We start from the raw sequence: 57,671 nt of genomic DNA on the forward strand, positions 1-57,671 counted from the left end.
AAGTTATGCAGTATGTGATGGGCCATTCAGATGCACAGATCACAATGAATGTCTATAATCATATTGCAGAAAAGTCTCATGTGGAGAATGGGATGTCTAAAATGAACCTGCCGGAAACCGTACCTGTTGTGGTATAAATCATAAGTTGTTGTCGTAAAAATGTGGTCAAATCAAGAAAATCGAGTGCGAAAGCAAGTGAAAAACCTCTGTGAAGCCCATAGAATCAAGGCTTCACAAAATCTTCACAAATAATTAGCACTCACCTCTTGACATTGCTAATAATGCGTGCTATATTATAGATAGAACAAAGGAGAGGGAAACAGAGAGGAAGATCAGGAAGCCCGAGAAGATCGGAGCGAGAGGTTTTCTGAAAGGTTTCCGAAGTATCCAGAGTTCGGAGGATGTCGAAAGGCATCCGAGACAAACTTGCTGATTAAGATTTTAGATAGATAAAGGAGAGATGACTTATGTTAATGCCGAGTATTTTTGGTCAGAGTTTATTTGATGATTTTATGAGTGATTTCCCGTTTGACAACAGAGATATGGAAAAGATGGAGCGTAAGCTCTACGGTCATCATGCAAAGAACGTGATGAAAACCGATATTAAGGAAGTAGAGAATGGTTATGAGTTTGAGATTGATCTGCCGGGATTCACGAAAGATGAAGTAACCGCAGAGCTCAAGGATGGTTATCTGACGATCACCGCTTCAAAGGGTGTCGACAAGGATGAGCAGGAGAAGGATACTGGCAAGTACATCCGCAAGGAGCGTTATGCAGGTGCTTGCGAGCGCAGCTTCTATGTCGGCGAAGATGTAACCGAGGAAGATATTAAGGCTCAGTTCCAGCACGGAATTCTGAAGCTGTTCGTTCCGAAGAAGGAAGCAAAGCCGGCAGTAGAGCAGAAGAAGTACATTTCGATTGAATAATCGATCCAATCCGTTCCTGTTGGTGCAATGCATGAATGGGAACAGGAAATCAAGATAAGAGTGTGAGAAGGACAGTCGGTTCCGGGAAATCCGGGTCGGCTGTCTTTTTATATGATAGGAAATTGCGTCTTATCATATAAAAAAAGCTCTGCCAGAATGCGCCAAGGCACATTCTTTTTACAAAAAATTAGCACTCACCTATTGACAGTGCTAATAACATGTGTTATAGTACTGACAGAACAAAGAGACAAAGAAAAAAGATAGATAAAGAGAAAGCAACAAAAGAGTAAACAGACAACAGACATATTTCTGATTATGGAATGTGTAAACAATAACAGAAGCACCGAGGAATGGAGGCGAGTGTATGAATATCAATAAATTTACCCAGAAATCCATGGAAGCAGTGCAAAATTGTGAGAAGCTGGCATATGAGTATGGCAACCAGCAGATTGAACAGGAGCATTTGTTTTACAGTCTCCTCAAGCTGGATGACAGCCTGATTTTGAAGCTGTTGACAAAGATGGGAATCAGCAAAGAGCTGATTATGAATGAGGCTGAACAGAAGGTAGCCGGTCTGCCGAAGGTAAGCGGTGGTGGTCAGGTCTACATCAGCAACGATTTGAATAAAGTGTTGATTCATGCGGAAGATGAGTCGAAGGGAATGGGCGATGAGTATGTATCGGTTGAGCACATTTTCCTCGCACTGATGAAGTACGCAGACAGAACGATGAAGGAGCTCTTCCGTCAGCACGGAATCACGAAGGATGCCTTTTTGCAGGCATTGTCCACGGTTCGAGGAAATCAGAGAGTTGTCAGCGACAACCCGGAGGCAACCTATGACACGCTTGAGAAATATGGATACGATCTGGTGGAGCGTGCGAGAGATCAGAAGCTCGACCCGGTCATCGGCAGAGACAGTGAGATCCGAAATGTGATCCAGATTCTTTCCCGTAAGACGAAGAACAACCCGGTTCTGATCGGTGAACCTGGTGTTGGTAAGACCGCAGTTGTCGAGGGTCTTGCACAGCGTATCGTTCGCGGGGATGTTCCGCAGGGACTGAAAGACCGCAAGCTGTTTGCGCTTGATATGGGTGCACTGATTGCAGGTGCAAAGTACCGTGGTGAATTTGAGGAGCGTCTGAAAGCTGTTCTTGAGGAAGTCAAAAAGAGTGAGGGCAAGATCATCCTCTTTATCGATGAGCTTCACACGATCGTCGGCGCGGGTAAGACCGAAGGGTCGATGGATGCGGGCAACCTCTTAAAGCCGATGCTTGCGAGAGGCGAACTGCATTGTATCGGCGCAACGACTCTTGATGAGTACCGCAAGTACATCGAGAAGGATGCAGCGCTTGAGCGTCGTTTCCAGCCGGTTCTCGTGGACCAGCCGACTGTGGAGGATACAATCTCGATTCTTCGAGGAATCAAGGATCGGTATGAGGTTTACCACGGTGTAAAGATCACGGACTCGGCTCTCGTCGCAGCGGCAGTCCTGTCAGATCGTTATATCACTGACCGCTTCCTGCCGGATAAGGCGATCGACCTTGTCGATGAGGCATGTGCACTGATCAAGACTGAGATGGATTCGATGCCGACCGAGCTTGATGAGCTTTCGAGAAAGATCATGCAGATGGAGATCGAGGAGACCGCACTCAAGAAGGAGACGGATCGTCTGAGTCAGGAGCGTCTGGAGGATCTTCAGAAGAATCTGGCAGAGCTTCATGACGAGTTTAGCGCAAAGAAGGCACAGTGGGAGAACGAGAAGTCTTCGGTTGATAAGTTGTCTTCCCTGCGTGAGGAGATTGAGCAGGTCAATCGCGACATCGCTCAGGCACAGCAACAGTACGACTTAAACAAAGCCGCAGAGCTTCAATATGGCAAGCTTCCTCAGCTTCAGAAAGAGTTGGAGGCAGAGGAAGAGAAGGTGAAGAACCAGGATCTGAGTCTTGTCCATGAGAGTGTGACGGACGATGAGATCGCGAGAATCATCTCTCGCTGGACGGGAATTCCGGTCAGCAAGCTGAATGAGAGCGAGCGCAACAAGGTGCTTCATCTGGACGAAGTTCTGCACAAGAGAGTGGTTGGACAGGATGAAGCAGTCGAGAAAGTGACCGAGGCAATCCTGCGCTCAAAGGCAGGAATCAAGGACCCGACGAAGCCGATAGGCTCCTTCCTGTTCCTTGGACCGACAGGTGTCGGCAAGACCGAGCTTGCAAAGGCTCTTGCGGAGTCGCTGTTTGACGATGAGAACAATATGGTTCGTATTGATATGAGTGAATACATGGAGAAGCACTCTGTGGCACGACTGATCGGAGCACCTCCGGGATACGTTGGATACGAGGAGGGCGGTCAGCTTACAGAGGCAGTACGCCGGAAACCGTATTCGGTTGTTCTTTTTGATGAGGTGGAGAAAGCTCATCCGGATGTATTCAATGTTCTGCTTCAGGTTCTCGATGACGGACGAATCACCGATTCGACCGGAAAGACCGTGGACTTCAAGAACACGATTCTGATCATGACCTCCAACATTGGATCTCAGTACCTTCTCGACGGAATCGATGAGAACGGTGAGATTCGTCAGGATGCAAGAAATCTTGTCATGAATGACCTTCATGCACACTTCCGTCCGGAATTCCTGAACCGTCTCGATGAGACGATCATGTTCAAGCCGTTGACGAAGGATAACATCGGTCACATTGTGGATCTGATGCTTGCCGATGTCAACAAGCGTCTGGCTGATCGTGAGCTGACGATCAAGCTGACTGACCGTGCAAAGGTTTATGTCACGAACAATGGCTATGACCCGGCTTATGGTGCACGTCCTCTGCGCAGATATTTACAGAAGAATGTGGAGACTCTGGCAGCAAGAATCATTCTCGAGGGTGAGATCAGTGAGGGTCAGACGATTCTGATTGACACAACCGAGGATGGAAGTGCTCTGACTGCGAAAATTGAGCAGGAAGCAAAGTAAGATTTGAGATAGTTTGAGATTTATCTAAGACAAAGAAATTTGGATAAAAAAATTCCCTGTACATCGCGATGGTGTGCAGGGAATTTTTTTGTTTTATACGGAAATTGCGCCCGATCAAAGCAGATTTAGATTCTTATTTGATCTCCGTGTACGGAATTCGGCTGATGCCCTCTTTCTCAGCTTCCTTTGCAACTGCGTTTGCGACAGCGAGTGCCACACGCTTGTCAAAGGAGGACGGGATGACGTACTCGGTTGTCAGCTCCTCCTCCGGGATTACAGCTGCGATTGCATGGGAGGCGGCAACCTTCATGCCCTCGGTGATGTCCTTTGCGCGGACAGCGAGAACGCCCTTGAACAGACCTGGGAAGACGAGAACGTTGTTGATCTGGTTCGGGAAATCGGAACGACCGGTGCCGACAACGACAGCTCCGCCTTCTTTTGCCTCATCCGGCATAATCTCCGGAACCGGATTTGCCATTGCAAAGACGATACCGTTGTTCATCGTTGCAACCATCTCCTTAGTCACGAGCTTCGGCTTGGAAACGCCAACGAAGATGTCTGCACCCTTGAGAGCATCAGCCAGCTTGCCGTGCTCCTTGTTCTTGTTGCTGATGTGGGAGATCTCTTCCTGACCGGAGTTTAAGTTCTCATCGCCCTCGCAGATGATACCGTTGATGTCGCACATGATGATGTTGCCAAAGCCCATGGAGATCAGCTGTTTGCCGATTGCAACGCCGGCAGCACCTGCACCGTTGATGACAACGCGCAGTTCGCCCATCTTCTTGCCGGTTACCTTTACAGCGTTTAACAGGGCAGCACCTACGACGATAGCGGTTCCGTGCTGGTCATCGTGGAAGATCGGAATATCGCAGACTTCTTTCAGCTTGCGCTCGATCTCGAAGCAACGCGGTGCGGCGATGTCCTCCAGATTGATTCCGCCGAAGCTCTTGGAGATCAGGGCGATCGTCTGCACGATTGTGTCGACATCCTTGGAGTTTACGCAGATCGGGAAAGCATCGACATTTGCAAATGCCTTGAACAGGGCACATTTTCCCTCCATAACTGGCATTCCGGCAGAAGGACCGATGTCGCCAAGTCCGAGTACAGCGGTTCCGTCGGTGATAACGGCAACGAGGTTGCCCTTGCGGGTGAACTCATAAGCTCTCTCCTCATCCTCTGCAATCAGAAGGCAGGGCTCTGCAACTCCCGGGGTGTAAGCGATGGAGAGATCCTCCGGAGTCTTCACGTCGACTCTGGAAACGACCTCGATTTTTCCTTTCCATTCTCTGTGTTTCTCAATCGCAAGCTGTTTCTTATCCATGAAAAAACTTCCTCCTCTTTAATGTATCTCATGACTTATAAAAGTATTTTAATCCACAATCGGGAAAGCGTCAATGACTGCTGTTTAAATCATAGTAAAAGATATACTGCTGAAGAACACCTTCGTATCCCGAGTAAGATTCAAATGGAAATCCGTCCGGATAGTGAGAGGTCAGCACCTGGCGGATGTGGGTGTCGATCGGGAAGGCTTCGAGGTGATGAAGTCCGAAGAGACAGATGCAGTCTGCAACTTTTGCACCCACTCCGCAAAGCTTTAAGAGTTCTGTGCGCGCCGAAGGATAGTCCATCGATTTGAGTGCGTCAAGAGAGATCTCTCCGGAAGCGATTGAGTGTGCAGTTTCGACAAGATACCGGCTTCGGTAACCGAGTCCGAGCGCGCGCAGTTCGTCTTCCGTTGCAGTTGCAAGCTGTTCCGGTGTCGGAAAGAGATAGAAGGAGTCTGAGCATGTGTTGACATCATTTATATGATCAATCTTTGTGCCGTAATGCGTGCAGATCGTCTCAATGCACTTGCGGATTCGGCGGATGTTGTTCTGTTGAGAGATGATGAAGCTGATGATCATCTCCCAGAGATCCTGTCGCAGAATCCGGATTCCGCTTCCGTAGGCAACCGCAGATTGGAGATAGGTGTCAGCGGGATCGATGCCGGTCAGAAAACGGCGGTAATCGGTGTTGAGATCGAAATAAGATTTCCAGATTGTCTGAAAATCCGCCTCGGAGCAGTCCATCAAAATGACGCTGTTTTTTTGGCATTTATTAGAGGTTGAGGGCTGTTCTTGTTTTAAGCGAAGGCGCTGTCCGTTTGCGATCACCTGAAACCAGCCTCCTTCTTGTTCTGTCATGCGGAAACACTGACCGGAGGCGCTGATCTGAGCGATTGAGAAATTTGTTCCGTCTACGCGGATGTATTCGCCGGAGTTATAAGAGTGTGTGTGAGTTGTCATAGTTGTAGTGTCCCTTCTGTCTGCTTGTAAAATAAATCATGGATTGTGATTATCATTTATGGTTTATGGGATTCACAGTGGGGAGATTTATGCTTTTCAGGTAACAAAAAAGGAGCTCCCTTCCCCCACAGAAGGTTGCTCCTATTCACGATCAGAAACCGTTACATGATATAGTTTTTCTGGTATCCCCACACCAGTTACGGAAAGAAAAAGCGCCGGTCATCCGGTGCTTAAAGGGTTTCATTATGGAAACTCTTATCTGGCTTACCATTCCCCAATAGAAAACCAGAATGTCGCTCTCTTCGTACGAGAAATAATATACCATTTTTAAACAAAAATGTCAACGTTATTTTGTGCAATATATTGTATACATGAAAAACGCATCGACAAAAAACTGCAAAAAATGCATAGCACAAAACTGGGATTTAATTATGCAATGTATAAAAAAATCAAAAACGGGCACACTGGAATCGATGCCATGATTTAACAAAACGCAAAAAAACATTGAAAAAAGATTAACAAGAAAGCGCAAAAACAACTGGGAAGAGAGAGGGCGATTGGATGGAGTTTTCGGCGGATCTGACGGCGAATCTGGATCATCTCAAACAGGTGCTCCAGACAGATGAAAATTTTGATGTTGTGTACCGGATGGCAGAGTTTGGCGGGCGTCGCGCCTGCCTGTTTTTTGTGGACGGATTCACGAAAGATGAGGTGCTCTTGAAGATGCTTCAGTCATGGTGGAGCATAAAACCGGAGGATATGCCTTCTGATGCAAAGGGATTTTCGGAGAAATATGTGCCTTATGGAGAAGCGGGACTGATCAAGGAGGACACCGAGATGATTGTTCAGCTTCTCTCCGGAGTGACCTGTCTCTTTATAGACGGCTATGAGGAGTGCATGTCGATCGACTGTCGGACTTATCCGGCGCGCGGAGTCGGGGAACCGGAGAAAGATAAGGTGATGCGCGGTTCGAGAGATGGATTTGTCGAGACGTTGATTTTTAATACAGCTCTGATCCGCAGGCGAATCCGCGATCCGAAACTCACGATGGAGATCTTGACTGCGGGGGAGAGCTCTCATACCGATATTGCGGTATGCTATATGAAGGGACGAGTCGATGAAGATCTTCTTGATCGAATTCGAAAGAAAATTCAGTCCTTGAAAGTGGATGCACTGACGATGAACCAGGAGAGTCTTGCGGAGGGAATTTTCCCGCATAAATGGTACAATCCGTTTCCAAAATTCAAGTTCTCAGAGCGCCCCGACACTGCGGCGGCATGTATTCTTGAGGGAAATATCGTGATTCTCGTGGACAATTCTCCTGCGGCGATGGTGCTTCCGTCTTCGGTATTTGACATTATTGAGGAAGCGGATGACTACTATTTTCCACCGGTGACGGGAACCTACCTGCGTCTGTCTCGTATGATGACTGCGTTCTTGTGTCTGTTTCTGACACCGACGTGGTTGTTGCTGATGATGCATTCGGACAGTCTTCCAAAATGGTTGGAATTTACGAAACTATCAGATCAGGTTTATGTGCCGTTGATTTTTCAGTTATTAATTCTTGAGTTTGCGATTGATGGTCTGCGTTTGGCGGCTGTCAACACGCCGAACATGCTGACGACACCGCTAAGTGTAATTGCGGGTATTGTGCTCGGGGAGTACTCGGTGAAGTCAGGGTGGTTCAATTCGGAGACGATGCTTTATATGGCGTTTGTGACGATTGCCAATTACAGTCAGGCGAGCTTTGAATTGGGATATGCGCTCAAATTTATGCGAGTGTTGATTTTGATTCTGACGAGCCTGTTTGATTTCTGGGGATTTTGGATGGGAGTCATAATCTCTGTGTGTGCGATCGTGTTCAACCGGACGATTGCGGGAAAGAGTTATATTTATCCGTTGATTCCGTTTCATTGGAGAGAGCTTAAGAAGCGTTTCTTCCGTGGAAGATTGCCGGTGCTGAAGAAGAGCGAGGAGCGGTGACGGAAGAAAGTACTTGTCAGCGGAATGGAAGAACTGTATGATGAGAAAGTAGGCAGGTATAAGCATGTGGTAGGCAGATGCTTGTAAGTGAAACCGGTGCAAAAAGATTGTCATGGAGACAAAAGTTTTGTAAACTAGAGCTTGTGAAAATGCTGGATAGTTACAAAAGAATAGAATTAAAATATGATTGGAAAATGCAGAGGAGGAGAAAAAATGAGCAGTATTCCGAAAGATCCGGTGATGTTGATGAGTTATTTAAATACACAGCTTCGCGATAATTATGCGTCCCTGGAGGAGTTGTGCAGAAGCCTTGATCTCGATCAGGCTGAGGTGGAGAAGAAACTTGCGCAGATTGATTACCATTATGAGGAAGGAAGCAATCAATTTAAGTAAATACAAGCGTATAAGAGTGAAGGTTCCTTCAAAGCTGGAAACATAAAAAATCAAAGAGTGATGCATAAAGGAATCCTCCATGTCACATATTAAGGACATGGAAAGGATAAAGAGATTACCAACAGATTTTTTGAAATGCGGGATTACGGGATGGTGTCTGGAAGTGATTTTTACTTCTGTGGAGTCGATTCTGAATCACGACTGGAGACTGATGGGGCGGACTTCGCTTCTGATGTTTCCGATTTATGGATGCGGGGCGCTTTTAGGACCACTCGGAAGTCTGGCAGATCGGTGGATCGGAGAGAGTGAGCTTCGGGTCACGGATCGAATGATTCGTCATGGGATGATTTACATGGTTCTGATTTTTACGGCGGAGTACATTTCGGGGAGTTTTCTGAGGGCGAGAGGAATTTGTCCGTGGGATTACACCGGGAAGAGTGCAAATGTGGATGGACTTATCCGTCTGGATTTTGCACCACTTTGGTTTGGTGTGGGGCTTTTGTTTGAGCAAATCACAAAAAAGAGAGGCAGATGACTTGTTTTTGCCTTTCTTTTTTTATATACTGAAGATTAAAACAGTGCTGAATTTCAAAGGGAAAACGTTCTTTCAAAATAGATTTTTTAAAGGGATGAGAACGGATTTTCAGGAAAGAATCTGTCAATGATGGGGATGTGATTGATTTGAAATTCAGTAGAAAAGACGTTGCTGTACACGGGTAGATATTTTCTGAACTGAAAATACTGTATGATACAGTAACGAAAAACAAAGAGAAAGGATTTATTATGATAAGATTAATTCTGGTTGCATTTTTTCTCATCGCATTTTTGATTCTGAGTGCGATTCCGCTTCTGATCGGAGAGTACCTGATCTACAAAAATGATGAGAAAAAACAGCAGGAATATTGTCTGAAAGTGGCTCAGGCGATGTTTCGTATGCTTCTGCGTCTGACCGGCAGTAAAATTACGGTCAAGGGAAGGGAGAGAATCCCGGAGGGGGCGGTGCTCTATGTGGGAAATCACCGCAGTTATTTTGATATTCTCGTTGGATATACGATGGTTCCGGGACTGACCGGATTTGTCGCAAAGAAGGAGATGGAGACCTGGCCGATCCTTTCGGACTGGATGCGCAATGTAAATTGTCTGTTTTTGAATCGTAAAGACATCAAAGAGGGATTGAAAACGATTCTCGAGGGAATTGAGAAAGTAAAATCCGGGGTTTCGATTTGGATCTTCCCGGAGGGAACCCGTTGTCAGGAGAAAGATCCACTCAAGATGCTTCCGTTTAAGGAGGGAAGCATGAAGATTGCAGAGAAGTCCGGTTGCCCGGTGATTCCAGTTGCAATTACCGGAACGAGAGATATCTGGGAGAATCATCTGCCGTTTATCCGTCCGTCAAAGATAACGATTGAATTTGGCGAACCGATTTACATAAAAGAACTGCCGTTGGCAGATCGGAAACATCTTGGAGCGCTGGCGCAGAACCGCATTCTTGAGATGCTGGAAAAGGAACAGAAGATACGGAGGGCATAATTGTGGATTTACAGGAATGCAGAAAAGAACTGGATGGAATTGACCGTCAGTTGACAGAATTATTTGAGCGTCGGATGGAAATCTGTGGTCAGGTGGCACAGACAAAAATTGCTTCCGGAAAGGCTGTCTATGATGGAGAGCGAGAAAAACAGAAACTTGATGCTGTGGAGGCGATGGCACATGGGGAGTTTAACCAGACTGGGGTGCGCGAGCTTTTTTCACAGATTATGACGATCAGCAGGCGGTATCAGTATCGCCTGCTTGCAGAGCACGGAAGGGGTGTCGATCTCGGCTTTGAGAAGATTCCGACACTCAAGATGAAAGATGTCCGTGTCGTCTATCAGGGAGTGGAGGGTGCTTACAGCCACGGTGCTGCGCTTCAGTTTTTCGGGGAAGATGCGAATGTCTACCATGTGGAGCGTTTTCAGGATGCAATGAAGGAGGTCTCCGAGGGACGCGCCGACTATGCGGTTCTTCCGATTGAGAATTCTTCCGCCGGAGCGGTTGTGGATATGTATGACCTCCTGACCGGATTTAACAATTACATTGTTGCAGAGACATTTCTTCCGGTCAATCATGCCCTGCTTGGTCTGCCGGATGCAGAGCTTTCCGACATTCGCACGGTTTATTCTCATCCGCAGGCGCTGATGCAGTCCTCGCGTTTCCTGAATGCACAGGAGGGCTGGCGTCAGGTGAGTTGTCTGAACACCGCAGTTGCTGCGTGCAAGGTGATTGAGGACAGGGACAAGAGTCAGGCAGCGGTTGCAAGCGAGATTGCTGGAAAACTGTACGGACTCAAGGTACTTAAGTCTTCGATTCAGAATAATCAGGGAAATACAACCCGCTTTGTCATTCTCGCAAACCGTCCGATTTATCGTGAGGGCGCATCTCGAATCAGCCTTTGCTTTGAGCTTCCGCACCAGAGCGGAACACTTTACAACATGCTCGGCAATTTCATCTTCAATCATGTCAACATGGTAATGATCGAATCAAGACCGATTCCGGGACGCAACTGGGAATACCGCTTCTTTGTTGACATTGAGGGAAATCTTGAGGATTCTGCCATTGCCAATGCACTGAAGGGAATTTCCGCCGAAGCGTTAAACATGCGCATTTTGGGAAATTACTAATTTAAAGTTAGAGCCGTTCCCCAAAACACCATTTCTTTTTTTATTTTCTTTGCTATTTTCTACATGAATTTTACAGAGATTTAACAAAACACCGGAATATTTCAGGTATAATGATAAGTAATGTATTATGAATTACATAACTCAGAACAGATAACCCCATAAATATCCCTTTGACAGGCAGGGGATGATAATTTCTCGCAGGGGAGACACAACGTAACGATTCGGGGAGGGAAAGTATGGTACGCACATTTGCTGCGATCGATGTGGGATCGTTTGAACTGGAACTTGGGATTTTTGAGATTTCCGACAAGAATGGAATTCGAGCTGTGGATCATGTAAAGCATATGATTGCGCTTGGAAGAGATACGTTCCGGGACGGAAAGATCAGCTACCGCCTCGTGGAGGAGACTTGTGGTGTTCTGGAAGATTTTGTCCGAATCATGAAGGAATATCAGGTCGAGGACTACCGTGCCTACGCGACGAGTGCGATGCGTGAGGCGCGCAACAGCCAGATCGTGCTTGAGCAGATCCGTGTGCGGACAGGCATTGAGGTCAAGATCATCAGCAACTCCGAACAGCGTTTTATCAGTTACAAGGCGATTGCGGCGAAGGAGGCAGAATTTCAGAAAATCATCCAGCAGGGAACTGCGATCGTGGACGTCGGTTTCGGAAGTATGCAGGTATCTCTGTTTGACAAGGATGCACTTGTCATGACGCAGAGCCTTCCTCTCGGTGTTTTACGTCTGAAAGAATTTCTTGCAAATGCGCGTGCGAGCGCAGAAGTGGAGCATTCTCTGGTCAAAGAACTTGTGGACAATGAGCTGATGACATTTCGCAAGATGTACTTAAAAGACAGAGAATTTAAGAATGTGATTGCAATCGGAGAGCCGATTCTGACCCTCTACTACAAGACAGAGGCCGGAAAGCGAAAAGAACAGCTGACGGCGGAGGAGTTTGACCATTTTTATGCGAGAATCAAGTCGATGACAAAAGATCAGCTTGAGGATGCGTTTGATGTCAACGGAGAGTATGCACAGATGCTTTTCCCAACGGCGTCGATTTACAAGCGGATGCTTGACATCACCGGCGCACAGATGATCTGGGTTCCGGGAATCCGCATGGTTGATGGCATGGCAGCAGAGTACGCCGAAGACAAGAAAATGTTGAAATTTAACCACGATTTCTCGAACGACATCATTGTGGCATCGAAAAATATCGCAAGACGATACAAATGTCAGATGTCACACGTTCAGGCAGTTGAAGATTCTGCACTCAAGCTGTTTGACACGCTCAAGCGTTACCATGGAATGAAATCGAGAGAGCGCCTTCTGCTTCAGATTGCCGTGAATCTGCACGCATGCGGAAAATTTGTGACGATGCGAGATGCCTTAGATTGTGCCTATAACATCATCATGTCGACGGAGATCATCGGTCTGTCCCATGTGGAGAGGGAGATCGTTGCCAATGTGGTCAAGTATCACGATCAGAAATTCCGCTACAATGAGGTGGAAGTCTCCGCGAAGCCGTCGAGAGACAGCCGTCTGGTGAATCCGGAAAATCTGACATTGATGATCGCAAAGCTGACCGCAATTCTTCGACTCGCAAATTCGATGGACCGCAGTCACTTGAATAAGCTGGCGGACTGCAAGCTGAATGTGCGGGAAAATCAACTTGTGATTTCAACGGATTACAGTGGAGATGTGACACTTGAGGCGATTTCCATTGCGGAGAAAGGTGATTTCTTCGAGGAAATTTTCGGAGTGCGTCCGGTACTTCGGCAGAAAAAGAAAGTGTAGGGAATGAAGGTGACGGTGAAAATGGCAGAAAAAATGGTGGAAAAGAGTACAAAGACAGAGAAGATGACAAAAGTAGATAAGGCAGATAAGACAATTAAAGTAGATAAGGCAGAAAAAACAGAGAAGACCGGGAAACAGGAAAAGCTGGAGAAAGCCGGAAAAGTGGACAAGATGGAGTTGGCAGAGAGAGATTACACCGATCCGAAAAACTATGTAAACCGTGAACTCAGTTGGCTGGAGTTCGATTTTAGAATTTTGAATGAGGCGCGGGACAAATCGATTCCGCTGTTTGAGAGACTGAAGTTTTTAAGTATCACTGCCTCAAATCTCGATGAGTTTTTCATGGTTCGCGTGGCATCTCTGAAAGATCAGGTGCATGCGCGCTATAAGAAGCCGGATATTGCGGGTCTCAGACCGGAGGAACAGCTTGCAAAGATCGGAGAGAAGACGCATGAGTTTGTGAATCTTCAGTATTCGACATACAGCCGTTCTCTGCTCCCGGCGCTGAAACAGCAGGGACTTTGTGTCGTCTGGGAACACGAGGATCTCGACGAGAAGGATGGAGAGTTTGTTGACCGTTTCTTCCACGAGAATGTCTATCCGGTGCTGACACCGATGGCTGTGGATTCCTCCCGCCCGTTCCCGCTGATTCGCAACAAGTCGTTAAACATTGCGGCCCTCGTTCAGAAGAAGGGCGATGAGAAGGAGAAAGATCTCGAATTTGCGATGGTTCAGGTTCCGTCTGTGCTTCCGCGCATCGTGGAGCTGCCGGAGGGTGAGGATGGAGAGCACCGTGTGATCCTTCTCGAGGAGATCATTGAGCGCAATATGAAAGATCTCTTCCTGAACTATAATATCGTGAGTGCGCATCCGTTCCGCATCATGAGAAATGCCGATTTCACCCTCGATGAGGAGGAGGCAGAAGACCTGCTTGTGGAGATCCAGAAACAGCTCAAGAAGCGCCAGTGGGGCGAGGTTATCCGTCTTGAGGTCGAGGAGAAAGTTGACCGTCGTCTGTTGAAGATTCTCAAGCGCGAGCTCTCTGTCGGTGAGGAGGATATTTACGAGATCAATGGCCCCCTTGATTTGACCTTCCTGATGAAAATGTATGGAATGGCAGGATTTGAGGGACTCAAATCCCCGTCTTACACGCCTCAGCCGGTTCCGGAATTGATGAATGACGACGATATTTTTGCAAACATCCGAAAAGGAGATATTCTCCTTCATCATCCATATGAGACCTTCGATCCGGTTGTGAATTTCGTGCGCTCTGCATCGAAAGACCCGAATGTGCTCGCAATTAAGCAGACGCTTTACCGTGTCAGCGGTCATTCTCCGATTGTTGCGGCCCTTGCCGAGGCGGCAGACAACGGAAAACAGGTTTCCGTTCTCGTTGAGCTGAAAGCGCGATTCGATGAGGAAAATAATATCAACTGGGCAAAGATGCTTGAGAAGGCGGGCTGTCACGTTATCTATGGTCTTGTCGGTCTGAAGACTCACTGCAAGATTACGCTTGTCGTGAGAAGAGAGGAAGACGGAATCCGCAGATATGTCCATCTTGGAACCGGAAACTACAACGATTCGACTGCAAAACTCTACACGGATTGCGGTCTCATGACCTGTGCGCCTCAGTATGGAGAGGACGCAACCGCGGTCTTCAATATGCTTTCGGGATATTCCGAGCCACCGACATGGAACAAGCTGTCCCTCGCACCGCTGTGGCTTCGCAGCCGTTTTATCAAGATGATTCGAAGAGAGACGGAGCATGCGCGCCAGGGACGGTCGGCACACATCATGGCGAAGATGAATTCCCTGTGTGATAAGGAGATCATCGCAAATCTCTATGAGGCTTCGTGCGCGGGCGTGAAGATTGAGCTTGTCGTGCGCGGAATTTGCTGTCTGCGGGCAGGAGTTCCGGGGCTTTCCGAGAACATCAGTGTGCACTCGATCGTCGGAAATTTCCTTGAGCATGCAAGAATTTTCTACTTTGAAAATGATGGTTCCTCGGAGGTCTACATGGGAAGTGCAGACTGGATGCCGAGAAACCTTGACAAGCGTGTCGAGATCATGTTCCCGGTTGAAGATCCAGAACTCAAGGAACGAGTGATTCACATTCTCAAAGTTCAGCTTGAGGACAATGTGAAGGCACACATTTTACAGCCGGATGGAACGTATGAGAAGGTAGACAAACGCGGAAAGACGCTTGTGATGGCGCAGAACCAGTTTTGCGAGGAGGCAATTGCAAATGCCAGGGCGTACAATGCAGGAAATGACGTTCACAACACGAGAGTTTTTGTGCCGGCAGAGGCATAGTGAGAGACATATCCGGTCAATTTCAGAGTATTTGAAAGATTTAGGGGAAGATGGAAAATCTTCCCCTTTTTGTTAGAAAAAAGTAAGGCACGGGCAGTTGTTTTATGTTAAAATTAAAGAGCAAATTATGACAAAAAATACAAAATCATTGATATACATAAACAGGATTGAATGAAGATAGAGAAAAACAGCCGAACATTTTCGGTTGCATTTTGTATGGGGAGGAAAAAGAAATGGCAGAGACTAGCATTCTGGTAGTGGACGATGAGCAGGAGATCGCGGATCTCGTGGAGATTTATCTGGTCAGCGACGGGTATAAGGTATTTAAGGCAAACAATGCACAGGAGGGACTGGAGATCCTCGACAAGGAGGACATTCAGCTCTGCCTTCTGGACATCATGATGCCGGGGATGAACGGACTTGAGATGTGCAAGAAGATCCGTGAGACGAACAACATTCCGATCATCATGCTGAGCGCGAAGTCCACGGATCTCGACAAGATTCTGGGACTTGGAACCGGAGCTGATGACTATGTGGTCAAACCGTTTAATCCGCTTGAGCTTACCGCGCGAGTTAAGTCCCAGCTTCGCCGTTATACGCAGTTTAATCCGAACAGCACTGTGCATGAGACGGTGAAGAATGAGATCAGCATCCGCGGTCTGACGATCAACAAGGACAATCATAAGGTGACGGTCTATGGGGAGGAAGTCAAGCTGACGCCGATCGAATTCGACATCCTCTATCTGCTGGCGTCGAATCCGGGAAAAGTCTTCAGCACCGATGAGATTTTCGAGAAGGTCTGGAATGAGAAGGTGTATGAGGCAAATAACACTGTCATGGTACATATCCGTCGTCTGCGTGGCAAGATGAAGGAAGATGAACGTCAGGATAAGATTATCACCACCGTTTGGGGGGTAGGATATAAAATTGAAAAATAAAAAGAACAGCCGGCAGGATTTCTCACATCGCTATCAGACCAGGATGATTGCGAATATTGTATACAGCACACTTCTCGCCTGTCTCGTGGAGATGTTTCTTGTGACGAATCTGACAATGCTGGCAGGATATGCGAAAAAATCGGAGTGGGACAATGCACTCCTTGGCATGATCGGGGAATCAGATGTGATCATTGTGCTCGGCTATGTGCTGGTGGGAATTCTTGTGTTTTCCGTCACGTTTCTGATGCTTCAGGACCGGTCTGTCCGGTATGTGGGAAAGATTTCCGATGCGATGAACAGCATTGCGGAGGGAGATTTAAACACGACAGTTGATGTGGTCGGGGACGATGAGTTCTCGTCGATGGCGGAGAGTCTGAACAAGATGGTTGAGGAGATCCGCAAACTCATGGACAAGGAGAGGGAGTCGGAGCGGACGAAAAATGAGCTGATCACGAACGTCGCTCATGATCTGCGAACGCCTCTGACCTCGATCATCGGTTATCTCGAACTCTTGTCGGGAAATGTACAGCTTCCGCCGGAGATGCAGAAGAAATATATCGATATTGCATACAGCAAGTCGAGACGCCTCGAAAAGCTGATTGAGGATCTGTTTGGATTTACAAAGATGAATTACGGAAAAATTGCGATGCATGTGTCTCAGGTGGACATCGTGAAACTTTTGGGACAGCTTCTTGAGGAATTCTATCCGAATTTTGCGGATAAGGGACTCTCCTATGAGCTACAGAGCAATGTTCCGGCAAAGATCATCACAGCAGATGGAAATCTGCTTGCGAGACTTTTTGACAATCTGATCAACAATGCAATCAAGTATGGCGCAGAGGGAAAACGGATCATCCTGAAGATCAATGCGGAGGATGAGACGGTTCAGATCTCAGTGACGAACTATGGATATGTGATTCCGGCGGAGGAACTTCCGCTGATCTTTGAGAAGTTTTACCGCGTGGAGCAGTCGCGTTCGACACACACCGGAGGCACCGGACTGGGGCTTGCGATTGTGAAGAATATCGTGGATATGCACGGTGGAACGATCAGCGTAAAGAGTGATCTTGACGGAACTGTGTTTACGGTTGTGCTCCAGGTAAATTTTGATGTAAATCGGGAGCATTTTGGATGAGTGAAGAAGAGCGACCGAAAAAAGCAAGAAGTAAAAAGCAGGAAGCAAAAGCAGAAAGTAAAAAGCAAGTAGCAGAAAGCAAGAAGCAAGTTAGAAAGAGGTGAGAGGGGTTGAACCTTCAAACATATTTCAAATCGGCAAAATCAGGGAGAAGGAAGATGGCTAAGACAGTAGCTGTCTTCCTCCTTTGTGGTTTTGCGATCGGAATAGCAGGAAAATGGGAAACGAGTTATGGAATGACGGCAGAAACATTTGTGCCGTCTTTTACAGAGACGAGAGGGACAAAAACAGTTTCCGGGTCAGAAGAAACAGAAACAGCTGAAAATGAGACGAAGCAGGTAGGAACAAACAGTGACGGGGCGGAGAATACGCAGGAAGAGAATGCGGGAATCTCGATGGAAATCGCCTACGGCTATGACAATACTGCAAAGGGAGGACGCTATCTGCCTCTCGCTGTCAAGATTGGCAATACCCGGGACACAAGTTTAAATGGAACGATTCAGGTAAAGTCAGCGGAGTCGGACGGAACGGTTTACCGCTATGATTATGAGATTGAAGTTGCAGGAGCGGAGACATGCAAGAAGACGTACTATATTCCGGTCGGAACCGGGGCGAGTCGTCTCTATGTGACACTTCTTGCGGAGGATGGGACGGAACTTCTGACAAAGACGGTGAAACTCAATGTAAACCGGGATGTGCCGGAGATGTTTATCGGAATTCTGTCCGATCATCCGGAAGAGCTTGAGTATTTTAACGGAGTCGGGATTCGTTACAGCACACTTCGCACGAGAACCTTTGATCTGCCTGGGGAGGAGTTTCCGGAGGATGATGTGGGATTAAATCTTCTCGATGTGCTGATTGTCAACGATTACAAGCTGAGAAAGCTCTCAGAACGCCAGACTGCGGCGATCATGGACTGGGTACACGACGGAGGGCTTCTGATTCTCGGAACCGGAGCGAGGGTCGATGACACGCTCGGTCGTTTTGCGCCGGAGCTTCTCGACGATTCCTACGGAACACCGAGTCTCCGCCATATCAATCTCGGGGAAGGATTTGCACTCGAAGATCCGAGTGAGGGAATGCTTGCGCTCTCGTGTGTGGATTTCTCGCTTCATGGGGGAAATGTGATTCTCTCAAGCAATGGACTCTCTCTGCTGACGGCGACTGCGAAGGAGCAGGGAATCATTGCGGTCGCCTCGTTTGATCTGGGTGATATTCAGTCCTTCTGTGAGGCTCATCCCTCCTATGTGGATCACTTTTTCACGAGTTTGCTCGGGGACAGCCGGATCAATCAGCTCTCGGAGCTGGTTTACAGCGGAAATTCCTCAAAGTTCTGGTCGATGCAAAGCCTGATCAATACCGGAGATGTGAACAAACTGCCGAATCTTGCGCTCTATGTCTGCGTTGTCGTCGTCTATCTCGGCGTTCTCGGACCAGGCATGTATCTCTTTTTGAGAGATCGGGAATTGCAGGGGTATTACCGAAGAGGAGTTGTTGTGCTCTCGGTTGTGTTTGCCGGACTGATCTATCTGCTCGGGAGCCGGACGCGTTTCCGCTCAACATTTTATACTTACGCGTCGATTCGCGATGTGACGGCGGACTATGTGACAGACAACACTTATGTCAATATTCGCAATCCTTACAACCGACCGTACACGGTTGAGCTGAGTCCGGAGTATTCCATTCTTCCGATTACACGAAGCTCGCTTTACAACGACTCATCGGAGCAGTCAGATTTTTCCAGTACAACGCTGAGCCAGATTGTTGTGAGCTATTTAGAGGATGAGACGAGAATCCAGGGACAGGGGATCCCGGCATTTGCTCCGCGCTATTTCCAGCTTGAGCGCAAACAGGAGAACAGTGAGCAGGTTGGAATCACGGGCGAGGTTCGCTATTTTGAGGGAAAAATCAGCGGAAGTATCACGAATCACTTTCCGTTTGCACTCGAAAATACGACGCTGATGCTTTATGGAACGATGGTGAAAATCGGTCCGATGGAGGCAGGGGAGACGAAAAAGTTAAACGATCTGGAACTGATTCGTTTTCCGCTCGGAGATTCTTATGTCGTCGCAGACCAGATCTCGGGAGAGAGCGCGTTTACCGCGACGGACATTCGGAATAAGGAGTATCTGCTGGCGCTCGAGCGCTCAAATCTCCTCAAATTTTATCTTGACAATTATTTAAACGGGTATACGGCGGATGCGAGAGTGCTTGCATTCAGCACGGAGAAAGAGGAATCCGCATTTTTGAAAACCCCGTCTGAGGACACCTATGGTCTGACGCTTCTGACCTCGTCTTTGGCAGTGAATTCTTCAAGTGATCCGATGATCTACCGTTCGGCGCTGATGAAGGCTCCGACTGTGATCAGCGGAACGTATGAGGAGCAGACAAACACGATGGGGGCTTCGGAACCGCTGACGCTTGAGTATCAGCTTGGCGGGGATATTGAGGTGGAAAGCCTGACGCTTGAGCCGATTTCAGAGATTTTCCTCAAAAATGGCGGAGGTTACAGCGAGGCATTTTCCGGTGGAATTTATTTCTACAACTATGGAAGCGGAAACTATGATCTCATTGACCTTGATGGACAGACGATGACGGTTGATCAGCTCAAACTTTATCTGTCACCGGCAAATACAATCACGGTGCGCTACGTCTATGACGGATCGGGAGGATACAGTTCCATTCAGCTTCCGATGCCGATGGTAGCGGGAAAGGAGCGCTGATCAGAGATGGCAGATACAGATACAGTAAATATGTTAAAGATACGAAATTTAAAGAAGAAATTTGGAAATTACCGCGTTCTTGAGGACATGAATATGGAGATCAAGGCGGGAGCGCTCTACGGCTTTGTCGGACCGAACGGAGCGGGAAAGACGACGACGATCCGCATCATGAGTGGGCTTCTGTTGCCGGACGCAGGGGAAGTCGAGATTGACGGCGTCGATGCGATCAGGGAGCCGGAGCGGGTAAAAGAGAAGTTTGGATATGTGCCGGATCATTTTGGCGTGTATGACAATCTCAAGGTTTCGGAATATATGGAGTTCTTTGCATCCTGTTACGGGATGGAGGGACTCAAGGCGAGGAAGCGGGCGGAGATTCTGCTTGAGCAGGTGGGACTTGGAGACAAGAGAGATTTCTTTGTTGACAGCCTTTCGAGGGGAATGAAACAGCGTCTCTGTCTGGCGAGAGCGCTGATCCATGATCCGCAGTTCTTGATTATGGATGAGCCGACGGCAGGGCTTGATCCGCGGACGAGACTCGAATTTCGGGATACGGTGCAGGAGCTTCATGAGCAGGGAAAGACGATTCTGATCAGTTCACATCTGCTCTCAGATCTCTCAGAACTCTGCACGGATATCGGAATCATCGATTCTGGAAAACTTGTTTTGAGCGGAACGATGGATCAGATTATGAACCAGATTCATACATCCAGACCGCTTATTATCACGGTTCAGGAAAATCTTCCGACCGCGATGCAGCTGCTCAAGGAGGAGGTTCTTGTGCGGACGATCAGTGTGCGCGATCAGGAGATTGTCGCCGGATTTGACGGGGATGCTGAGGCGGAGTGTGAGCTTCTTCGCAGACTCGTCGAGGCAGGTGTAAAAATTCGGGGATTTGTGCGCGAGGCAGGAAGTCTTGAGGCGTTGTTTATGCAGATTACAAATCACCAGAAGGAAAGGGTGGTGCTCTCTTATGAAGACGAATCCGGTCTATAAACGCGAGATTATGGTCAGTGCGAGAAGTTTTAAGCTCGCGCTGATGTTGCTGGTCTTTAACGGAATTCTGGCGCTTGTGGCACTGCTCAATATGTATTCCAATCTCGCACAGGTGCGGATGACGGCGGAGGTTCAGTACTCGAGCTTTCTTGATCTCTATCTGTTTGTCGCGGTTCTGGAATTTATGATGCTGATTTTTATCATGCCGGCGATCACATCCGGGAGCATCAGCGGAGAGCGGGAACGTCAGACGCTTGAACTTATGCTGACAACGAAAATGAAGCCGTCGGAGATTGTGCTTGGAAAGCTCGCATCGGCGCTGAGCACAGTTTTTCTGATGATTGTGTCGAGTTTTCCGATTGTATCACTCGTTTTTGTCTACGGAGGAGTGACACTGAAGGATGTCGGGCTTTTGATGATCTGTTATCTGGCATCGGCGCTTTTTGTCGGAAGTCTTGGAATTAGCTGTTCTGCAATTTTTGGGCGTTCGACACTGGCGACTGCAGTCTCATATGGAATCACGGCTCTGAGTGTTGTCGGAACTTATGGGATCAATGAGTTTGTCTATTATCTGAGCGGGATGAATATGGACAGTTATCTGGTTTCGATGGGGCGGAGTGTAGGCTCGGCGAGCTCTGGAAATTTCCTGTATCTGATGCTGATTAATCCACTTTCCACGTTTCTTTTGACGATTGCGCGCCTGACAGGAAGAGAACAGCAGGCAGTGAATGTGACGGACTGGTTTGGCGATCATGGATGGAATCTGGTGACGGCAAACTGGACGGTGATCAGTGTTGTCCTGCAGTTTGTGTGTGCAGGCCTTTTGATTCTGGTCGCGATTCGCTGTGTGGAGTCGTGGAAGCGGAGATAAAGGTGTTTGGCTTCGGATGTTTGTGCCAGAAGGGGAGGGATCGGAAATCTTGGGGGGAGGAGAAAGGAGAGAGAATAGCCTTTCAAGGGAGTCTTCAAGGAAAAGTTTCAGGGGGCTTCAAGAGGCTCCCCTTTTTTTGAGGTAAGAGTTAAATTTGTTCGAATCACTGCGGGGCAATACATGAATTGTAATGAAAAACAGGTTGCGGGAAAAGGTAGATCAGAGTAAAATAGAGACAGAATGTAGCTGGAAAATCAGAGAGTTGTGATGGAACAGTTATGGCAGGATCAAAATACGAGAAAAGGAAGGAAATAACATGAAAGACGTAAATTGCGCATATTGTATGCAGGGAGAACTGGTTGCAAAGTTTGCATATCCGGTTTGCAAGATGGACACCGGTTTTCTGTATGTATTTAAGGAGCAGAGCCATCCGGGTCGTCTGATTCTTGCTCATGACAAGCACATCAGCGAGATGATTGAGCTGACGGATGAGGAGAGAAATGCTTTCTTTGCAGATGTTGCAAAGGCTTCTCGTGCAATTCATAAGGTATTCCATCCGGAGAAGGTAAACTACGGTGCATACGGTGATACCGGTTGCCATCTGCACATGCATCTGGTTCCGAAGTACAAGGATCAGTACGAGTGGGGCGGTACATTTGAGATGAATCCGGGCAAGGTAACTCTGACGGATGCCGAGTATGAGGAGATCGCAGAGAAGATCCGCCAGGCACTGTAAGATCTGAAAAACACATAAATATTAAAAAGTAGCAGATTCCGCCGGGAATGCGGGTCTGCTACTTTTTTTTGGGAAAGAGTCTGTTATCAAATAAAAATATGTGGTGGGATAGCCACATGTTTGCTAACAGCTAAGTGGAATGTGGTGGACAATCTTGCGGTAGATTTTCCACACGACGATTGCAGGAATTCCGATCACCATGGAAAGTGTTGAAAGACCACCAATGATACCATACAAAATTAAAATAAGCCACAATCCAATCATGTCGCACCTCCTGTCAATCATCTGCCGAATAGAGATGGGATATATTCCATAGATATGTATCTCTTTTCGATCCAGTTCCTATTGTACATGAAAAACAAAAAAATAAAAGAGATATTGACACTTCTTAACAAAATCCATACACAATATAAAGAAAACATAAAAATAGTCTGTTAAAAAGTTGTTAAGGAAATGTTAAGAACGTATAAAGATTGCGATGAGGAGAATGCGCCTTTTGTAGAGTGAAAATGGATGGAAAAATAGTTTCATTTTAGTTCCGGACAAAAAAAGAACCCTTGTAAAATAAGGGTTCTTCTGACATATGAAGCAGATAACGGGAATCGAACCCGCCTCCTCAGCTTGGGAAGCTGATGTTCTACCGATGAACTATATCTGCAGTTGGAACTTTTTTATTGTATCATAAAAGAGGGGGAATTTCAACCGAGAAAAAACGAGAAAACTGTTTGGAAAACAAGAATTTTGGTGTATACTGAATCAGACATAAGAAATCGACATAGGAAATGAAATTTTGGAGGCGATTTGCGATGGAAAGAGTATCGAAACTGACGCGGGAAGAGGCTCTGGCACTTCTTCAGAAATACAACAAGGAACCATTTCACATTCTGCACGGTCTGACGGTGGAAGGTGTGATGAGATGGTATTCAGAGAAGCTCGGCTATGGCGATGAGGCAGAGTACTGGGGAATCACCGGACTGCTTCACGATGTGGATTTTGAGCAGTATCCGGAGCAGCACTGCATCAAGGCACCGGAACTTCTGCGCGAGGCAGGAGTGGGGGAGGATATGATTACTTCGATCTGCTCTCATGGATATGGAATTTGCTGTGAGGTGGAGCCGAAACATGAGATGGAGAAGGTGTTGTTTGCATCGGATGAGCTGACTGGTCTGATCGGTGCAACGGCGAAAATGCGCCCGTCAAAGAGTACGAAAGACATGGAAGTTTCCAGCCTGAAAAAGAAGTTCAAGGATAAGAAATTTGCAGCGGGATGCTCCCGTGATGTGATTCGGACCGGCGCAGAGCGTCTGGGATGGGAACTTGATCAGCTCTTTGCTGATACGATTGAGGCAATGCGTTCCTGCGAAGATTCTGTAAATGAAGAAATGGAGCGTTACTGTACACGGTAGGCATTTTCTGAACTGAAAATGCCGTATGATACAGTGATGGTAGCAGATTTTGCCGATTTGGAATGCGAAGCATCGGCAAAATCCGTTGCTGTTTGCGCAAAGCGTGAACAGTAACGATGGAGCGTCCGGGTCTGAAGTAATCGGATCAGCAATGTCTTGTCTTATAATTCCACAAAGATTTCACCGACTGTCTCCCGACGCAGTGCGATAACGGATTTGTTGATCCGATAGGCACTCATTCCGTAACGGGTCGGTTTCAGAACGCAGATCAGGCAGGCTCCCGGAGCAATCCCCTGATCTGCAAGGCGCTGGCGCATAAGCAGATCGCTGGCAATCCAGACTACGCGCCCTTCCTCGCCGGATTTTAAATAGGTGAGCGGAAGGACCATGCCAGTCTCCTCTTGAAAGCCGTGTTGGAATCAGAATATGCTGGATCATGGAGGAATGTGCGGGTCATACTCTGTTCCTGTTTATAAAAATAAAAAAGTAGGCAGGAATCAAACAAGACGAAAAGTTTGTTACTGTTTGTGCAATGCGTGGATAGTAACGGGTGTTCTTATGGAATCAGTCATGAGGAGATTTCATGGGAACGTGCATGAATGAATAAAAAAAGGAGAAAGAAATTTGAGTATTTTAAATGTTGAACATCTCAGCCACGGATTTGGAGACCGCGCAATTTTTCAGGATGTTTCCTTCCGACTTTTAAAAGGAGAGCACATTGGACTTGTCGGCGCGAACGGAGAGGGAAAATCTACGTTCATGAGCATTATCACTGGAAAACTTCAGCCTGATGAGGGAAAAGTTGAGTGGGCGAAGCACGTTCGCGCCGGTTATCTTGACCAGCATACGGTTCTTGAGAAGGGGATGACAATCCGCGATGTCCTGAAGAGCGCATTTTCTTATCTGTTCGAGATGGAAACTCAGATGAATGAGATCTGTGACCGAATGGGTATGGCATCTGAGGATGAGATGAATGAGATGATGGAGGAGCTTGGCACGATTCAGGATCTTCTGATGGCACACGATTTTTATATCATTGACAGTAAGGTTGAGGAGGTTGCGCGCGCGCTCGGACTGCTTGAGATCGGATTGGATAAGGATGTGTCGGAATTGTCTGGAGGTCAGAGAACCAAGGTTCTTCTCGGCAAGCTGTTGCTTGAAAAGCCGGATATTCTGCTTCTCGACGAGCCGACAAACTATCTCGATGAACAGCATATTGAATGGCTCAAGCGCTATCTTCAGGAGTATGAAAATGCGTTTATCCTGATTTCTCACGATGTGCCGTTCATGAACAGCGTTATCAACCTTGTTTACCATATGGAGAATCAGAAACTCGACCGCTATGTGGGTGATTACCACCACTTTGAGGAGGTTTATGCGGCAAAGAAAGCCCAGCTTGAGGCGGCTTACAAGCGTCAGCAACAGGAGATTGCGGAACTTGAGGATTTTGTTGCGAGAAATAAGGCGCGCGTCTCAACGAGAAATATGGCGATGTCCCGTCAGAAGAAGCTCGACAAGATGGAAGTCATTGAGCTTGCGAAGGAGAAGCCGAAGCCAGAGTTTCAGTTTATGGAGGCGAGAACCTCCGGAAAGCTGATTTTTGAGACGAAGGATCTTGTGATTGGTTATGACGAACCGCTGACGAAACCGGTGAATCTGATGATGGAGCGCGGGGAGAAAGTTGTTCTGCGCGGAGCAAATGGAATCGGAAAGACAACTCTCTTGAAAAGTATTCTTGGACTGATCCCGTCTCTCTCTGGCAGTGTGGAACTTGGAGATTATCTCTATACCGGATATTTTGAACAGGAGATGGCTCCGGGCAACACGACGACCTGTATCGAGGAGATCTGGAAGGAATTCCCGTCGTACACCCAGTATCAGGTGCGTTCCGCTCTTGCAAAATGCGGTCTGACAACGAAGCATATCGAGAGTCAGGTGCGTGTGCTCAGCGGTGGTGAGCAGGCGAAGGTGCGTCTGTGCAAGCTGATGAACCGTGAGACCAATGTCCTGCTTCTCGACGAGCCGACAAACCATCTCGATGTGGAGGCAAAGGAAGAACTTAAGCGGGCGCTGAAGGCATACAAGGGCAGTATTCTTCTGATCTGCCATGAGCCGGAATTCTATGAGGGACTGGCAACCCGCGTTGTGGATTGCAGTGAGTTCTGTCTCAGAGGTTAAATAATAAGAGAAAAAAAGAAAGATTGATTAAGAAACAGGAGAAAGAAGTTTAGAATTTGCCAGCTGTCATCTCTGAGCGTTTTTTTGTGACTCAGAGTGGATGGCGGGCAGGTTCTGCCTCTTTATCTCATATGATATAGTTTTTGCAACGCATGAACGATAACCGGGGCATGAGTGGCAGTGGATTTTTTGACAGAGAAAAACAGTTGCAATCTGCCGGTTCCTGTGCTATCATATCTGTTGCGTATCCAAAAATCTTGAGGATCTGAACGTCAGAGATTGTCTGAATCCGTTATCATTCATAATTGGGAGTTTCATTATTTTATTATTTAATAAAAGTTTGAAGCAGTTTGGGAGCAGTGTGTTTTGCATGCAGAAAAAGCAAATCGAATGTCCGCAAAGGGATGTTGGTCTGTGAAAAATCAGGTTAGCGTCAAGATAAATGCGGAAGATGAGAGGTGTGCGATGTCTGGCATGGCAAATGGATAGATGGGTAAGATGTATTTGAGTGAGTTTTTGCAGTAAAAAGATTTAGATTTAATTATTAAGAAATCAGTCTGTGTAAAATCATGACCGGAAAACGGTTATCTGAAAATCAAAAAATCTGAGTGTTCATAACGGTTCAGTACTTTAGTTGAGTTATAAGAAGTTCAAGTCGACGCAAGCATCGACTTGGCGCGTGATTTTGTTATATAGGAAGTTTCGTGTCAGGAAAAATTCTGAAGTGGCACCGCAAAGTTCGGTGTGACATACGATACGGATGAGGCGTTTCAGACTCAGCGTTCCGTGCGGATGCGCCATATCCCGATCTGGATGAGCGAGTAGTTGTGTATGAAAGCGAGATTCCGGAAGTTTTGTTGTGCAAAAATGCGTGACATCAGCAGATGAAAGTGTCTGAGGATAGTGCGTGCAGACCGATCAATTCCCATGCATTTCTGGAATGGATGGATGTATTCGTTATGCGCAGAGCTTTCGTCAGGCTGAGGGAAAATATTGAGATACGAGATTGAACTAGCAGGCTATCATGCTGAGGCAAAGAAAAAAATGTAAGAAAGAGAATACAGGGAGACCATTACCTAATATAAGATAATAAAAAAGAGTATAAAAAGTCTGCCGGGTGAACGTTTCGCTCGTCCACCCGGCAGATTTGGGAATGGTAGGTATACAAATAAAAGAAAATGGTTTTTAGGGGGGCCTGCCAGGATCGCCCCTGGCAGGTATGAGTATGAAAAAGCTTTGTAATTTCAAGTATGCACTTGAAACAAAGGTTCCATTACCCTTTCGGATAATGTACTTAAAGTATAAAAAATAATTGTGACTAAAATGTGTCGGCACGATAAAAAATGTATAAACATAATAAAAAATAAAAAAACCCTTTCAAAAAGGGACGCGATTGTATATAATAAGAGAGATTAATCTGGAATATTTGTGCGAATAGGATTTGTGAGGAAGCAAACAGGAGGAAAAGAGATGTTAGTGTCTAATGACATCGGTATCGATTTAGGTACGGCGAGCATTTTGGTATATATAAGAGGAAAAGGCGTTGTTCTCAAGGAGCCGTCCGTTGTTGCGATTGATCGTGACAGCAATAAGATCATGGCAATCGGTGAAGAGGCGCGTCTGATGATCGGAAGAACTCCGGGTAATATCATCGCAGTACGTCCACTGCGCCAGGGTGTTATTTCTGATTATACCGTAACAGAAAAGATGCTGAAGTACTTCATCAACAAGGCTGTCGGCAAGCGTACCCTGCGCAAACCGCGCATTGCTGTCTGCATTCCGAGCGGAGCAACTGAGGTAGAGCGCAAGGCGGTAGAAGATGCAACTTATCAGGCAGGCGCGCGTGAGGTATCGATCATCGAGGAGCCGGTTGCGGCTGCAATTGGAGCCGGAATTGATATTTCCAAGGCATGCGGAAATATGATCGTTGATATCGGAGGCGGTACCGCAGATATCGCTGTGATTTCTTTGGGTGGAACCGTAGTAAGCACATCGATCAAGATCGCCGGTGATGATTTTGATGAGGCACTTGTTCGTTATATGAGAAAGAAACACAATCTTCTGATCGGTGAGAGAACCGCAGAGGAAATCAAGATCAACATTGGTTCCGCTTACCGTCGTCCGGAAGTTCTGACGATGGAAGTAAGAGGAAGAAACCTTGTGACAGGACTCCCGAAGACGATTGTGGTTACCTCTGAGGAGACGTTAGAAGCTCTTCGTGAGCCGGCAATTCAGATCGTGGATGCCGTTCACAATGTGCTCGAGCGCACTCCGCCGGAGCTTGCAGCAGATATCTTTGACCGCGGTATTGTGATGACCGGTGGTGGCTCTCTGCTCAACGGTCTTGATCAGCTGATCGAGGAGAAGACCGGAATTACCACCGTTGTTGCGGAAGATCCGTTGACCGCAGTGGCAATTGGAACTGGAAAATTTATTGAGTTTCAGCATGGTGATTCTAAGCCACAGGAATACTAGGAAGTCCTGAGAATACGAAGGACGACCAGGTCGATTTCCTGTTGTGGAAGAAGGGGAGATCCCGTATCCGTAGTATGATGGATGCGGGATTTTCGTTTATGTATGTATTAAGGACGCCCAGAGGACACGTTTGATGATTCTGTGATTTTATTTGGATAGGAGTATCTATCTGTGATTAAAATTTCTGCTTTTTGGGGCAGGAAATCAGATATGGACTGAAATTTCAGGACGGAGAATTTATGGCAACAGTTAAGGGTTATGTGGAAAAAATCAAATTTCGCAATGAGGACAACGGATACTCGATTTTGAGTGTATTTGCGGATGGGGAGGACTATATTCTTGTTGGAACCTTTCCTTATATCGGGGAGGGAGACTACATAGAAGCTACTGGACGCGAGGTGGCACATCCGGTCTACGGTGATCAGATTCAGGTGGAGCACTATGAGATGAAGGCGCCGGAGGACACTGCCTCGATGGAGCGCTATTTGGGATCGGGCGCAATCAAGGGGGTCGGAGGTGCGTTAGCTGCAAGAATTGTAAAACGGTTCAAGGCGGATACATTTCGCATCATCGAGGAGGAGCCGGAGCGTCTTGCGGAAGTCAAGGGTGTCAGCGAGAAGATGGCGATCTCGATCTCCGAGCAGATGGAGGAGAAGAAGGAGATGCGAGAGGCGATGATGTTTCTTCAGGAGTATGGCATCTCAATGAATCTCTCTCTGCGAATCTATAAGGAGTACGGTGCGCGACTCTATGGAATTATTCGGGAAAATCCGTATCGTCTGGCGGATGATATTCAGGGAATCGGATTTAAGATGGCGGATGAGATTGCGCGTCAGTCAGGAATTTTCACGGACTCGGATTTTAGAATCCGGAGTGGTCTGCTCTACACGCTTCAGCAGTCGGTTGCAAGCGGTCATACCTATCTGCCAAAGGAGGAGCTTCTGCGCGGGGCTTCTGAACTCCTCCATGTCAATATTGAGTCAATGGAAAAACATTTGATGGATCTTCAGATGGAGAAGAAGATCGTTGTGAAGCTCAATGAGGATGGGCAGGAATCATGTCATGTTTACGCCTCCCAGTATTATTACACGGAGCTGAATTCTGCGAGGATGCTTCATGATCTGAATATTCGTGGAAATGAGCCGGAAAAGGCGATTCGCAAGCGCTTAAAAAAGATCTGTGCAGAAGAGCATATCGAGGCAGATGAACTTCAGATTCAGGCGGTGATTGAGGCGGTCAACAGTGGACTCCTAATTATCACCGGAGGACCGGGAACCGGAAAGACAACGACGATCAACACGATCATTCGGTATTTTGAGGAAGAGGAGATGGAGATCCTGCTTGGCGCACCGACAGGGCGCGCGGCGAAACGAATGACGGAGGCAACCGGATATGAGGCAAAGACGATACATCGCCTTCTCGAACTCAACGGAGTTCCAGACGAGAATGGTGGAACGATGGGGATGCATTTTGAGCGAAATGAGGAAAATCCGCTCGATGCCGATGCAATCATTATCGATGAGACTTCGATGGTTGATGTCTATCTGATGCACGCGCTTTTGCGGGCAATCAATCCGGGGACAAGACTGATTCTTGTCGGTGATGTGAACCAACTTCCGAGTGTCGGACCGGGAAATGTGCTTCGGGATATGATCGCATCGGGCGCATTCAATGTCGTGAAACTGTCGCGAATTTTCCGCCAGGCAAAGGAGAGCGACATCATTGTTAATGCACATCGCATCAATGATGGAGAGCAGATTCCACTCGGAAAACGAAGCAAGGATTTTCTGTTTATTCGCCGGGAGAACCCGGATGCTATCATCAGTGCGATGATCACATTAATTCGGGAGAAACTTCCCAATTATGTTCAGGCAGATCCGTTTGACATTCAGATTATGACACCGATGCGCCGGGGTGCTCTCGGCGTGGAGAGACTCAACACGATTCTTCAGGAATATCTGAATCCAAAGTCTGAGAACAAGGCGGAGAAAGAGTCCGGGGGAACCGTTTACCGTGTCGGTGATAAGGTCATGCAGATCAAGAACAACTACCAGATCGAGTGGGAGATCCGCAGTTCGCGCGGAATTCCGGTGGAATCCGGCACGGGAGTGTTTAATGGGGATATCGGCATCATCCGGGAGATCAATCGTTTTGCGGATACGGTTACCGTGGAGTTTGATGAGCGAAAAATGGTGGAATACGGATTTAAACAGCTTGAGGAGCTGGAACTTGCATATGCAATCACAATCCACAAATCTCAGGGAAGTGAGTATCCGGCAGTCATTATCCCGGTTCATTCCGGTCCGAGAATGTTGATGACGAGAAATCTGATCTACACGGCTGTCACGAGAGCGAGAAAGTGTGTCTGCCTGGTCGGAATTCCAGAAACATTTCAGGCGATGGTCAACAATGACACCGAGCAACAGCGATATACGGGGCTGAAACAGAGAATCCGGGAAGTCATGGAGACCGAGCTTGAGTAGAATCTGTGCAGAAGAGAACTTTGAAAAAAATGGAAGAGCTAAATGCTTGTATAAATTGTAATAACGTAATAATTAGACAAATAAAACAGGTGATAAAAATAAATCGGACAGACATAATGAAGATAATAAATTTGGTAAAGACAGGGGGAGGATAAAATAAAAAACATATCAAAAGTAGGAAAAAAATGGTTGAGGAGCGGTCAGGCAGAACCGCTCTTAAACCTGCTCTTTCCGAGACGCTGTCCCGTCTGTGGGGAGATTGTGGAGCCATATGGAGAAAAAATCTGTCCGGAGTGCGTTAGAGCGCTCTCGCCGGTGAGGGAACCCTGTTGCAAGAAATGCGGAAAAGAGATTTCGGATCGACAGGGGGAGTACTGTCCAGACTGTATGCGTCGTCCAAAAACGTTTGATTCGGGTGCATCGCTCTTGAATTACAATGAGACGGCGCGGTGGTCAATGGCATCGATCAAGTATAAGAATCGCCGGGAGTATCTTGATTTTTATGCACAGGCGATGAATATTCGGTTTGCGAAGAGAGTGCGGGTCTGGGGAGCTGAGGCACTCGTGCCGGTTCCGATTCATTCGTCGAGAAGACGAGAACGTGGTTTTAACCAGGCAGAAGAGCTCGCAGAACGGTTGTCGGACTGCTGGGGACTTCCGGTTGATACGAAACTTCTGGTCCGAAAAAAGAAAACACTTCCGCAGAGAGACCTCGGTCCGTCTCAGCGATTAAAAAATCTTCAGGAGGCATTTGCCCTCCATCCGTCCGTTTCGGACAAAATTCCAAAATCCGTGATTATAATAGATGATATTTATACAACAGGAAGCACCGTGGAAGCGTGCAGTCGTATCCTCAAAAAAGCAGGGGTGAAGCGTATTTATTTTCTCGCAATCTGTATTGGAAAAGGAAGATAGTGAGAAGATTGCGGAGCCCGTATAGGTGTAACTGAGAATAGCCAGATAAAAAGAATTCCACAGTTATAGTTGTATAGGGCGATAAAGTGCGCTATACTCGTGAAAAGAAAAAATATGTCTGCAAAAAATGATAATAGAGGGATGGAAAAATGTATGAGTGAAAATGGGAATGAGGATCGCTCTCCTAAAACGGATGCCGAATTTTGGGAGTGGCTTGTGGCTCATCAGGGAGAGGTGTTTTTCACGGCAAAACATCTTGCGTTTACCTACCAGATCCGGGGCGGAGAGATGTTTGTCGACCGCAGATCAAAATCAATCACCCGCGCGACTGTCTGCGGGGCGTTTGCGAGGATTCTTGCGGATCAGAACCATGAGATCTGCGGACCGAAGGCGCTCAACTGTTTTGGCGCTCCGTATCTCTGGGCGATTCTCGTCCAACTCGGTCTTGCAATCCCGGGAAAGAAAAAATAGAAACGAAAAGCATAAACAAAAACAGGGGAAAAGCCTAATAAAATAAAGGTTGACGGATTACTTTTCGTGTGATATAGTAATGTGGCGAATGGAAGAGCTTAGGTCTTTTTTTTATGCTCAAATTTTGCCGGAGTCCGGCGAAGCAGAGAGCAGAGAAAGAAGAGACTGAAAAACAACGAAAATTTAAGTGGAGGTGGAAGTCGTGCGCACAAAGATTACACTGGCATGTACGGTTTGCAAACAACGTAACTACAACATGACGAAGGATAAGAAGACCCATCCGGACCGCATGGAAACTAAGAAGTATTGTAGATTCTGCAAGACTCATACTTTGCACAAAGAGACCAAATAAGGAGTGTGAACTATGGGAGAGGCTGCAGGAACTGAAAAAGCTCCGGTCAAGAGTTTTTTCAAGGGTTTTAAAGCTGAGTTCAAGAAGATCGTATGGCCCGACCAGGAGACGGTTGTGAAACAGACGGTTTCGGTGACAGTAATCAGCATCTTGCTGGGCGCGGTTATCGCAATCCTTGATTTCATCATCAAATGGGGCCTCAGCTTCATTATTTAACTAAGGCGAGGGTGATAAGATGTCAGAAGCAAAGTGGTATGTAGTTCATACCTATTCAGGCTACGAGAACAAGGTAAAAGTTGACATTGAGAAGACGATCGAGAACCGTAACCTTCAGGATCAGATCCTGGAAGTGTCCGTCCCGATGCTGGAAGTAGCAGAGCTCAAAAACGGCGTAGAGAAGCTGGCAGACAAGAAAATGTTTCCAGGCTATGTGCTGATTCACATGATCATGAACGATGATACATGGTATGTGGTTCGCAATACGCGCGGTGTAACTGGCTTTGTAGGACCGGGTTCCAAACCTGTACCGTTAAGCGATGCAGAGATGGAGAGCCTCGGATTCAACAAGACAGAGCTTGCAGTAGACTTCGAGATTGGCGATATGGTGGCAGTAACTGCCGGCGCCTGGAAGGATACAATCGGTGCGATCAAGTCGATCAATGAGAGCAAGAAAACCCTTACGATCAGCGTCGAAATGTTCGGCCGGGAGACTCCGGTTGAACTGAACTTCACTGAAGTGAAGAAAATGTAACAGCAAACTAGGCTGGCATTGTGCCGGCTGGTGGGAGGGAAATCCCCGACAATACCACAATATTAGGAGGTCATTATCATGGCAAAGAAAGTAACTGGCTACATCAAATTACAGATTCCGGCAGGCAAGGCTACTCCGGCTCCGCCAGTAGGTCCTGCACTGGGTCAGCACGGCGTTAACATCGTGCAGTTTACTAAGGAGTTCAACGCAAGAACCGCAGACAAGGGCGATCTGATCATCCCGGTTGTTATCACGGTTTATGCAGATAGAAGCTTCAGCTTCATCACCAAGACTCCGCCGGCTGCAGTTCTGTTAAAGAAGGCCTGCAAGATCAAATCCGGTTCCGCAACCCCGAACAAGACGAAGGTAGCTACCATCTCCAAGGAAGATCTGCAGAAGATCGCAGAGACCAAGATGCCTGACTTAAACGCAGCAAGCCTCGAGGCAGCAATGAGCATGATCGCAGGTACTGCAAGAAGCATGGGTATCACTGTTGAGGAGTAAGTCGATTTAGAAACGTGGGAGGGAAATCCCCGACAATACCACTAGGAGGTTATTTATAATGAAACATGGAAAAAGATACGCGGAAGCAGCAAAAGCAGTAGACCGTTCCGTATTATATGATGCAGCAGACGCAATTGCACTCGTAAAGAAGAATGCATCTGCAAAATTTGATGAGACCGTTGAGGCTCATTTCAGAACCGGATGTGACGGACGTCACGCAGATCAGCAGATCCGTGGTGCAGTAGTTCTGCCGCACGGAACCGGTAAAGTTACCAGAATCCTTGTATTCGCTAAGGGTGTTAAGGCTGATGAGGCTCAGGCAGCTGGTGCAGATTACGTTGGAGCTGAGGAGCTTATTCCGAAGATCCAGAACGAGGGATGGCTGGATTTTGACGTTGTTGTAGCTACTCCGGATATGATGGGCGTTGTTGGTCGTCTGGGTCGTGTACTTGGACCGAAGGGCTTAATGCCGAACCCGAAGGCTGGTACCGTTACTATGGACGTAACCAAGGCTATCAACGAGATCAAAGCTGGTAAGATTGAGTACAGACTTGATAAGACCAATATTATCCACGTGCCGGTGGGTAAGGCTTCTTTCACAGAGGAGCAGTTAGCGGACAACTTCCAGACGCTTATGGATGCAATCAACAAGGCTAAGCCGGCTACTCTGAAGGGCGCATACATCAAGAGCGCAACCCTGACCTCTACCATGGGCCCGGGCGTTAAGCTGAATGTTGTAAAGCTGGTTCAGTAATAGCAGTAAAAAAAGATTGACAATCCAGATATAGTATGTTATCATACACAAGTATTGACTGCCGAAGACAGCAGGTGCCGTAAGGCATAAGGTGAAAACGCCTGCCGAGGAACGTACAATTCTTTAGATTGAATTTGTAGAGCCTCTCTGTCTTGACGGAGAGGCTTTTTCCGTGCAGTCTCCAAAATATTATAGGAGGAAGACATTCATGGCAAAGGTAGAGTTAAAGCAGCCGGTAGTGGCTGAGATCTCTGAATTGCTGAACGGTGCTGCATCCGCAGTAGTGGTTGACTATCGTGGACTGACCGTTGCTCAGGATACTGAGCTTCGTAAAGCCCTGAGACAGGCCGGCGTTTCCTACAAGGTATACAAGAATACCCTGATCAAGCGCGCTGCTGAAGGCACTGAGTTCGCAGCTCTGGATCCCAACCTTGAGGGACCGACCGCAATCGCAGTATCTAAGGACGATGCAACCGCACCGGCAAGAGTTCTGGCTGAGTTCGCAAAGAAGGCTGACAAGCTGGAAATCAAGGGCGGCGTTATCGAGGGTACTTACTACGATGCAAAGGGAATGCAGGTTATCGCAACCATCCCGTCCAGAGAGGTTCTGCTTGGCAAGCTGCTTGGCAGCATCCAGTCTCCGATCACCAACCTGGCTCGCGTCCTGAATCAGATCGCAGAGAAGCAGGCAGAGGCTTAATTCGAGGATTTATTCCTCAACTGAGACAGTGTGCATAGCATGCTGACGAAATTCAACAAAACCCAATTAAAATTAATGGAGGAAAATAAAATGGCAAAGTTAACCACCGCAGAGTTTATCGACGCTATCAAAGAGTTATCCGTATTAGAGCTGAACGAGCTGGTAAAGGCTTGTGAGGAAGAGTTCGGCGTATCTGCAGCAGCAGGCGTTGTTGTAGCAGCAGCAGGTGCTGGTGAGGCAGCAGCTGAGGAGAAGACCGAGTTCGACGTAGAGCTGACCGAGGTTGGCGCTAACAAGGTTAAGGTTATCAAGGTTGTTCGTGAAGTAACCGGTCTGGGCCTGAAGGAAGCTAAGGACGTTGTTGACGGCGCACCGAAGGTTCTGAAAGAGGGCGCTTCTAAGGAAGAGGCTGAGGATATCAAGACCAAGCTTGAGGCTGAGGGAGCAAAGGTTACCCTGAAGTAATTCAGAGAATCTTAAAACTCGTGATGATATCACAGATGGACTGCGGATTTGTTCCGCAGTCCGTTTTTAGTTACTGGGCACGTTATCTTACGGCACTTTCGGTTCAAAAAGTGCCTACCTCTAAACAGTAACCGTTTTTATCTTCTTTCTGAAACTGCTTGACAGAAACCTTGTTGGGTGTTAAACTGAATTCGTATTTTGATATGAGCTTTTGATTCACATATTTTTGTAAGTCATGAAGTGCATTTCATGATTCACAAAAATATGTGATTTTTTTGTTTCATGAGAAATACAAATATTTATCTATATAGGAGGCAGTACTATGAATAAGGGTACCGTTAAGTGGTTCAACGCAACGAAGGGATATGGTTTCATCACCAACGATGAGTCCGGTGAGGAAGTATTCGTACATTTCTCCGGTATCGTAGCTGATGGCTACAAGACTCTGGAAGATGGCCAGAAGGTTACCTTCGATACCGCTGAGGGCAATCGTGGTCTGCAGGCTGTAAACGTACACGTTGTAGCTTAATCAGAGATTTCTGCAAGAGCTGAGAGGACCGTGCACCGGATGAGTGATCGTTCGATGCATGGTCTTCTTTTTTGTATGATAGGAAAAATCAGGAAAAGTTTCGTTTATAGGAAAGAAACCGGCGCATACCTTATAGAGATATAGAGAATTTGAAAAATCGGAGATGCAGGTCGGGTGAAGATAAGATGGGCAAAAAGACTGCTGTTTGCGATTGTTTTGTTCGACGGACTGTTATTTGGCACTGCGATTGCAGTCGTCCAAACTGAGATTCAACCCCAAATGTCCATTCGGGAGAATTCTCCCGATTCTCATAAAGAAAAGATCGTTCAGGCGGGGATTGGAGACGAAGGAATTTGGGAGACACAGAAACTGCTTGCGCTGACGTTTGATGACGGCCCCTCCCTGGAGTGCACCGGGAGACTGTTGGACGGCTTAAAAAAGCGCGGGATTCACGCGACGTTTTTTCTTATGGGAGAAAATATTCCAGGCAAGGAGGAACTCGTCCTGCGCATGAAGACGGAGGGGCATCTGATTGCCAATCACGGCTACCGCCATGTCCAGATGACACATGAGGGCGAGGATGCAGTCGCAGAGTCTGTGGAGAAGGCGCAGGAGATGATTGAGGCGATTACCGGGGAGAAGCCCGAGTTTCTCAGACCACCTTACGGGGATTGGAATGAAAAGCTCGCGGAGCGCTGTGATCTGACAACGGTGTTCTGGAATGTGGATTCTCTCGATTGGAAGCTCAGAAATGTGGAAAAAATCGTGAGACGGGTGAAAAAACAGGTTAAAAACGGAGATATCATCCTGATGCACGATATTTTTCCGGAGTCCGTGGAGGCATCGCTGGAACTTGCCGATCAGCTGAGTGCGGAGGGCTATGCATTTGTGACGGTGGATGAATTGTTGATTGACTGAAAAAGGGGCATTGGAATGGATTTATTTGATTATATGAGAAGCTCGACGCAGGAGAAGGAGTCTCCTCTGGCATCGAGAATGAGACCGACAACGCTCGATGAGGTTGTGGGTCAGAAGCATATTATTGGAAAAGACAAACTGCTTTACCGTGCGATCAAGGCGGATCAGCTGGGCTCTCTGATTTTTTACGGACCGCCGGGAACAGGAAAGACGACGCTCGCAAAGGTGATTGCAAACACGACAAAGGCAGAATTCAAGCAGATCAATGCGACGGTCGCAGGCAAGAAAGACATGGAGGAAGTTGTCCGCGAGGCAAAGGACGCACTCGGCATGTATGGACGAAAGACGATCCTTTTTGTGGATGAGATTCACCGTTTCAACAAGAGCCAGCAGGACTATCTTCTTCCGTATGTCGAGGACGGAACTCTGATTTTGATCGGTGCGACGACGGAGAATCCGTATTTTGAGGTTAACAGTGCACTTCTCTCTCGCTCCCGCATTTTTGAGCTCAAGGCGCTTGAGCGGGACGATGTGAAAGAGCTGATTTACCGTGCTGTAAACGATGTGCAGAAGGGAATGGGAAGCTACCGTGCGGTGATCGATGAAACAGCAGTTGATTTCCTTGCGGACGTCTCGGGCGGGGACGCGAGATCGGCGTTGAATGCAGTCGAGCTTGGTATCATGACGACAGAGCGAGACCCGGCGGATGGTCTGATTCACTTCACACTTGAGGTGGCGCAGGAGTGCATCCAGAAGCGTGCAGTCAACTATGACAAGGACGGGGACAATCACTATGATACGATCTCCGCATTTATTAAGAGCATGAGAGGTTCCGATCCGGATGCAACGGTCTATTATCTTGCGCGGATGCTCTATGCGGGCGAGGACATCAAGTTCATTGCGCGCAGAATCATGATCTGTGCGTCGGAGGATGTCGGAAATGCCGATCCGCAGGCACTCACGGTCGCAGTCAGCGCATCCCAGGCAGTCGAGCGCCTTGGAATGCCGGAGGCGAGAATTGTGCTCTCTCAGGCTGCACTCTATGTGGCAACGGCGCCGAAGAGCAATTCCGCGATCTGTGCGATTGATGAGGCGATGGAGGCTGTGAAAAATCAGCACGCAATGCCGGTTCCGGTTCACTTGAGGGACAGACATTACAAGGGAGCTGAGGCGCTCGGTCATGGGGATGGATATAAGTATGCACATGACTATCCGAACCATTACGTCAGACAGCAGTATCTTCCGGATGGCATGGAGGGACAGACGTTTTATTGCCCGTCTGAAAACGGTTATGAGCGCCAGATTCAGGAACATATGAAGTTTTTATTACAGTAACGGGTAGGCATTTTCTGAACTGAAAATGCCGTATGATAAAGTGGAAGTAGCAGATTTTGCCGATTTGGAATGCGAAGTATCGGCAAAATCCGTTGCCGGTTGCTTTTTTTGGAAATTCGTTTTATAATGTAGAGGACGACAGGGGGACCGCGGAAGGTCCTCCGTAAGTTCGTGATCCGTGATCAGAGTTTTCTTATATCTGTTTTGATACCCAACTATTTTTGGATAAAATTAAAAATACAAATAAAGAGAAGTAAAATCGGAAATAGAAATTCCATATTTAAAATCTGAATATCACAAAGAACACACAACAGCAAGGAAAGAGACTGGAGAGATTGTATGCGAGAAAAATTACAGACTTTATCACTGCCCCAGCTGAAAGAAATGGCAAAAGCGCAGGGCATTAAGGGTTGTACAACGATGCGCAAGGCAGAAATTATTGATACGCTGTGCAAGATTGCAGAGCAGGAGGAGATTATTAAGACGGCAGTTGCACCGAGAGCGACTTTAAATGCGATCAATGCGACTGCATCGAAGGCGTCTGAGACACCGGTGACGGCAGAGAACACAGGTGCAGAAGTGCAGGAAAACAGTGAGAATCGTGACGGTGCGGAGGGAGTAAGTCAGCAGGAGCCTGCGCGCACGAATCGTGTGGTGAGAGAGACTGCGGATGGACGTGAGAGAAGAGACAGCCGGGATACTCGAGACAATCGAGAGGCTCGCGATAATTATCGGGAAAATAATCGGGACGGTGGTCGTGAGAATAGCCGTGAGAACAATCGCGAGAATACCCGGGAAAATAATCGCGACAATACCCGTGAGAATCGTTATAACAGAAATTCCCGGGATAATAACGGCGAAAATCGTTACACCCGAAATAACTACAATAATAATTACAACCGTGAAAATTATACCCGCGACAATTCCTACTCTGGACGCGACAATTCCTCAGAGCCGAGAGAAAATAAATATAGCCGAGAGGCTTATATGATGCGCGAGAACCGCGAGAATCGAGATAGCCGGGACAGCAGAGATCTGCGAGACAGCCGGGATACTCGTGAAAATCTGTCCGACAACCGCTATTACAATGATAACAATAGCCGTAGCTCGGCAGAGGGAAATCCGATCGAGGAGCAGGACGGCGTAGAGATGCGCTACGGTCGCGAGATGCGCCAGGCGCGCCCGATGATGCGCCAGCCGGAGACTCTGACAGCTCAGGAGGTTGCAGAGCTTGACAGCGGAAAGGAAGCGCAGGGAATTCTTGAGGTTATGCCGGACGGATTTGGATTCATCCGCTGTGACAACTTCCTTCCGGGTGAGAACGATGTCTATGTTGCTCCGTCCCAGATCCGCCGATTTAACTTAAAGACCGGAGATATTATCTGCGGAAACCAGAGGGTGAAGACAGCGGCAGAGAAATTCGCAGCTCTTTTATACATCCGCAATGTCAACGGCTATCCGATCAGCGTGATCGAGAAGCGCCCGAATTTTGAGAGTCTGACTCCGGTATTCCCGAACCAGCGTCTTCACATGGAGACTCCGGGAAAGAGCAGCACGGCGATGAGAATTCTTGATCTGCTTGCTCCGGTCGGAAAGGGACAGAGAGGTATGATTGTGTCTCCGCCGAAGGCAGGAAAGACGACCCTGCTCAAGCAGGTGGCTCAGGCAGTTACGACGAATCATCCGGATATGCATGTGATCATTCTGCTGATCGATGAGCGTCCGGAGGAGGTGACGGACATTAAGGAGTCCGTTGTGGGACCGGAGGTTGAGGTCATTTATTCGACGTTTGATGAGCTTCCGGAGCGCCATAAGCGTGTGTCGGAGATGGTGATCGAGAGAGCGAAGCGTCTCGTCGAGCATGGCAGAGATGTCATTATCCTTCTCGACAGCATCACCCGTCTTGCGCGCGCCTACAACCTCGTCGTTCCGCCGAGTGGACGTACCCTCTCCGGTGGTCTTGATCCGACGGCTCTTCATATGCCGAAGAGATTCTTTGGTGCAGCGCGAAATATGCGTGAGGGAGGAAGCCTGACGATTCTGGCGACGGCACTCGTTGACACCGGAAGCCGTATGGACGACGTGATTTACGAGGAGTTCAAGGGAACAGGAAACATGGAACTTGTGCTCGATCGAAAACTCTCTGAGAAGCGAATTTTCCCGGCGATCGACATCCTCAAGTCGGGTACGCGCCGTGATGATCTGCTTCTGACGAAGGAGGAGGCAGAGGCGGTTGACGTCATCCGCAAGGCGACGAATACGATGAAACCGGAGGAGTCGGTGGAGAAGATTCTTGATCTGTTTGCTCGCACGAAAACGAACAGGGAATTCGTGGAAAATGCTAAGAAAATGCGGTTTTATTGATGAAAGCTACTTGTCAACGGAGCGTTTGTGTGGTATACTAACAAAGCTGTTTATAGGCGTGACGTGATTTTAACTGTTCAAGGAGCGGTTAGATGATCACAATAGTATAGAATTGAGAAAGTGAAGAGGTGAAAATCATGAGAGAAGGAATCCATCCGGCATACTATCAGGCAAAGGTTACCTGCAACTGCGGTAACGAGTTCGTAACCGGTTCTACCAAGAGCGAGATCCACGTAGAGGTTTGCTCCAAGTGCCACTCTTTCTACACTGGTCAGCAGAAGGCTGCTGCTGCTCGTGGTCGTATCGATAAGTTCAACAAGAAGTACGGCGTTCAGGCATAAGCATAACGTAAGCCAAACAAGGTTGAGACGGAAGTGGAGACACTTTGTCTCAACCTTGTTTTTGTTTCAGAGGAAAATAGTTGTTCTTCTGCTGTACATGATCGGGGATTTTCTGGATTTTCCAATTTTGTATGATGTGATTTTATGATATGAGTGGAAGATTATGAGTGGAAGATTCTGTATGATACCATGGTATATGATAGAGTGGCACAGTAAGGAGAACAGATTTTGGCAGGGGCTTTTTCAGTGGCAGATTAGTGACAGAGATTTGCAAGGAGATTGTGATTGATGAAATATTCCGGTATCGGCGGTCAGGCCGTCATTGAAGGAATTATGATGAAAAATAAGGACGATTACGCGACGGCGGTTCGCAGACCGGACGGCGTGATTGAGGTGAAAAAGGACACCTATGTGAGCCTGGCGGAGAAAGTAAAATTCTTCTCGCTTCCGTTTGTGCGAGGTGTCTTCAGTTTTGCGGATTCGATGATCCTCGGCATGAGAAGTCTGAGCTTTTCGGCGAGCTTTTTCGAGGATGACGAGGAGGATGCAAATTCCGAGCCGTCGAAGCTCGAACTCTGGTTAGACAAGACATTCGGAGAGAAGACGGAGAAGGCATTGATGGGATTTGTGATGGCGATCTCATTTTTGTTTGCGATCGTGATCTTCATGATTGTTCCGATGCTGATTGCGAATGCATGCCGAAAAGTGATTCATTCGGATACGCTGATGGCGATTCTCGAGGGCGTGATCCGAATTGCTGTGTTTGTGGCATATATCAAAGTGATTTCGAGGATGGAGGACATCAGCAGGACGTTCCAGTACCACGGTGCAGAACACAAGTGCATCAACTGCATTGAGCATGGAATGACGCTGACGGTCGATCATGTGCGGGAGAGTTCCCGTTTTCACAAGCGCTGTGGAACGAGCTTCCTGATCATTGTCATGCTGATCAGTATTTTGTTCTTCATGGTGATTCGTGTCGATAACGTATGGCTTCGCATGGTCAGCCGAATTCTTCTGATTCCGGTGATTGCGGGAGTGTCCTACGAGTTTCTTCGTCTTGCAGGGCGCAGTGATAACTGTCTCGTCAATCTGTTCAGCAAGCCGGGACTGTGGATGCAGGGACTGACGACGAGCGAGCCGGACGATGGAATGATCGAGGTCGCAATTCAGGCAGTTGAGGCGGTCTTTGACTGGAAGGCATACCTGCGTGAGAACTTCCCGGAGACCGAGATTCCAGAAGATGGAGAGAAAACGGCTTCAGAGGCGACTTCAGAGAGTGAGAAGGCGGTGCAGAAATGACGCTGTTTGAACTTTTGACGCAGGGAACCGAGTGCCTTGAGCGTGCAGAAAGTCCGGATGCGGGAAATGATGCGAAGCTGTTGCTGTTAGAAGCGTTTGGGCTTGATATGACGCATTTTCTGCTGAACCGGATGCAGAAAATGCCAGAGGATCAACGCGTCAGCGAGTGCGTAGAGAAGTATCGGGAGTGGATTGCGCGAAGGGCGAAACGCGTTCCGCTTCAACAGATTCTCGGAAGTCAGGAATTTATGGGAATGGAATTTTTCGTGAATGAGCATGTGCTGATCCCGAGACAGGATACGGAGACGCTTGTGGAGCTCGTGCTTGAGCGTGAGTGTAGAAACGAGAGACAGAATGAACAGCCGGATGAGCATGAATGTGAAAATCACGGCAAAATACAGAGAAACATTCAGGGAAACATTCAGCACAAGAAGCGGGTGCTTGATCTGTGTGCAGGTTCCGGTTGCATCGGAATCAGCCTTGCGGTGCTTGGCGGTTTTGAGTATGTGGCGGAAGCAGATCTCTCGGAGGAGGCGCTGAAGGTCACACGAAAGAATGTGGAGAGACTTGTGCAGGGAGCAGGGACAAGCGTTGAGTGTTTTCACGGCGATCTGTTTTCCGCGATTCCCGATGGGGCAGAGCCGTTTGACATTCTGGTGTCGAATCCGCCGTACATTCCGACAAAGGTTATTGAGGAACTTGAGCCGGAGGTTCGCGATCATGAGCCGATGATGGCGCTTGACGGGACGGAGGATGGACTGCTCTTTTATCGCAGGATTGCGAAGGAGGCGGGACGGGTTCTTGCACCTGGTGCGTCGGTCTATCTTGAGATCGGATACGATCAGGGAGAGGCAGTCAGCGAGCTTTTGCGTGAGCAGGGATTTACGGAGATTGAGGTGCATAAGGATCTTGCCGGAAATGACCGGGTTGTGTGTGGAAGATTTGTGGAGTAGCGGAGTTTGACTGTGCTTTCCCGCCACGGAGCCTGTTTCCTGAAATTAAATATAGATTTTGGTTGCAACTGTAAGTTTTATAAGTAAGAGAAACTGTAAGTTTATATAGAAAAAATAGGAGGATTTCATGTTCGATAAGTTAGAAGATATTCTGATTCACTATGAGGAGGTTATGCAGGAGCTCAATGAGCCGAATGTCACCGAGAACCAGACTCGTTTCCGCAAACTGATGAAGGAGCAGGCTGATCTTGGTCCGCTTGTTGAGGCATATCAGCAGTACAAGAAGGCAAAGCAGGATATCGAGGACAGTCTGATGCTTCTCGAAGAGGAGAAAGATGAGGAGATGCGTGAGATGGTAAAGGAGGAACTTTCCGATGCCAGAAAGCGCGTTGAGGAGCTTGAGCAGGAGTTAAAGATTCTGCTTCTTCCGAAGGACCCGAACGATGACAAGAACATCATTCTTGAGATTCGTGCAGGTGCAGGTGGAGATGAGGCTGCTCTGTTTGCATCTGAGCTTTACAGAATGTATGTGAACTATGCAGAGAGCCAGAAGTGGAAGGTTGAGATCATCAGCCTGAATGAGAACGGAATCGGCGGATTCAAGGAAGTTGTCGCAATGATCACCGGAAAGGGAGCTTACTCCAAGATGAAGTACGAGAGTGGTGTTCATCGTGTACAGCGAGTTCCGGAGACTGAGTCCGGCGGACGTATCCACACCTCAACTGCGACGGTTGCAGTTATGCCGGAGGCTGAGGATGTTGACGTACAGATCGACATGAACGATTGCCGTATCGACGTTATGCGTGCATCCGGAAACGGTGGACAGTGTGTCAACACGACCGACTCCGCGGTTCGTCTGACCCATATTCCGACCGGTATCGTAATTTACAGCCAGACAGAGAAGTCTCAGCTTCAGAATAAGGAGAAGGCATTCCGTCTGCTTCGTTCCAAGTTGTATGATATTGAGATGGAGAAGAAAGCAAATGCCGAGGCAGCAGAGCGTCGTAGCCAGATCGGAACCGGTGATCGTTCTGAGAAGATCCGTACTTACAACTTCCCTCAGGGTCGTGTGACCGATCACAGAATCAACCTGACTCTGTACAAGCTGGACAAGATCATGAACGGTGATATTCAGGAAATCATTGATGCCTGCATCGCGGCAGATCAGGCTGCAAAACTGGCAAAGATGAATGAGGAAGCATAATCGATCATATAAGATTCTGATGGTTCTTCGCACTTGAGACGGATGAGGACGGAGAGATTTTGGTTGCAAGTGAAAAATCTGTTACAGAACACGAGGCAAAACCGGTTACCGTTTGTGTAGCGTATGAATAGTAACGAATTCCTGCGTTGAATTCGCCGTGTTTCTATGGTATATTACAAATAACCGCGAAGAACCCATACGGGATGAATCGCTAATAGAAAATGTAAGGATTCCAGTCGCGATCGGACAGATTTGCACACGGTATCTGTGTAAGATATGATAGGTGCAAGCTATCTTGAAATGTGGTCTGCAAGTGTGGCGACTGGTGAGCAAAATTAAAGGAGATTACTTATGAAGGGTATTATTCTGGCAGGTGGTTCAGGCACACGTCTGTATCCGCTGACGAAAGTGACATCCAAACAGTTGCTTCCGATTTACGATAAACCGATGATTTATTATCCGCTGTCTGTTCTGATGAATGCGGGAATCCGCGACATTCTGATTATCTCGACACCGGATGATACTCCTCGTTTTGAGGCACTGCTCGGTGATGGTCACCAGTTCGGTGTGAACCTTCAGTATGCCGTACAGCCGTCACCGGATGGACTTGCACAGGCATTTATCATCGGCGCAGATTTCATCGGCGGAGATTCCGTTGCGATGATTCTCGGTGATAATATTTTCCACGGTCAGGGACTCAAGAAGAGACTGCGCACAGCCGCAGAGCGTGCGGAGAAAGAGGGCGGAGCAACCGTATTTGGTTACTACGTTGACGATCCGGAGCGTTTTGGTATCGTAGAGTTCGATGCATCCGGAAAGGCTGTTTCGATCGAGGAGAAGCCGGAGCATCCGAAGTCCAATTACTGTGTGACCGGTCTGTATTTCTACGACAACCGTGTTGTGGAGTATGCAAAGAATCTGAAACCGTCTGCTCGTGGAGAGCTTGAGATCACCGATCTGAACCGCATTTATCTGGAAAATGGAGATCTCGACGTGATTCTTCTCGGACAGGGATTTACCTGGCTCGATACCGGAACCCATGAGTCTCTTGTCGAGGCAACGAATTTCGTGAAGACGATCGAGACTCACCAGCACCGCAAGATTGCATGTCTGGAGGAGATCGCTTACTTAAATGGATGGATCAGCCGTGAGGAAGTCATGGAGGCATACGAGGTTCTGAAGAAGAATCAGTATGGTCGCTATCTGAAGGATGTTCTGGACGGAAAATACATCGACAAGATCCACAATATCTAAGAGATTATTTAGATTATTCAGGGATGTTCCTTTTAAGTAATTAAGTAGAAACATCTACTCTGAGTTACAACGGTGATTGCCGGTGAACGAGCAGTCACGAAAAAGAAAAGAGAGGGCAGTTATTATGAAAATCATCGTAACAGGTGGAGCCGGATTTATCGGCGGAAATTTTGTTCACTATATGGTAGAAAAGTATCCGGAGGATCAGATCATCAATCTCGACGCTCTGACCTATGCAGGTAATCTGGAGACTTTGAAGCCGGTTGAGAATAAGCCGAACTACAAGTTCGTTCGCGGAGACATCGCAGATCGCAAGTTCATCTTTGATCTGTTTGAGAAAGAGAAGCCGGATGTAGTCATCAACTTCGCTGCTGAGAGCCATGTAGACCGCTCAATCACCGATCCGGACATCTTTGTCCGCACAAACGTAATGGGAACCACGACTCTTCTTGACGCCTGCCGTGAGTTTGGAATCAAGCGTTTTCATCAGGTTTCCACCGATGAGGTGTACGGTGATCTTCCGCTTGACCGCCCGGATCTCTTCTTTACCGAGGATACCCCGCTTCACACTTCCAGCCCGTACTCTTCTTCCAAGGCCAGTGCAGATCTGTTCGTAATGGCATATCACCGCACGTTCGGAATTCCGGTATCAATCTCCCGTTGTTCCAATAACTACGGCCCGTACCAGTTCCCTGAGAAGCTGATTCCGCTGATGATCAGCCGTGCACTCGCAGATGAGGAGCTTCCAGTATACGGAAATGGCGCAAATGTCCGCGACTGGCTCCATGTAAAGGATCACTGCCAGGCAATCGACCTGATCGTCCGCAAGGGCGCTGACGGCTGTGTATATAACATCGGCGGACACAACGAGCGCACAAACCTTGAGGTTGTAAAGACTGTTCTGCGCGCATTAGACAAGCCGGAGAGCCTGATCAAGTATGTAAAAGACCGTCCGGGTCATGACCGCCGTTATGCGATCGATCCGAAGAAGCTCGAGACTGAGCTTGGCTGGAAGCCGGAGTACAACTTCGACACCGGAATGAAGCAGACGATCCAGTGGTATCTCGACAACAAGGAGTGGTGGGAGCACATCATCAGCGGTGAGTACAGCAACTACTTTGAGAAAATGTACGGAGACAGACTGTAAGAAAAACGGAGGCAGTGACATGAAGGTATTGGTCACAGGTGCAAAGGGACAGCTCGGCACCGATCTGATGAATGAATTGGAAAAGCGTGGAATCGAGAGCATCGGTGTGGATGTTCAGGAGATGGACATTACAGATAAAGAGGCATGTATGCGCGTGATTTCTGAGTCGAAGGCAGACGCAGTTATCCACTGTGCTGCATATACTGCGGTAGATGCAGCAGAAGACAACGTGGATCTTTGCCGGAAAATCAACGGTGAGGGAACACGCAACGTCGCACTCGCATGTCAGGCGACCGGCGCGAAGCTGATGTATATCAGCACCGACTATGTATTTGACGGTCAGGGTACCCGCCCGTGGGAGCCGGATGATTCCCGCAGTCCGCTGAATGTATACGGTCAGACAAAGTACGAGGGCGAGCTTGCGGTTGAGGAGCTTGTGGAGAAATTCTTCACGGTCCGCATTGCCTGGGTATTCGGTGTCGCAGGAAAGAACTTTATCAAGACGATGCTTCGCCTCGGTAAGGAGCGCGGAGCAGTCAGTGTTGTGGATGATCAGGTCGGTTCTCCGACTTACACCTACGACCTCGCAAGACTTCTCGTCGACATGATTCAGACCGATTATTACGGACGTTATCATGCTACGAATGAGGGATTTTGCAGTTGGTATGAGTTTGCCTGTGAGATTTTCCGTCAGGCAGGCATGGACGAGGTGAAGGTGACGCCGGTTTCGAGCGATCAGTTCCCGGTTAAGGCAGTGCGCCCGGCAAACAGCCGTATGAGCAAGGCAAAGCTGGAAGAAAATGGATTTGAGCCACTCCCGACATGGCAGGATGCTCTTGGACGTTTCCTGAAAGAAATCGAGTATTAATCGAAAATCGAGTACGAAGCAGGGCTTGAGTTGAGGATTGGGATCGGGCACGGAACAAGAGTCTGTGTCCGAGAACGGAAAGAGCAGGACAGAATTTATGGGAAAATATTTTGGAACAGACGGATTTCGTGGAGAGGCAAATGTCGATCTGACGGTGGAGCACGCTTATCAGGTGGGACGTTTTCTCGGCTGGTACTATGGACAGACGGCAAAGAAGACTCCGGAGAACCCGGAGGGACGTTGCAGAGTTGTGATCGGAAAGGATACGAGACGCAGTAGCTATATGTTTGAGTATTCGTTGGCTGCCGGTCTGACCGCTTCCGGAGCAGATGCCTATCTGCTTCATGTGACGACGACTCCGAGCGTTTCATACGTTGTCCGTACAGAGGGATTTGACTGTGGAATCATGATTTCCGCAAGCCACAATCCATTCTATGACAATGGAATCAAGGTCATCAACGGACGCGGTGAGAAACTTGAAGAAGAGGTCATCGAGAAGATTGAGGCATATCTTGACGGAGAGGCAGGAGAGATTCCGTTTGCACTGCGCGAGAACATCGGACGCACCGTGGATTATGCGGCAGGACGCAACCGCTATATCGGTTATCTGATTTCGATTGCAACCCGCTCGTTCAAGGGCAAAAAGGTTGCACTTGACTGCTCAAACGGAAGTGCATCTGCGATCGCAAAGAATGTCTTTGACGCACTCGGCGCAGAGACCTATGTGATCAACAACACGCCGAACGGCGTCAACATCAATACCGACTGCGGATCAACACACATCCATGTGCTTCAGGAGTATGTGAAGAAGAACGGTTGCGATGTGGGATTTGCTTACGATGGAGACGCAGACCGTTGTATCGCTGTGGATGAGAACGGAAATGAAATCAACGGAGATCTGATTCTGTACATCTGCGGAAAGTATATGAAGGAGAACGGTTCTCTTTTCCACAACACCGTTGTGACAACCGTGATGTCAAACTTTGGTCTCTACAAGGCATTTGACCGCGAGGGAATTTCTTATGAGAAGACGAAGGTCGGCGACAAGTATGTCTATGAAAATATGGCACAGTACGGCAACTGTCTCGGTGGAGAACAGTCCGGTCACATCATTTTCAGCAAGCATGCGACGACCGGAGATGGCATCCTGACTTCGCTGAAAGTCATGGAAGTCATTCTCGAGAAGAAAGAGACTCTGGGTCATCTGGCTTCCGAGGTTGAGATCTTCCCGCAGGTACTCAAAAATGTGCGCGTGCATAATAAACAGCAGGCACAGGACGATCCGAAGGTGCAGGAGGAGGTTGCAAAGGTTGCTGAGGCACTCGGAAGCGACGGACGCATCCTGCTTCGTCAGTCCGGTACGGAGCCGGTTGTCCGTGTCATGGTAGAGGCTTCAAGCGAGGAGCTCTGTGAGAAATATGTGGATCAGGTGATCGACGTGATGAAAGCGCAGGGGCATCTGCTGTAAGCACAGGCATTCCGATATCACCTTGAAGGTGGAAACTGTTTGTTATCCCTTCTGGTTTGCTGAGATTGTAAAAATTTGTCTCAGCAAGCCGGAAGGTTTTTTTATATGATAGGAAATTGCGTCCTATCATACAAAAAACGCTCCGCGAGAATGTGCCTGGGCACATTTTTTTCATTTATGAAATATTTTGTTTCACAATCCAAAAAACAAATGAAACAGATGTAGCAAACGCGACACCGCATCTGATAAGTCAATCTGAAAATCTGGCAGAATTTGCGTATGGTTCCCTAGAAAATTCTTTAGAAAAATTGTCGACACCGGCTTCCAAAAATAAAAAATCAAATTTTCACCATCAAAATTCTAAAAAAATTTCAAAAAAATCAAAAATGCCCAAAATAAATCAAAAAAAATCCCGGAAAATCCCCAAAACAAAAAAGTTGGCATGAATCTTGCTTTATATAAAAGTATAGAGAGCAACGATTATGCGCGCGATGAATGTTGCTTCCACCTCGAAATCAGATAAAGGGGAAGATGGAGAGGACACCAGAAAGAAAAGGAGAAAAGGTATGAGTGAGAACAGTAGCAAAATTAAGTTTCGAGATATTCTGAACAGAAATCTTGTGTTGATTATTATCATTCAGATTTTGTCGGACTGTGTGAACAACATGGTGGGTGGTTATACAAACATGGCAGCAAAGTCGGCAGGAATTGCGGTGGCAGCAATCGGAGTTGCAGCTTCTGTCTATTCGATCGCAGGAATGGTTGTCCGAATGCCGGCAGGAGCTTTGGCGGATTCTCATAAGAAGAAACTTGCCCTGATCGGCGTGCTGTGTCTGCGTATGCTGACCTGCATGATCTTAAGTACATTTGGAATGAGCGGAAACGTAAACTTCGTTATAGCCCGTGCAATTCATGGAGTCGGCTGGTCATTTGTAGGAATCGTGCTTCCGGCGGTTGTGGCAATGATGATGGACAAGCGTGCAATGGGTACGACATACGCGATTCTGTCTCTGGTACAGCAGTTCTTTAAGACCTATGCGAAAGCGATTGCCGTAAATGTATTCCAGAGTTTTGGTGCAGTTGGAGCAGGACTTGCCTGCTGTGGACTTTCTGTATTGGCGATTGTATTTGTCATGTTTCTTGATTTCAATGACCCGCGTGTGCTGGCAGCAACCCCGAAAAAGCGCGGAGGAAAGCTGGCTTCTCTGAAAGTAAAGTACATTCCGATCTGTCTGATCCTGTCCCTCGTTGTATTTGGATGGCAGATGCATACACAGTTTGATAACGTCGTTGCTCAGGAGCGCGGAATTGACATTGCAGCGATCCTGAAGATGGGCGCACTGATCACTCCGTTTACCGGTTTTGCTTCCGCAGCTCTGTGTGACATCATTGATCCGAAGCTGGTTCTTTGTGCTCAGTACGTTCTGTTGGGCGCTGGAAACCTGATTGTAGGTCGCGCAACGGGATTCAACCTGTTTGCAGTCGGTGAGATCATGACCCTGATTGGAATTCAGTACTCGAGAATCATCTCAATTTACCTGTTCAAGAACTGTGCAGAGACGGAAAAGGGCGCAGTTCATGCAACCAACTATCTGTCGACCGATTTCCTCTCAATCATTGCGGGAACAATTCTCGGTGCTCTGATTTCCGGTCTTGGATACGAGATGAGCTATACGATCACCGGAATTTCTGTACTTGTGTCGATGGCAATTGTGTTTGTATTTGGTACGAAGATGATCCGCTCTGCGGCGGATTCTTCCGAGCAGACAGAGACGGCAAAATAGCCAACAAAAAAGGACAGACAAATTTGAGGGAGAAGAGAGGATCGCGATGGAGAAGAGAAATTCAATACCAGGAAAATATGAGGGATTTGGCAAGGCAAAGTATCCGAGAAAAAAAGTGATATCGCTATATGTTCCCGGATATGATGGGACGAAACTGGCAGTGGATGTGATTTTGCCGGTGGACGAGAACGGGGAGACGGCGAAGGAGAAACTTCCGGCAATTGTCTGCTTCTCGAGAGGAGGGCGCTATGGACAGTGCCAGATGAACGGGGATGAGATTTTTGATTACTGTATCCCGTATGGATATGTCGGAGTCGTCGCAGAGATGAGAGGATGCGGTGTCTCCTACGGTGTGAACAACAGCTTTGCAAGTATTGAGAACCGTCAGGATACGACCGCGATTCTCGACTGGATTGGAAAGCAGGAGTGGAGCGATGGTCAGGCGTGCACGTTTGGCGGTTCCAACAAGGGACTGATTCAGTTTGCAACGGCAGTGCGAAAGCCTGAGCCGAGCCCGGTTCTGAAAGGCATCACTCCGGTTGTTGCAAACGCAGACTTCTATTATCAGGACTACATCAACGGAGTTTCCGCAATCCCGACGAGCCGTGTTCATCGTGTGTCCGGTTCTGCAAAATCGACAGGAAAGAAGACGAAAGAAGAGTTTCTTACAGACAAGAAGATCAAGCCGGTGGATGCAGATCCGAACGGAGATCAGGCATACGAGGCATATGAGAAGGATCAGTATGGACATAACATGCCGTTTATGAAGTCCCTGCTTCTTCCGAACATGTGCCGGGATGATGAGAATCCGATTCTCGGGGGCGAGAAAACGAATCTCACAATCCCGCCGATCACGGACATTGACGTGTTTAAGAAGAGTGATGTCAAGGTTCACCAGTTTGCGGGATTTCTTGAGTCCGGTCCGTTTGGACAGCTGATGGCGGCAAAAGAGTGGGATGGAACGATCGTCGTCGGTCCATGGGATCACAGAGAATCGAGAAGAGGAAACAAGGAATTTCCGGAGGGAGACTATAACTTTGGCGCAGAACACTTAAAATGGTTTGATTACCTGATGAAGGGAGTCGCAAATGGATTTGGGGAGCGCCCGAGATTTGTCTACTATACGCTGAATGCCCCGGAAGGAGAAAACTGGAGAGTCAGCGATACCTGGCCACTCGAGAATGCGAAACCGACGAGACTGTATCTGACACCGGAAAAATCCGGAACTGCTGGTTCGGTCAATGACGGATCGCTTGAGAGAGAAAAGCCGGAGCAGGAGAGCGCTCAGGATTATCAGGTAGACACCTCGATTCGGGTCTTTGATGATGGCGAGGGTCACACGATGGACCGCATGCACCTGTGGTGGGATGGAGATATGCAGCCGGGAGTGGACAACAAGGGACTCACGTTCACCTCAAAACCGCTGTTTGGACGCTATCGCAACGAAATCACGGGATGTACGAGTGTAGATCTCTGGGTGACTTGTAGTCAGAATGATGCCGATTTCCTCTGCTATCTGGAAGAGGTTCTGGAAAACGGAGAATCCCACTATGTATCGATGGGATGCTTAAGAGCTTCGCACAGAACTTCAGCGCCGAGAGAGGCATGGAATGAGTGTGGAGCGACGTATCATCCGTGTCTGAGAGCCGATCAGGAGCGGTGTCTCGCGGAGGGAATGGATAAACCGGTTCACCTTCAGTTCCATATCGAGCCGACCTCCTATAAGTTTAAGAAAAACAGCCGGATTCGTCTGACTGTCACCTGTGCGGATAAGCAGACATTCCAGCATCCGATGTACGACGAGACGAATCTTCCGCAGGTTCAGCTGTATCAGGGGGGAGATCATGCTTCCTATATTGAGGTTCCGTTTGTGGAGAGCGAGGAGAACGTCTATAACGGAAAACTCGAGAAAGGAGAATACCGCGGACCGGCAACATGTTACTTCTTTAAAGAGCACACCTATCTGTATTATAATGGAACGTGGGAGAAATACCATACGGAAGAACTTGCATGGAATCTGGAAGATGGAGTTGCTGTCTTTGAGCAGGGATTTCGTTTTATCTGGGAGGGCAGGGCGCAGGTAAATGGAATTTTGCAGGATTATCAGGGGACGGAGAAACCGATTGCCCCTTTTCCGGTCAAGAGACATCAGGTCGTAGATGTGATGCCGGTCTCAGCAGATAAGAATCGACTTTTTATGCCGGGATATAAGAGCATCTACGTCGAGGCGTTTGCGAAGAACTGGAAAGCAGGGGCGGAGAAACGTCCTGCAATCCTGTACATGCATGGATACAGCAAAACACCGTCTGAGCTTCAACCGCTTCAGCTTCGGATGCTCGAGGAAGGATATGTGGTAATCGGAATTGATATGAGAAATTACCCGCCGAATATCTTTCCGGATTATCTTCACGATGAGAAGGGCTGTGTGCGCTATCTTCGCGCTCATGCAGAAGCATTTGGAATCGATCCGGAGCGCATCGGTTGTTGCGGTCAGTCGCTCGGCGGAAACGGTCTTCTGCTTCTCTCTGCGACAGGTGGATGCGATGCCAAGTTAGAGGGAAGCGTTGGTGGAAATCTCGAGTATTCCAGCCGTGTTCAGGCATCGGTGATCGGATATGGATGGTGCGACCTTCTGACGATGGGAGAAGATCTCATTGAGGAAAATGCAAACCAGCCGGAGGCAGTTAAAAAGATTAAGTGGGACAACTCCAATGGTCCGATGGCACCGGCAGGCGCAGTGATTGGATTTACCGGAAAAGGAAAGGGACTTCAGGTACTTGTCGACTATGCGAGAGCAAAGGCATCCGGGGATGTCTCCGGGTTTGAGCATCCGGAAGAATTAGAGCGTATGCTCAAAATCGCCGAGAGTGCCAGCCCGATCTCCTACATCGGACCGGACACTCCGCCGATGGCACTGTTTTCCGGAATCAATGATGTCTCAATCGACATTGCAAATCGCCAGTCGCTGAGAACATTTGAGAAAATGGGAGAGTACGGCGTAGACGGTTTCCTCTTTGCAAATACAAACGGTCGCTATGGAAAACGACCGGAGATCATTGCGGGAGTGTTGGAATTCCTTCATCAGAATCTGGACAGGCTGGGAGAAGGAAACACTCTTTCCAAGGTGGTTGCAAAGCCGAGAGAGACATGTGTGCTTGAAGATGGAACGGAGAGAGAGAATGTGAGTGCTCCGATCCTGCGTCAGGGAGAGGAAATCCTTGTGTGTGCAGATTATGCGAAGGAGAAATTTGGAGCACAGATCGAACCGGGGGAAGGCGATGTCTGGATTGACGGAAAGGCATACAAGAGAATTGGGGAGCTTACAGGAAGTAAGATTGCAGTCCGTTACTTTGCAGACAGAGATATGGCGGTGATTTTGCCGGAGGACAGGATGCCTGCCCAGATGCCGAGAGTTCGGTCGTAACTGTTCAGTACCTTCACAGTCACGAAAATTCTATAATGAGGGGAAAGTAAGATGGAGATATGGTCACAGCTGGCATTGCCGGTATCTTTGATGGCAATTCTGCTGGCGGTTCTGGTTGGATGGAAGAGCAGGACAAATGCCGGAGTGATTGCGATGGCACTGGCATGTCTGATCAAAGTATTTTTTATGGATGGCAGTGTGAATCAGGTGATAGAAGCATGGCCGTCGAAAATCGTCTTTTATCTGATTGCGATTGCGCTGTTTTTTAATTATGCGACTGCAAACGGAACGATGGATCTGCTGGCAAAAAAAATGCTGTATCGTCTGCGTGGCCGTGCCTTTCTGATTCCGTGGGTGATTACGGTTGTCTGTGCAGTCGTGTCGTTTCTCGGAGCCGGGGCTTCAACTCCGGCGATCATCGGACCGCTTGCCTTCTCACTCGGACTCAAAGCAGGGATTCATCCGATTTTGCTTGCACTCTCTGTCGCCTGTGCAACGACGATCGGCGGGGATAATCCGATCAATGGCTATGGCGGGGTGATCTCAAAAGGACTGATTGAACAGACGGTCTATGCAGAATATGCATCGAAAATCAGCTTTGCGGTCTGGATGAATGCAGTTGGAAAACAGCTTCTTGTCATTTTGGTCGCAAGCCTGATTTTCCGCGTGCGTGCGACGCAGAAGGTAGAGGTAGAAAAACCGGAGGAATTTCAGCCGGTTCAGAGAAAACAGCTCGCATTGATTCTTGGCGCAATCGCAGGAATGTTGATTCCAATGATTGCAGTCACCTATGCGCCATCGGAGTTTACGAGAAAACTTGTGTCGATCATGCAACCGCAGTTTGTGATGATTCTGGCATCGCTTGGCTGTGCGGTTCTTCATCTTGGTTCTCAGCAGGTGGTGATCGAGAAGATCCCGATGAATACGATTCTGCTGATTTCCGGAATGTCGATGCTTCTTGCGGTCGCGAAGGAGGCAGGAATGGTGGAGGCGATCTCCGCGGTGATGATGCGAGGTGTGCCGAAATCGCTTGTTCCGGCATCTCTTGTGGGCTTCTCTGCGTTTCTTAGTTTTTTTTCAAGTGGAACGGGAGTGGTCTGTCCTCTGCTCTATCCGATGGTTCCGCATTTGGCACAGCAGATGGGACTCAATCCGATCATGCTCTTTTCGTGCATCTTTGTCGGAGCGATGTCCTCTTCCGTTTCGCCGTTCTCAACCGGAGGCGCGATGACGATTGCGGGATGTCCGTATCGAAATGTAAAGGATCAGCTCACAAACTGGATGATTCCGGTCGCCATTTTGATTCCGGTTGCCTGTGCTGTGCTTGCAAGTGTCGGTGCATTTGGATTTTTTCATATGTAGTCGATTTGAAAATTCAAAATAGGTATTTCCTGAAAAACTGTCCTTCCGAAAGAGATATGGGGAAGGGCAGTTTTTTGATGCGATGGGAAAATAAAAACTGAAGCGACCGGAAAGCCGGCAGATGAGTATGGATGAGTGCGTCAGCACGAATTTGCGGGGGTATGGTAAAATAAAAGAAATGGGATAAGGCACAGATTGAATGTGATTTTGGGAAACAGGGAGAAAGTATCATGTATCGGATTTTATATGTCACGAGTGAGAAAAAAATCAATGAGATGATGTTGGAATACGCGAAGAGTCTTGAAATTGAAATGGTTGATGAGGTAGTGGTTCCACGGTTAGAGAACTATGAAGTGGATGAAGAGGTAGCAGAACAAAAGATTTCTCAGCTCGATATGAAGTTGTATGATGCCGTGATCTGTCGCGGTGGAATGGAAAAAGTTCTTCGGGGGTTCCAAAATCCTCCGATTCAAATTCCGATCATTCCGGTTCAGTTTCTCGGGGCAACGACGTTCAATATGATGGCGGATGTGAAGAATAAGCACCCGGAAGAATTTGAAAAACCGGAGGTGAAAGTCTGGGTTTTGAGTCATCATCCGGTTTACATTGATCCTTATGCGATGCAGGTTGCCTTTCATGCGGTGGTTGAGAATAAGAATGTCGAGAAGCAGACGAAGGCGGAACTCTTTCAGAGCGCACTCAAAAATAAAGTTGATTTTCTGCTGTGTGGACCAAATAACTGTCTGATAGCAAAACAGTATGGGATTCATGCGTATTACAATGCGGATGTGGATGAGACGGAGACGATCAATAATACGATCCGTCAGGCAATCGAGGTAATTCACTCGATTCAACAGCAGAGAGAGCGTGCAAAGATGATTGAGAACATCATGGATTACTGTTTTGAGGCTCTGCTTCAGACGGATCCGTCAGGAAGAGTCATTTATTTTAACGAGGAGATGAGAAAACTTTTTGAGTGTGCGCCGTCGGAGCTTTATGGTCAGTATATCTGGGATCTGATCCCGGATCTCGAGATGGCGGATATCCGCAGAGTGATTGAAAATCGGGAGAATATTTACAGCAGTATGGTCGAAGTCCGGCAAAAACAGAGGGCAATCATCAATCTGATCCCAAATATCCGCAATGGAAAGTGTGAAGGTGCGATTCTCTACCTCTATCAAAAGACAAAGATTGATACGCTCGACATGCAGTTAAAGCAGAAGAGCTATGAGAGAGGGCTTTAT

Annotated in this window: 48 protein-coding genes, 1 tRNA gene and 1 other annotated feature (1 of these 50 running past the window's edge); of the genes, 44 read left to right on the plus strand and 5 right to left on the minus strand. The window is 47.8% G+C overall.

The window, feature by feature from the left end:
• The first annotated feature begins 467 nt into the window (after nucleotides 1-467).
• Together AC4EVX_RS00005 and clpB are read left to right on the plus strand one after the other, a co-directional pair.
• Entirely contained in the window at nucleotides 468-926 is a 459-nt protein-coding gene (locus AC4EVX_RS00005) for an Hsp20/alpha crystallin family protein (protein WP_177977731.1), read from the plus strand.
• Nucleotides 927-1,290: 364 nt separating this feature from the next.
• Entirely contained in the window at nucleotides 1,291-3,894 is a 2,604-nt protein-coding gene (clpB, locus tag AC4EVX_RS00010; protein WP_177978476.1) for an ATP-dependent chaperone ClpB, read from the plus strand.
• A gap of 133 nt (nucleotides 3,895-4,027) precedes the next feature.
• Here the strand turns inward: clpB and AC4EVX_RS00015 are convergent, their stop codons facing one another.
• Nucleotides 4,028-5,215 carry an NAD(P)-dependent malic enzyme gene (locus AC4EVX_RS00015; protein WP_490159317.1) on the minus strand — a complete coding sequence of 396 codons (1,188 nt, stop codon included), beginning with the start codon at nucleotides 5,213-5,215 and terminating at the stop codon, nucleotides 4,028-4,030.
• Between the two features lie 70 nt (nucleotides 5,216-5,285).
• Nucleotides 5,286-6,179: a DNA-3-methyladenine glycosylase family protein gene (locus AC4EVX_RS00020; RefSeq protein WP_490159318.1), complete on the minus strand. Its 894-nt coding sequence runs from the start codon at nucleotides 6,177-6,179 to the stop codon at nucleotides 5,286-5,288.
• Between the two features lie 561 nt (nucleotides 6,180-6,740).
• Here AC4EVX_RS00020 and AC4EVX_RS00025 point away from each other — a divergent pair.
• From AC4EVX_RS00025 to AC4EVX_RS00085, 13 genes are all read left to right on the plus strand, one after another.
• Complete coding sequence (locus AC4EVX_RS00025; RefSeq protein ID WP_177978482.1) at nucleotides 6,741-8,162, plus strand: spore germination protein; 1,422 nt, start codon at nucleotides 6,741-6,743, stop codon at nucleotides 8,160-8,162.
• A 213-nt stretch (nucleotides 8,163-8,375) separates the two neighbouring features.
• The gene (locus AC4EVX_RS00030; protein WP_308450299.1) at nucleotides 8,376-8,555 is read left to right on the plus strand and encodes a DUF4250 domain-containing protein; all 180 of its coding nucleotides are present in this window, start codon (nucleotides 8,376-8,378) and stop codon (nucleotides 8,553-8,555) included.
• 79 nt (nucleotides 8,556-8,634) lie between these two features.
• On the plus strand, nucleotides 8,635-9,090 hold the full coding sequence (locus tag AC4EVX_RS00035) for a putative ABC transporter permease (protein ID WP_177978486.1): 456 nt from the start codon (nucleotides 8,635-8,637) through the stop codon (nucleotides 9,088-9,090).
• 248 nt (nucleotides 9,091-9,338) lie between these two features.
• Nucleotides 9,339-10,085 (plus strand): 1-acylglycerol-3-phosphate O-acyltransferase, encoded by a 747-nt coding sequence (locus AC4EVX_RS00040; protein ID WP_177978488.1) that lies wholly within the window; start codon nucleotides 9,339-9,341, stop codon nucleotides 10,083-10,085.
• A 2-nt stretch (nucleotides 10,086-10,087) separates the two neighbouring features.
• Entirely contained in the window at nucleotides 10,088-11,215 is a 1,128-nt protein-coding gene (locus AC4EVX_RS00045; RefSeq protein ID WP_177978490.1) for a bifunctional chorismate mutase/prephenate dehydratase, read from the plus strand.
• 236 nt (nucleotides 11,216-11,451) lie between these two features.
• Nucleotides 11,452-13,011 (plus strand): Ppx/GppA phosphatase family protein, encoded by a 1,560-nt coding sequence (locus AC4EVX_RS00050; protein WP_177978492.1) that lies wholly within the window; start codon nucleotides 11,452-11,454, stop codon nucleotides 13,009-13,011.
• A gap of 171 nt (nucleotides 13,012-13,182) precedes the next feature.
• A complete protein-coding gene (locus AC4EVX_RS00055; protein WP_177978571.1) occupies nucleotides 13,183-15,324 on the plus strand; it encodes an RNA degradosome polyphosphate kinase in 2,142 nt (713 codons plus the stop codon).
• A gap of 233 nt (nucleotides 15,325-15,557) precedes the next feature.
• On the plus strand, nucleotides 15,558-16,262 hold the full coding sequence (locus AC4EVX_RS00060; RefSeq protein WP_177978493.1) for a response regulator transcription factor: 705 nt from the start codon (nucleotides 15,558-15,560) through the stop codon (nucleotides 16,260-16,262).
• A gap of 43 nt (nucleotides 16,263-16,305) precedes the next feature.
• Nucleotides 16,306-17,397: a sensor histidine kinase gene (locus tag AC4EVX_RS00065; protein ID WP_177978573.1), complete on the plus strand. Its 1,092-nt coding sequence runs from the start codon at nucleotides 16,306-16,308 to the stop codon at nucleotides 17,395-17,397.
• Between the two features lie 158 nt (nucleotides 17,398-17,555).
• Nucleotides 17,556-20,120 (plus strand): DUF8725 domain-containing protein, encoded by a 2,565-nt coding sequence (locus AC4EVX_RS00070; RefSeq protein WP_490159319.1) that lies wholly within the window; start codon nucleotides 17,556-17,558, stop codon nucleotides 20,118-20,120.
• Between the two features lie 30 nt (nucleotides 20,121-20,150).
• Nucleotides 20,151-21,113: an ABC transporter ATP-binding protein gene (locus AC4EVX_RS00075; protein WP_177978575.1), complete on the plus strand. Its 963-nt coding sequence runs from the start codon at nucleotides 20,151-20,153 to the stop codon at nucleotides 21,111-21,113.
• On the plus strand, nucleotides 21,091-21,984 hold the full coding sequence (locus tag AC4EVX_RS00080) for an ABC transporter permease (protein ID WP_177978497.1): 894 nt from the start codon (nucleotides 21,091-21,093) through the stop codon (nucleotides 21,982-21,984). The genes AC4EVX_RS00075 and AC4EVX_RS00080 overlap by 23 nt, the downstream gene beginning before the upstream one ends.
• A 316-nt stretch (nucleotides 21,985-22,300) precedes the next feature.
• Nucleotides 22,301-22,720, plus strand: coding sequence for an HIT family protein (locus tag AC4EVX_RS00085; RefSeq protein WP_177978499.1), 420 nt, complete (start codon nucleotides 22,301-22,303; stop codon nucleotides 22,718-22,720).
• A 123-nt stretch (nucleotides 22,721-22,843) separates the two neighbouring features.
• On the opposite strand, the gene AC4EVX_RS00090 is transcribed toward AC4EVX_RS00085, so the two are convergent.
• The gene (locus AC4EVX_RS00090) at nucleotides 22,844-22,984 is read right to left on the minus strand and encodes a hypothetical protein (protein WP_177978501.1); all 141 of its coding nucleotides are present in this window, start codon (nucleotides 22,982-22,984) and stop codon (nucleotides 22,844-22,846) included.
• A gap of 323 nt (nucleotides 22,985-23,307) precedes the next feature.
• Nucleotides 23,308-23,378 (minus strand) — tRNA-Gly (locus AC4EVX_RS00095).
• A 148-nt stretch (nucleotides 23,379-23,526) separates the two neighbouring features.
• Between AC4EVX_RS00095 and AC4EVX_RS00100 the strand changes: the two genes are divergently transcribed.
• Nucleotides 23,527-24,126: a hydrolase gene (locus AC4EVX_RS00100; RefSeq protein ID WP_177978503.1), complete on the plus strand. Its 600-nt coding sequence runs from the start codon at nucleotides 23,527-23,529 to the stop codon at nucleotides 24,124-24,126.
• Nucleotides 24,127-24,287: 161 nt separating this feature from the next.
• On the opposite strand, the gene AC4EVX_RS00105 is transcribed toward AC4EVX_RS00100, so the two are convergent.
• Nucleotides 24,288-24,515, minus strand: coding sequence for a FeoA family protein (locus AC4EVX_RS00105; RefSeq protein WP_177978505.1), 228 nt, complete (start codon nucleotides 24,513-24,515; stop codon nucleotides 24,288-24,290).
• Between the two features lie 235 nt (nucleotides 24,516-24,750).
• On the opposite strand from AC4EVX_RS00105, the gene AC4EVX_RS00110 reads away from it, so the two are divergent.
• The 28 genes from AC4EVX_RS00110 to AC4EVX_RS00245 form a co-directional block, all read left to right on the plus strand.
• The gene (locus AC4EVX_RS00110; RefSeq protein ID WP_177978507.1) at nucleotides 24,751-26,304 is read left to right on the plus strand and encodes an ABC-F family ATP-binding cassette domain-containing protein; all 1,554 of its coding nucleotides are present in this window, start codon (nucleotides 24,751-24,753) and stop codon (nucleotides 26,302-26,304) included.
• Nucleotides 26,305-27,774: 1,470 nt separating this feature from the next.
• Nucleotides 27,775-28,779 carry a rod shape-determining protein gene (locus AC4EVX_RS00115; protein ID WP_177978509.1) on the plus strand — a complete coding sequence of 335 codons (1,005 nt, stop codon included), beginning with the start codon at nucleotides 27,775-27,777 and terminating at the stop codon, nucleotides 28,777-28,779.
• Between the two features lie 239 nt (nucleotides 28,780-29,018).
• Nucleotides 29,019-31,262: an SF1B family DNA helicase RecD2 gene (gene recD2 / locus AC4EVX_RS00120; RefSeq protein ID WP_177978511.1), complete on the plus strand. Its 2,244-nt coding sequence runs from the start codon at nucleotides 29,019-29,021 to the stop codon at nucleotides 31,260-31,262.
• 189 nt (nucleotides 31,263-31,451) lie between these two features.
• Nucleotides 31,452-32,177: a ComF family protein gene (locus AC4EVX_RS00125; protein ID WP_490159320.1), complete on the plus strand. Its 726-nt coding sequence runs from the start codon at nucleotides 31,452-31,454 to the stop codon at nucleotides 32,175-32,177.
• A gap of 153 nt (nucleotides 32,178-32,330) precedes the next feature.
• Nucleotides 32,331-32,648 carry a hypothetical protein gene (locus tag AC4EVX_RS00130; RefSeq protein ID WP_177978513.1) on the plus strand — a complete coding sequence of 106 codons (318 nt, stop codon included), beginning with the start codon at nucleotides 32,331-32,333 and terminating at the stop codon, nucleotides 32,646-32,648.
• Nucleotides 32,649-32,850: 202 nt separating this feature from the next.
• A complete protein-coding gene (rpmG, locus tag AC4EVX_RS00135) occupies nucleotides 32,851-33,000 on the plus strand; it encodes a 50S ribosomal protein L33 (RefSeq protein WP_177978515.1) in 150 nt (49 codons plus the stop codon).
• Between the two features lie 12 nt (nucleotides 33,001-33,012).
• The gene (gene secE / locus AC4EVX_RS00140) at nucleotides 33,013-33,216 is read left to right on the plus strand and encodes a preprotein translocase subunit SecE (RefSeq protein ID WP_177978517.1); all 204 of its coding nucleotides are present in this window, start codon (nucleotides 33,013-33,015) and stop codon (nucleotides 33,214-33,216) included.
• Between the two features lie 19 nt (nucleotides 33,217-33,235).
• Nucleotides 33,236-33,751, plus strand: coding sequence for a transcription termination/antitermination protein NusG (gene nusG, locus AC4EVX_RS00145; protein WP_177978519.1), 516 nt, complete (start codon nucleotides 33,236-33,238; stop codon nucleotides 33,749-33,751).
• A gap of 78 nt (nucleotides 33,752-33,829) precedes the next feature.
• Entirely contained in the window at nucleotides 33,830-34,255 is a 426-nt protein-coding gene (rplK, locus tag AC4EVX_RS00150; RefSeq protein WP_177978521.1) for a 50S ribosomal protein L11, read from the plus strand.
• Between the two features lie 58 nt (nucleotides 34,256-34,313).
• Nucleotides 34,314-35,009, plus strand: coding sequence for a 50S ribosomal protein L1 (rplA, locus tag AC4EVX_RS00155; RefSeq protein WP_177978524.1), 696 nt, complete (start codon nucleotides 34,314-34,316; stop codon nucleotides 35,007-35,009).
• 43 nt (nucleotides 35,010-35,052) lie between these two features.
• Nucleotides 35,053-35,189, plus strand: a sequence feature (ribosomal protein L10 leader region).
• A gap of 28 nt (nucleotides 35,190-35,217) precedes the next feature.
• Nucleotides 35,218-35,709: a 50S ribosomal protein L10 gene (gene rplJ / locus AC4EVX_RS00160; RefSeq protein WP_177978526.1), complete on the plus strand. Its 492-nt coding sequence runs from the start codon at nucleotides 35,218-35,220 to the stop codon at nucleotides 35,707-35,709.
• A gap of 90 nt (nucleotides 35,710-35,799) precedes the next feature.
• Nucleotides 35,800-36,174: a 50S ribosomal protein L7/L12 gene (gene rplL / locus AC4EVX_RS00165; RefSeq protein WP_177978528.1), complete on the plus strand. Its 375-nt coding sequence runs from the start codon at nucleotides 35,800-35,802 to the stop codon at nucleotides 36,172-36,174.
• Nucleotides 36,175-36,496: 322 nt separating this feature from the next.
• Nucleotides 36,497-36,703 carry a cold-shock protein gene (locus tag AC4EVX_RS00170; RefSeq protein ID WP_177978529.1) on the plus strand — a complete coding sequence of 69 codons (207 nt, stop codon included), beginning with the start codon at nucleotides 36,497-36,499 and terminating at the stop codon, nucleotides 36,701-36,703.
• 174 nt (nucleotides 36,704-36,877) lie between these two features.
• Nucleotides 36,878-37,621 carry a polysaccharide deacetylase family protein gene (locus AC4EVX_RS00175; RefSeq protein ID WP_308450304.1) on the plus strand — a complete coding sequence of 248 codons (744 nt, stop codon included), beginning with the start codon at nucleotides 36,878-36,880 and terminating at the stop codon, nucleotides 37,619-37,621.
• A 15-nt stretch (nucleotides 37,622-37,636) separates the two neighbouring features.
• Nucleotides 37,637-38,956 (plus strand): replication-associated recombination protein A, encoded by a 1,320-nt coding sequence (locus AC4EVX_RS00180; RefSeq protein WP_490159321.1) that lies wholly within the window; start codon nucleotides 37,637-37,639, stop codon nucleotides 38,954-38,956.
• Between the two features lie 339 nt (nucleotides 38,957-39,295).
• A complete protein-coding gene (gene rho, locus AC4EVX_RS00185) occupies nucleotides 39,296-41,320 on the plus strand; it encodes a transcription termination factor Rho (RefSeq protein ID WP_177978535.1) in 2,025 nt (674 codons plus the stop codon).
• 137 nt (nucleotides 41,321-41,457) lie between these two features.
• Nucleotides 41,458-41,661: a 50S ribosomal protein L31 gene (gene rpmE / locus AC4EVX_RS00190; protein WP_177978537.1), complete on the plus strand. Its 204-nt coding sequence runs from the start codon at nucleotides 41,458-41,460 to the stop codon at nucleotides 41,659-41,661.
• A gap of 288 nt (nucleotides 41,662-41,949) precedes the next feature.
• On the plus strand, nucleotides 41,950-42,963 hold the full coding sequence (locus tag AC4EVX_RS00195) for a DUF1385 domain-containing protein (RefSeq protein ID WP_177978539.1): 1,014 nt from the start codon (nucleotides 41,950-41,952) through the stop codon (nucleotides 42,961-42,963).
• On the plus strand, nucleotides 42,960-43,916 hold the full coding sequence (prmC, locus tag AC4EVX_RS00200; protein WP_490159322.1) for a peptide chain release factor N(5)-glutamine methyltransferase: 957 nt from the start codon (nucleotides 42,960-42,962) through the stop codon (nucleotides 43,914-43,916). The genes AC4EVX_RS00195 and prmC overlap by 4 nt, the downstream gene beginning before the upstream one ends.
• Nucleotides 43,917-44,043: 127 nt before the next feature.
• Nucleotides 44,044-45,120 carry a peptide chain release factor 1 gene (gene prfA, locus AC4EVX_RS00205; RefSeq protein ID WP_177978543.1) on the plus strand — a complete coding sequence of 359 codons (1,077 nt, stop codon included), beginning with the start codon at nucleotides 44,044-44,046 and terminating at the stop codon, nucleotides 45,118-45,120.
• A gap of 351 nt (nucleotides 45,121-45,471) precedes the next feature.
• Nucleotides 45,472-46,374: a glucose-1-phosphate thymidylyltransferase RfbA gene (gene rfbA / locus AC4EVX_RS00210; protein ID WP_177978545.1), complete on the plus strand. Its 903-nt coding sequence runs from the start codon at nucleotides 45,472-45,474 to the stop codon at nucleotides 46,372-46,374.
• Between the two features lie 124 nt (nucleotides 46,375-46,498).
• Entirely contained in the window at nucleotides 46,499-47,521 is a 1,023-nt protein-coding gene (gene rfbB / locus AC4EVX_RS00215; protein WP_177978547.1) for a dTDP-glucose 4,6-dehydratase, read from the plus strand.
• Nucleotides 47,522-47,540: 19 nt separating this feature from the next.
• Nucleotides 47,541-48,389, plus strand: a complete 849-nt coding sequence (gene rfbD / locus AC4EVX_RS00220) for a dTDP-4-dehydrorhamnose reductase (RefSeq protein WP_177978549.1) — start codon at nucleotides 47,541-47,543, stop codon at nucleotides 48,387-48,389.
• 97 nt (nucleotides 48,390-48,486) lie between these two features.
• Nucleotides 48,487-49,857 carry a phosphoglucosamine mutase gene (gene glmM / locus AC4EVX_RS00225; protein WP_177978551.1) on the plus strand — a complete coding sequence of 457 codons (1,371 nt, stop codon included), beginning with the start codon at nucleotides 48,487-48,489 and terminating at the stop codon, nucleotides 49,855-49,857.
• 566 nt (nucleotides 49,858-50,423) lie between these two features.
• Nucleotides 50,424-51,641 (plus strand): MFS transporter, encoded by a 1,218-nt coding sequence (locus AC4EVX_RS00230; protein ID WP_177978553.1) that lies wholly within the window; start codon nucleotides 50,424-50,426, stop codon nucleotides 51,639-51,641.
• A 46-nt stretch (nucleotides 51,642-51,687) separates the two neighbouring features.
• On the plus strand, nucleotides 51,688-55,065 hold the full coding sequence (locus tag AC4EVX_RS00235; protein WP_490159323.1) for a CocE/NonD family hydrolase: 3,378 nt from the start codon (nucleotides 51,688-51,690) through the stop codon (nucleotides 55,063-55,065).
• Nucleotides 55,066-55,116: 51 nt separating this feature from the next.
• Complete coding sequence (locus AC4EVX_RS00240; RefSeq protein ID WP_490159324.1) at nucleotides 55,117-56,427, plus strand: SLC13 family permease; 1,311 nt, start codon at nucleotides 55,117-55,119, stop codon at nucleotides 56,425-56,427.
• 230 nt (nucleotides 56,428-56,657) lie between these two features.
• Nucleotides 56,658-57,671: the 5' portion of a sigma-54 interaction domain-containing protein gene (locus AC4EVX_RS00245; RefSeq protein ID WP_490159325.1), read on the plus strand. The gene runs 1,011 nt beyond the window's last position; the window shows 1,014 of its 2,025 coding nt (coding positions 1-1,014); it begins with the start codon at nucleotides 56,658-56,660; its stop codon lies off the right edge, out of view.

This window comes from Brotaphodocola sp., from assembly GCF_983179755.1.

What these genes read in the sequence shown, in the direction of transcription:
- AC4EVX_RS00005 (WP_177977731.1), top strand. Translation starts at nt 468, where the DNA reads ATGTTAATGCCGAGTATTTTTGGTCAGAGTTTATTTGATGATTTTATG.
- clpB (WP_177978476.1), top strand. Translation starts at nt 1,291, where the DNA reads ATGAATATCAATAAATTTACCCAGAAATCCATGGAAGCAGTGCAAAAT.
- AC4EVX_RS00015 (WP_490159317.1), bottom strand. Translation starts at nt 5,215, where the DNA reads ATGGATAAGAAACAGCTTGCGATTGAGAAACACAGAGAATGGAAAGGA.
- AC4EVX_RS00020 (WP_490159318.1), bottom strand. Translation starts at nt 6,179, where the DNA reads ATGACAACTCACACACACTCTTATAACTCCGGCGAATACATCCGCGTA.
- AC4EVX_RS00025 (WP_177978482.1), top strand. Translation starts at nt 6,741, where the DNA reads ATGGAGTTTTCGGCGGATCTGACGGCGAATCTGGATCATCTCAAACAG.
- AC4EVX_RS00030 (WP_308450299.1), top strand. Translation starts at nt 8,376, where the DNA reads ATGAGCAGTATTCCGAAAGATCCGGTGATGTTGATGAGTTATTTAAAT.
- AC4EVX_RS00035 (WP_177978486.1), top strand. Translation starts at nt 8,635, where the DNA reads ATGTCACATATTAAGGACATGGAAAGGATAAAGAGATTACCAACAGAT.
- AC4EVX_RS00040 (WP_177978488.1), top strand. Translation starts at nt 9,339, where the DNA reads ATGATAAGATTAATTCTGGTTGCATTTTTTCTCATCGCATTTTTGATT.
- AC4EVX_RS00050 (WP_177978492.1), top strand. Translation starts at nt 11,452, where the DNA reads ATGGTACGCACATTTGCTGCGATCGATGTGGGATCGTTTGAACTGGAA.
- AC4EVX_RS00055 (WP_177978571.1), top strand. Translation starts at nt 13,183, where the DNA reads ATGGAGTTGGCAGAGAGAGATTACACCGATCCGAAAAACTATGTAAAC.
- AC4EVX_RS00060 (WP_177978493.1), top strand. Translation starts at nt 15,558, where the DNA reads ATGGCAGAGACTAGCATTCTGGTAGTGGACGATGAGCAGGAGATCGCG.
- AC4EVX_RS00065 (WP_177978573.1), top strand. Translation starts at nt 16,306, where the DNA reads ATGATTGCGAATATTGTATACAGCACACTTCTCGCCTGTCTCGTGGAG.
- AC4EVX_RS00070 (WP_490159319.1), top strand. Translation starts at nt 17,556, where the DNA reads ATGGCTAAGACAGTAGCTGTCTTCCTCCTTTGTGGTTTTGCGATCGGA.
- AC4EVX_RS00075 (WP_177978575.1), top strand. Translation starts at nt 20,151, where the DNA reads ATGTTAAAGATACGAAATTTAAAGAAGAAATTTGGAAATTACCGCGTT.
- AC4EVX_RS00080 (WP_177978497.1), top strand. Translation starts at nt 21,091, where the DNA reads ATGAAGACGAATCCGGTCTATAAACGCGAGATTATGGTCAGTGCGAGA.
- AC4EVX_RS00085 (WP_177978499.1), top strand. Translation starts at nt 22,301, where the DNA reads ATGAAAGACGTAAATTGCGCATATTGTATGCAGGGAGAACTGGTTGCA.
- AC4EVX_RS00090 (WP_177978501.1), bottom strand. Translation starts at nt 22,984, where the DNA reads ATGATTGGATTGTGGCTTATTTTAATTTTGTATGGTATCATTGGTGGT.
- AC4EVX_RS00100 (WP_177978503.1), top strand. Translation starts at nt 23,527, where the DNA reads ATGGAAAGAGTATCGAAACTGACGCGGGAAGAGGCTCTGGCACTTCTT.
- AC4EVX_RS00105 (WP_177978505.1), bottom strand. Translation starts at nt 24,515, where the DNA reads ATGGTCCTTCCGCTCACCTATTTAAAATCCGGCGAGGAAGGGCGCGTA.
- AC4EVX_RS00115 (WP_177978509.1), top strand. Translation starts at nt 27,775, where the DNA reads ATGTTAGTGTCTAATGACATCGGTATCGATTTAGGTACGGCGAGCATT.
- recD2 (WP_177978511.1), top strand. Translation starts at nt 29,019, where the DNA reads ATGGCAACAGTTAAGGGTTATGTGGAAAAAATCAAATTTCGCAATGAG.
- AC4EVX_RS00130 (WP_177978513.1), top strand. Translation starts at nt 32,331, where the DNA reads ATGAGTGAAAATGGGAATGAGGATCGCTCTCCTAAAACGGATGCCGAA.
- secE (WP_177978517.1), top strand. Translation starts at nt 33,013, where the DNA reads ATGGGAGAGGCTGCAGGAACTGAAAAAGCTCCGGTCAAGAGTTTTTTC.
- nusG (WP_177978519.1), top strand. Translation starts at nt 33,236, where the DNA reads ATGTCAGAAGCAAAGTGGTATGTAGTTCATACCTATTCAGGCTACGAG.
- rplK (WP_177978521.1), top strand. Translation starts at nt 33,830, where the DNA reads ATGGCAAAGAAAGTAACTGGCTACATCAAATTACAGATTCCGGCAGGC.
- rplA (WP_177978524.1), top strand. Translation starts at nt 34,314, where the DNA reads ATGAAACATGGAAAAAGATACGCGGAAGCAGCAAAAGCAGTAGACCGT.
- rplJ (WP_177978526.1), top strand. Translation starts at nt 35,218, where the DNA reads ATGGCAAAGGTAGAGTTAAAGCAGCCGGTAGTGGCTGAGATCTCTGAA.
- rplL (WP_177978528.1), top strand. Translation starts at nt 35,800, where the DNA reads ATGGCAAAGTTAACCACCGCAGAGTTTATCGACGCTATCAAAGAGTTA.
- AC4EVX_RS00170 (WP_177978529.1), top strand. Translation starts at nt 36,497, where the DNA reads ATGAATAAGGGTACCGTTAAGTGGTTCAACGCAACGAAGGGATATGGT.
- AC4EVX_RS00180 (WP_490159321.1), top strand. Translation starts at nt 37,637, where the DNA reads ATGGATTTATTTGATTATATGAGAAGCTCGACGCAGGAGAAGGAGTCT.
- rho (WP_177978535.1), top strand. Translation starts at nt 39,296, where the DNA reads ATGCGAGAAAAATTACAGACTTTATCACTGCCCCAGCTGAAAGAAATG.
- rpmE (WP_177978537.1), top strand. Translation starts at nt 41,458, where the DNA reads ATGAGAGAAGGAATCCATCCGGCATACTATCAGGCAAAGGTTACCTGC.
- AC4EVX_RS00195 (WP_177978539.1), top strand. Translation starts at nt 41,950, where the DNA reads ATGAAATATTCCGGTATCGGCGGTCAGGCCGTCATTGAAGGAATTATG.
- prmC (WP_490159322.1), top strand. Translation starts at nt 42,960, where the DNA reads ATGACGCTGTTTGAACTTTTGACGCAGGGAACCGAGTGCCTTGAGCGT.
- prfA (WP_177978543.1), top strand. Translation starts at nt 44,044, where the DNA reads ATGTTCGATAAGTTAGAAGATATTCTGATTCACTATGAGGAGGTTATG.
- rfbA (WP_177978545.1), top strand. Translation starts at nt 45,472, where the DNA reads ATGAAGGGTATTATTCTGGCAGGTGGTTCAGGCACACGTCTGTATCCG.
- rfbB (WP_177978547.1), top strand. Translation starts at nt 46,499, where the DNA reads ATGAAAATCATCGTAACAGGTGGAGCCGGATTTATCGGCGGAAATTTT.
- rfbD (WP_177978549.1), top strand. Translation starts at nt 47,541, where the DNA reads ATGAAGGTATTGGTCACAGGTGCAAAGGGACAGCTCGGCACCGATCTG.
- glmM (WP_177978551.1), top strand. Translation starts at nt 48,487, where the DNA reads ATGGGAAAATATTTTGGAACAGACGGATTTCGTGGAGAGGCAAATGTC.
- AC4EVX_RS00230 (WP_177978553.1), top strand. Translation starts at nt 50,424, where the DNA reads ATGAGTGAGAACAGTAGCAAAATTAAGTTTCGAGATATTCTGAACAGA.
- AC4EVX_RS00235 (WP_490159323.1), top strand. Translation starts at nt 51,688, where the DNA reads ATGGAGAAGAGAAATTCAATACCAGGAAAATATGAGGGATTTGGCAAG.
- AC4EVX_RS00240 (WP_490159324.1), top strand. Translation starts at nt 55,117, where the DNA reads ATGGAGATATGGTCACAGCTGGCATTGCCGGTATCTTTGATGGCAATT.